The sequence below is a fragment of the Paenibacillus sp. GCM10027630 genome, from assembly GCF_042676305.1.
In the GTDB taxonomy this organism is placed as follows: Bacteria; Bacillota; Bacilli; order Paenibacillales; family NBRC-103111; genus Paenibacillus_S.
In genome coordinates, this window is sequence record NZ_JBHTGY010000096.1 from 1 (window position 1) to 57671 (window position 57671).

Genomic DNA, 57671 nt, shown 5'->3' on the forward strand with positions numbered 1-57671 from the left:
CTGGAGATTTTTTTATGTTTTGTCCATGAAAATATAATATATAATTACATAAATAGTAAATTATAGAATTAATATTTGTGTGTTAGCTTCGATGCAACGCTAGTGATATCTATGTATATAACTGGAAATAGCGGCGCTAATTTTGACCTATTCGGTCGATTCTCCGAAAACTCGTCGAGTTAGATGGAGAATTTCCAGTTATATCAGTATTTCAGAGAGTTCGGGTGAAATTAACATGAGAAATTCCTGTAAAAAGTAAATCTTCTATCCGAAGCCCTCTCGATGATGATACATCCGTGTCTTAGCGGTTGCTTTTCTTGCAATATCAGACTTGTTCAGCTTCTCTCCGCTGAGAATATTTATTAAGCCTGATATAAAAGTAAAACTTCAATCCAAAGCCCTCTCGATGATGATACCTTCGTGTCTCGTTAGGCAAAATGATAAAAAGACAGGTGAAGGCGCGCTTATTAGCGCACTCTCACCTGTCTTTCGCTTGTCTTCATCTGTAACGCCCTGTGCACAGGATAGGAAGCTTATGTAGCATTCTTTCCCATAAGGCAGCTGCCATATGTTTTTACACCCAAGCTGCTGCTGCCCCTCCATCCTATTCCGAAACAGCGGTCTCACTTTTACTTATCAATGATTTTGTACAACGCCTGTGTGCCGCTGTTTTCCTCGCCAATTGCCGCAAGCTGCTCGTACAATGACTTGGCTAATGACAGACCCGGCATGTCCAGCTTCATTTCTTCTGCTGCCTGCAAGGCAATTCCCATGTCTTTGATGAAATGCTTCACATAGAAGCCCGGGTCAAAGTTCTCGGCAATAATTCGCGGTGCGAGGTTGCTGAGCGACCAGCTTCCAGCTGCTCCGGACTCAATGCTTTTCAACACGGTGGATGGGTCCAATCCCGCTTTTTTCGCATATACGAGGGCTTCACATACCCCAATCATGTTGCTCGCGATAGCTATCTGATTGCACATTTTTGTGTGCTGGCCAGCTCCGGCTTGTCCTTGATACACAATGTTCTTGCCAATGATTTCGAACAGCGGCAGAACCGTATCGAACGCTTCCTTATCTCCGCCGACCATAATAGACAGCCTTGCTTCCTTAGCCCCTACGTCACCGCCGGAAACCGGAGCATCCAAGGATACCATCTTGTGCTCAAGAGCTGCTTCATATATCTTTACCGCCAGCGCAGGGCTGGATGTCGTCATATCAATAAGGTAGCTGTTCGGCTTAGCATTTCGCAGAATGCCCTGCTCCCCCAAATACACTTCTTCTACATCGCTCGGAAAGCCTACCATCGTAATGATAACATTACAGTGCTGCGCCAGCTGTCCAGGTGAATCCTGCCATTTGGCTCCCTGCTCAAGCAGATCCTCTGCTTTGGCCTTTGTGCGATTGTAAACATGAACCTCAAAGCCTGCCTTAATGAAATGACCGGCCATGCTTTTTCCCATAACACCTGTGCCTACCAAACCTATCACTGTTTGCTCTTTGTTCAATCCCACTATCATTACCACCTTTCGTAGAGTCCAATCTCATTATATAAAAAAGGGCATAAGCAGAAAACAGACAATTCATGATGTTCTTCCAGTATAACAAGAAATGTCCTGCAATATAAGTTCCTACCACAGGCTGATGCTCTTCGGACTTCTTTTTATGGTATAATTTGGTTGAATGTAAGTACTTATACAAAGAGCGGTTATTTAGCGCTTCCTGAACAAAATGAATCTTAGGGGGGATACATATGTGGGATCGCAAGATTCTCAAAGCAAGAGCCAAAGATGTGCTTAGATTGTCCTATTGGAAAGCATTTTTAGTTAGCCTTATTGTTGCGTTTGTAGGAGGTTCCAGCAGCGGGTCCTTTAATTTCAATTATAATCGACCTTCCAGCTTCCACTCGCCGGGTAATGAGGATTTCCCTTTGTTGGTTTTGATAATCATCATTATTGTCGCTGTTGCAGTCATCCTATTTGCGCTAGGGTTTCGTATTTTTCTCGGTTTTCCACTTGAAGTTGGAGGGAGACGCTATTTCTCTCAAGCCGCACAAAATGATGTCAACATGAACTACCTGGGGTACGCTTTTACTAAAACAAGATATCTCGATATTATAAAAGCCATGTTCTGGCGCGCCTTCCTCACCTTCTTGTGGTTCCTGCTTCTCATCATTCCGGATATTGTTAAAACGTACGCCTACAGTCTCGTTCCTTATATTTTGGGGGATAATCCGAACATCGGGTACAAGCGGGCTGTTGAATTAAGTAAAAACATGACAGCAGGCCAAAAATTCGATATGTTTGTATTGGACCTTTCATTTATAGGTTGGTATTTGCTTGGGGTATTAGCATTGTTCGTTGGTGTATTGTTTGTAATGCCTTATGAAAATGCCACAAAAGCGGAGTTGTACTTGGCACTGCGCCAGAATGCGCTTGATGAAGGTATATGCAGCTATGACGAACTGAGGCTGAACCGACCGATTATTGAGTAAAAAATTTTTTCAAAGAGAGTAGGTACTGGCAGATGGGAAAAGTATTATGCTTTATTTATCCAAATATGGCTGAATTCGAGGTCATGTTCGCTTTCCACCGGCTGCTGACAGTCGGCAATAAAGAGATCATTACCATCGGCAGTGACCTGAATCCGCTCGTCAGTCAATCCGGATTCATTTATACGGCAGCCGCTACGATCGAGGAAGCCTTCGACTACCCCGATGTAGAAGCGCTGCTGATACCGGGTGGGCCGATTACAGAGCAGCCGCCTCAGCTCACACAGCTTATTCAACAGCTGGACAAGGAGCGGAAGCTGCTTGCTGCGATTTGCAACGGCCCCCAATTTCTTGGCCGTGCGGGCATACTGGACCGTCACAGCTTCACGACCTCCTGCTCTCCCGCTGCTATCGCAAGCCTCGGCGTAAGCGACCCTTTTCCTCGCGACCAATTTCTCCAGCAGCGGGTCGTTCGTGACGGGCATGTGATTACGGCTACAGGTCGCGCCTTCGTTGATTTCTCCTTCGCCGTCTTCGATTGGCTGAACCTGTTTGACAGCAAGGAAGAGCTGCAGTCATTATATGAAGATATCCGCGGGCCTATTGCATAGGGCCCGTTTTTTTCGTTAATCTACGGAGGACAACAAAAAACCATCCCGCATAACGCTTGGGACGGTTGGTTGCAAACCCTTTATTTCACATCAACTACAAAAGGTACTGTGAATACCTTGCCCTCATGCTGAAACTGTCCCCAGATTTTGTAGATACCGCTTTGTGGGAACGAAGTGGCGAACTTGGCGTCCGGTCCTGACGCTTTTTCATCTACAGGGTGAACATGGAGGTACTGCTCGGCATCCCTGGATAAGATGACTACATGGCCCACCGCGCCCAGGTAAGGCTGCAGGTTACTGATCCCCTTCTTCGTTGCCGCATCCCGAATGTTGAATGTCAAAGTAACTTCTTCCTTTGCCTTTGTACCGCTAAGCTTGAGCTCAATTTCCTTATCCCCGACTTGCTTAATGCGATTGGAATCAGGCTTTACTTCAACCGGCGCTGCTTCCTGCCCCTTTACCTGCACCCATTCACTCTTGGTACTATTGGAGCCGCCGGCCGGAATGAAGTCAGCAATCACTTTAAACTTGCCTCCCGCAGGAAAGCGGGTTTTTACCGTAAACTTGCCATTACCCTGATAATCAGGATGAATATGGTTGAAGAAAGATAAATCCTGGCTGACAACAATGAGATGCATCAGCTTCTCATGATTTTCTTTAAATTGCTTAACCGGGGTACCGTCTTCACCTGTTATTTGTATCATTACTTCCGTATCCTGATTTGCATTTACTCCACCATCGCCAAAATTAAAGGAAGCTTTAAGCTTATCCTGCTCAGCGTCCCCGCCGATCTTATCAGCAGTATTTCCCTGCCCATGACCGCCTCCATGACCGGATGGATGGCTTTCTCCCGCCGTCACAGCTCCTTTGGAACTGCCGCACGCCGTTAAAGTGCTGAATGCTATTATTGCAAGCAGCACAACTAATGTTTTCCTCATAGGTTACTCTCCACTCTGTTCTATTATTGCTACCGTCGGATATGCGCCCAGCTTCTTTTATTATCAATTAAACAACGTCATATCCCTGATCTTCTATGGTTTCCTTTACTTTATTAAGGGTTACCTTTTGTTCATCAAAAGAAACCGCAACCGATTTATTTCCCAGATCAACCTTTCCGTCTACACCGATCTTCTGTAGCGCTCCCTCTATGGAATTAACACAATGTCCACAGCTCATACCTTCTACTTTCAATGTCACGTTCGTCATCTTTCATTTCCCCTTACTTGGTTAGTTTGTTATATGCGCCCAGAAACACTCGGGTAATAGATGATCATGTGTGTTTAAGGACTCACGGTTCAATCATGGACTTTTAGAGTATTGAACCACTTCATGAAAATAGTATACCCCACTACCCTATATTTAGTCAACTGCTATATGCTTTTCTGATAAAAATTCCTGAAATCTTTGAAACTATTCCACACTTCGTTAAGTCTAAAGATATTAGGTAGTATATATAAAAACTGGAAATAGGAGGGCATTCAATGGCTTTATTAAAAGACAGCGAACACAAAGAATCGATTCAGCAGCTGCATGCTGAGCTTTGGAAGCAGCTTGAAAGCCAGGATGAAATGCAGGCAAAAGCTTTCCTAGAGCAATCCATACAACAGTTCCAGGAAAATAACCATACAGAGTCTGTTTGGGGCGAAGCGGTAGAATTTGTGAGAACTCCGTGGTTCTGGGTATCGGTGCTCGCTGGATCGTTGGCGGTGTGTCTGGCGTGTTTTGTGTTCCTGTGGGCTGCTTTGAAGGTGGAGTAAAACTGGACGATCCAATCCCTATATTTGTTTCTGAAAGCCGTGTTTCGAGAATCTTCAATCGCACAGTTGACGGCTTCGGAAACAAATGGTAATAATATAGTTAGTCGACTAATTAAATTATAGGTGAGGGGGAATAGCTATGGATACTCATACTTCAGATTCTCTGCACTCTGTGTTTATGCGGGTCCTGAGGACGCATCGCCACACTATGCACAGCCTGCTTCAAGATCAAGAAGTTTATCCAGGCCAGCCGCCGCTTCTCTTCGCCCTATCCAAGCAAGACGGTCAAAGCCAGAAGGAGCTTGCCGAGAGACTGCATATAAAACCGGCAACCTTGACAGTCATGCTGAATCGCACCGAAAAAAACGGGCTTGTGGAACGCAAACCGGACGATAAGGACCAGCGAATTTCCCGCGTGTATTTGACGGATAAGGGCAGAGAAGCTCACGAAGAGGTTCGGAATGCTTTTAAAATTATGGAAGCCCAGTGCTTCGAAAATTTTACCGTCGAAGATCAGGAGCTGCTGCGCAAGCTGCTGCTGCAAATGTACGACAATCTAAAGAAAAACCTCGATCTGTTACAAGACAAAGAACAAGAACACAGGTATGGACGGCCGTGCAACAAAGACGATAAGCCGCCCTGCTCTGGATCGAAATGGTGACAAACGAAATGAGGTGCTCAGCATGTGGAAATTAGCCAAGTATCTTAAGCCCTACTGGCTGGCTGTCATACTTGCCCCGCTTTTTATGCTTATCGAGGTTTATATGGACCTTCTTCAGCCGAAATACATGGCCAGCATTGTTAATATTGGTATTCAAAATGGCGACTTGCCTTACATTCAGCAGACGGGGCTGCTTATGGTAGGAACAGCTTTGATCGGCCTGATCGGCGGGATTGGCTGCACTTTCTTTTCCAGCACCGCCTCGCAAAGCTTTGGTACTGATTTACGTAAAGACCTGTTCATCAAAGTGCAATCGTTTTCATTCCGTACTCTGGATACATTTAAAGCCGGCTCCCTCGTAACTCGGTTAACGAACGACGTTGTACAGGTGCAGAACGTTGTCTTGATGACACTGCGCATATTAGTCAGAGCCCCTCTTCTCGTAATCGGCAGCTTGATCATGGCTATTACAATCAGTCCATCGCTTGCCTTGGTATTAGCCGCAGTCACTCCGATTCTGTTGATCGTGCTAACCACAGTAATCCGCAAGGGCTTTCCGCTTTTTTCCAAAGTTCAAAAGAAGCTGGATAGCGTAAACAACGTTTTGCAGGAAAATTTGACTGGTATCCGGGTCGTGAAAGCTTTTGTCCGTGCTGATTTCGAAAATAAAAGGTTCGGCAAATCCAACGAAGAATTAATGGAAATTGCCACCAAAGCCACTCGCATAGTCGTATTGATCATGCCGCTTATGATGCTTATTATGAACGCTAGCATTGCGCTCGTGCTCTGGTTCGGAGGGCAGCAAGTATGGAGCAGTTCAATTCAGGTGGGTGATCTAATTGCATTCCTCAACTACGTGACCCAGATGCTGTTCTCCCTTCTGATGGTCAGTATGGTGCTGATGAACGTATCTCGTGCCAGAGCCTCCGCTGAGCGGATGAACGAAGTGCTGGAGACCGATACGGAAATCATCAATAGCGCAACGGCCAAGACTAACGTTATCCGCAATGGAGAAGTTGTTTTCGATAACGTATCCTTTGCCTATCACACTAGCTCGGCTGCCGATTCTGACGCTGATGTTGAGAATAAAAATCCCAACGACATGAAATCGCTCGTTCTCAAAAAAGTCAGCTTCACGGCTCAGCCAGGCAAAACGATAGCCATCCTGGGCGCGACAGGTTCAGGTAAAACCAGCTTGGTTAACCTTATCCCACGGCTGTACGATACAACCTCAGGTCGCATACTTATTGACGGAACCGATGTGAAGAATATCGATCTGCAGCATTTGCGGACCCGCATTGGAGTCGTTCTGCAGGAAGCGGTCCTGTTCACCGGAACGATTCAGGAGAATATAAGCTTCGGCAAGCCCGATGCAACGCAAGAAGAAGTGGAAGCGGCGGCCAAAGCTGCACAGGCTCATGACTTTATCATCGGCATGCCGGATGGCTACAAGACGGTTGTCGGACAAAGGGGCGTCAACCTCTCCGGCGGGCAAAAGCAGCGAATTTCCATAGCCCGGGCGATTCTCGTGAAGCCTCCCGTGCTGATTTTGGATGACAGCACAAGCGCTGTTGACTTGGGAACCGAAGCCCGGATTCAGAAGGCGCTCAAGGAGCAGTCCGCATACACCACACGGATCGTAATCGCTCAGCGGATATCATCCGTACTCGAAGCGGATACCATTATTGTGCTGGAGGATGGGCAAGTGGTTGCCGAAGGAAACCATGCAGAGCTATATCGGACCAGCGCAGTGTACCAAGATATTTATAAATCGCAATTAGGCGAGGAGGCGGTTATCCATGGCTAACGAAAGAGATTCAATGAAGCATTCGTCCTCCGGTCCTGCAGCCGCCCCTCCTATCATGATAGGCCCTGGAGGCGGTCCCGGTGGGGGTATGGGGCCAGGCCGCGGAATGATGGGCAAAGTCGTGCGTGCCAAGAATACTAAGGCCACCCTCTATAGACTGTGGCAATACTTGCGCAAACAGCGCAAAAGTCTGATCACTGTTGTTATTTTAACCTCGCTCAGCACAGTATCGGCATTGATCGGACCTTATCTTATCGGGATTTCCATCGACAGGTATATCATCCCAAGAAACTACGATGGCCTATTGTGGCTTTGTCTCACCTTGTTTGCCATTTATGTATTTGGCGCGGCTCTCTCATGGATCCAGTCCTACGTCATAACAGGACTATCACAGCGCACGGTTTTTGAGCTGCGGCGCGATTTGTTCGAGCATTTGCAGAAGCTACCGCTCCCCTACTTTGACAGCAAAACCCACGGCGAGCTCATGAGCCGTACGACCAACGATATCGAGAACGTGACCAACACCTTGAATCAGAGCGTGACTCAACTGTTGACCAGCGTCCTGACCCTTGCCGGCGCCATTATTATGATGCTTAGCTTGAATCTATGGCTTACATTGCTCAGCCTTGTTATTATACCAGTGGCCATGGGTGTGACCGGCCAGATCGCTAAGCGGACCCGCAGCTTTTTTAGCCGACAACAGCAAAGCCTCGGTGAGCTCAATGGGTTTATTGAGGAAACGGTCTCCGGGCAGAGGGTGGTCAAAACGTTCAACCGCGAAGAAAAAGCGATTGAGGACTTCCATAAAATCAATACAAAGCTGCGAGAAGCCGGCAATAAAGCACAAATTTTATCCGGCTTCATCGGGCCTGTCATGAACGTTATCAATAATACGAGTTATGCGATGATCGCGGCTGTTGGCGGTTGGATGGCTATCCAAGGCATGACCACCATAGGGATCATTGTCGCCTTCCTTAACTATTCCAAGCAATTCGGACGGCCTATCAATGAGCTCGCGAACCAGTTCAACATGATCCAGTCGGGTATTGCCGGAGCAGAAAGAGTATTCGAGGTTATGGATGTCAAACCCGAATTTGATGAAGCTAACGGAGGAAAACAATTGGGGCAAGTCCAGGGCGAGGTCGTGTTCAATAACGTGAGCTTCAGTTATAAAAAGGATACGCCAACCCTGAAGAATGTTTCCTTGTCCGCCAAGCCGGGTGAAACCATCGCGCTGGTCGGCCCCACGGGAGCCGGAAAAACAACCATCGTCAACCTGCTCACCCGCTTCTACGATATCGATAGCGGCAACATTACTATTGACGGCGAAGATATCCGGTCGCTGGAGAAGAACAGCCTGCGCCAGCAGCTCGGTATCGTGCTGCAGGATGCTTACCTGTTCTCCGACACGATACGGGAGAACATCCGTTACGGCCGTCTCGATGCGACGGACGAAGAGGTTGAAGCCGCGGCGAAGCTCGCTAACGCCGACAGCTTTATTCACAAGCTGCCGCAGGGATATGATGCTCAGTTGACCGCAGAAGGCGGCAACTTGAGCCAAGGGCAGCGGCAGCTGCTCACGATCGCCCGGGCCATCCTGGCCGATCCGGCGATCCTGATCCTCGACGAAGCGACGAGCTCCGTCGATACGCGCACTGAGATGCATATTCAAGAAGCGATGAACTCGCTGATGAAAGGACGTACCAGCTTTGTAATTGCCCACCGGCTGAGCACGATCCGTGAAGCGGATCAAATTCTCGTGTTGAACGGTGGGGAAATCATAGAACGAGGCAACCATCATGAGCTGTTGGCTGCCCAAGGCTTCTACTACAACCTGTACACCAGCCAGTTCAACCGGGCTGTGTGATAGTACTCTGTCTGATATCAATGGAATACTCCTGCAATTCAAAAGCGGGCCATCCCGAGTAGATTTATTCTACGTGGGGTGGCCCGCTTTTTTTGGGGTGGAACTCTCTCGCCTGCTTATGAGTTCAGTCCGACATAGATCTGCTTAGCTGCTTACAGCTCCAGCACCTGCTGCCAGATCGTCGGCTCAACCGGAATCCCCTGCTCCAGATTGATCTGTCTTCTGCGCAGCGTTTCTTCGCCGGGATAACGAACGCTCCCTAAGCCAGGTACCGGCTCCGCTGCTTGCAGATCCTGCACGATCTGCTCGATGCGTTCTGCCAGCTCCTGATGCGACGGATCGCGGGTCATGTCAAAGGCAAGAAACACCTGCGAAATCCCCCGCTCTCCGCCCTCTTGAGCAAGATCGTAGGTGGACTTGCCTCCTGATAGCATGACAGCGATCAAATCGAGCATAATGGATAGCCCGGAGCCCTTCCAGTAGCCGATCGGCAGCGTTCGTTGCGTTCTCATAATTGCAGCCGGATCTCGCGTCAGATTGCCGGCGTCGTCATAACCACCTTCAATCGGCAGCGGCTCCCCACGGAATATGTAAGACTGCAGCTGTCCATAGGAGAATTGAGCCATTGCCATGTCCAGTACGACGTGCCCTCCCTCGCGGGGAACAGCCAGAACGATCGGATTGTTGCCGATCTTGCTCTCTGAGGAGCCCCATGGAGGCATGTTTGGCATCGTATTCGTCCAGCAGATGCCAATACAGCCCGCTTCCGCGGCCTGCCAGCCGTAATTGCCGGGCCTCATCCAATGATTCGTGTTCTTCAGCGCAACAGCTCCCAACCCATGCTCACGGGATAGCTCAATGGCTCTTGCCATAGCAGCATGCGCGTTCAAATTACCGGGGCCATATTGACCGTCCCAACGCTCCAAGGCTCCCCAAGCTGTGATTCTCACAGGCTCTGCATCCACAACCACATTCCCCTTCTTAATCTGCTCGATAAAAGAAGGAAAACGGTTCAAGCCGTGAGAGTACACACCATCCCGGCTCGCATCGGCAAACAGGCTCGCGCATAGCTCAGCCCGCTCGGAGGAAAAGCCATTCTTCAAAAGAACACGAAGCAGTTCACCCTTCATCTCGTCATAACTTACCCTGCTCATCTCAAGCTCTCCTTGCTTACCATGTGTAATCCAACACGATAACATCGGCAAAATGCTCTCTTACTAGTCCCACAGTCGACTGATGGCGTTCACTAGGCAAGTATGCATCAAGCGATGCCTGGTCTTCAAAGCCGATTCTCATCCCAACTTCGAAACCTTTGCTTTTGCCCTCTTGGGAATGATTTAGACCGACTGAAAACTCGGCAATGCCGGGAATATCCTTCAAACCCTGGAGGGTCTCCACGACCTTCTGTTTATCTGCTTCCGTTGTGTCCTCATGCAATTTGAATAAAACCAGATGCTCTACCATTAGCCATTCCCCTCACAAATAAATTTTGATGTGTTTCCGCTTTGACAACGTTTTCTTACTGCTCTATATTTTACCACAGCGGTCTCGTCATTTGGCCTATGCTGCGGAAATACAGACAACATTTGTGCGTGGGAAGGAAAGCTGATCTAAGAGTTACCGGCAGATATAGACCGCCGTATTTTTCGGATCACGCCAAGTACCCCCATGACTCTGTATTATTCGCTCAGCTTCTACCTTCAGCCACATTCGCATCTCGGCATGCAGCTTTTCGTCATTTGGAATATCCATCATGTTGAACATGGTACCCACATAAGCTGCAATCGGCTCTGAATTGTGAAAGATTAAAGCATTTTCATAGACAACTTCCCGAACAGAAGAAAAAGCGGCTCCCAAAATTTCACTCGCATTCTCGATACAAAAAGTATGGATAAAAGATTCCTGCAAGCTTGTCTCTTGATAACCAAAGCTCAATAACATTCGGTTGCGGAGCTCCCTTATTCCAGACAGCGATCTTTGCGAGTTCGTTGTAATAATTACATTTCCATTGGATGACAAAACTCTTTTCATTTCCCCCAATGCGATTGGTATATTCAGCACATGATACAGCATATGTCTGGCTGAAACCCACTGAAAGACCCCCTCCCCAAAAGGGATCTGCTGCACATCCCCGACAAATCCCTGAATGATGTCATCTTGTGCTTCTGCAATCATTCCTGGGGATTGATCTAAGCCCACGAGGCGTCCTGAATGGCCTTGGTCTTTTAAAAAACGCAGAAATGCACCTGGACCGCAGCCCACGTCCAGAACCGCTTCTGTCCCATTTAAATTCATTAGCTTTTGAGCTTCCACGTCCAGGTTTATTACATTCTCAGAGTACAGACGATGTGTATTGGCCCTTATCTTAAGGGGCTCCGAAGCTTTATACTGCTCCTCAACCTTGCCCTTCTCATTCATGTCGACATCCCCCAGTACCATTTTCTAAAATTATATCCCTGGCTTTATCAAAAATATATGGAATTTTCTGCTAGAAACCATGGAATTTTGTTGTACCTATAGTATGAGAAAGACCCACCAACTCTGCTTAAGAGATGGCGGGTCTTTTGCTAATCATGTTATTGATTAAACTGAACAATAGAAAGCATTCTGCTTAAAATTACAGAGCTTTGAGCGCGAGTAGCGGTTGCTGTCGGATCATATTTACCGGAAGCGACACCTTCCACAATTTTTTTGTTAGCCATTACGGAAATAGCTTCCTTCGCCCAATTCTCAAACAGATTCTCATCTGTAAACGTTACATTCGATCCCGCTTGGCTTTTGTTATCAAATCCCGTAAATTTCATTGCACGGTAGATCATCACAGCCATTTCCTGACGGGAAATTTTTTGATTCGGACGGAAGGTTTGATCATCGTAGCCCGAAACGATACCAACTTCTGCCGCAGCATACACTTGACCCTCAAACCAATCCCCGGAACGGACATCATTAAATTTGTTTTGGGATGAGGTTATCGGCTTCAATCCCATAGACCGGGCAATCAATGCTGCAAACTCGGCACGGGTAACCGCTTGATCCGGTTGGAACTCATCCTTCGATACGCCCTGCACAATGTATTTATTGGCCATACGTTCGATTTCGTCTTTGGCCCAATGAGTTTTAACATCGGCAAATGTAATATTATTTTCTAACAGCATGTAAGTGCTGTTCGTTCTGCTATAAAGCGTGGCCTCAGCACCGGATACAGTGAACGGAACCGGCTGGTAAACAGGGCTGCCTTGACCATCCTTCTCTACACGAACTGCTGCTAAATTACGTGCGTTTAAGGTCCCTTCCGCTTTGATGGTACGAGGCACGAATTGAGTAAATGTAGAAAGCTCTACACTTTTTCCATCCGCTGAAGTGACTTTAACCGTAAATTCAACCGTTCCAAGCACCTTTTGACCGGAGGACTTCGCCTTTTCCGCGGCATCCTCATTCTTGGTAATCGTTATTTCAACATTAACATTTTCTTTGGAAACTCCAAGCTTCGCCGCCAACTCCTGAAGGTTGATCTGTTTCACAGGCAACTCATAGCTTCCTAATTTCGTATCAATGGTCACTGATTTCACTTTGTCTTCCGTCGCGATCTTTTGCAAGGCGCTGTTATTCAACGTTACGACCATCTGATTTGCTTTTACATTAGAATCTACTGCCAGCTTAAGCTTGCCAATGTCCGTATTCTTCAAAGCAGCATCAATTACTTTATCATCGACTTTAGCTTGAGCTACCTCTTTACCATTAACCGTCTTAACCTCAGAAGTCAATGGTGTAGATTGGTTGTTTTTAGTTCCTTCTGTAGGAGTCGGTGTTCCACCTGATGAAGATCCTCCCGATGAAGATCCCCCACTAGTACTGCCAGAGGACCCGGAACCAAATCGGACTACTGTTATTTGGTAATTTTTCTTAGTACCGTTTTCAGCAGTGACTTCAATTGTGATGTTATTCGATCCAGCAGACAGAGCAACTGTAGCACCGTTCGTGCCGGTCAGAACCGTTCCATTCACTTTAATAACCGAAGTATTAACTTGCGGTGTTGGACTGATGACAAGCGAGCTAACTCGATTCGCGACGTTGGCTATAGAGTAGTCTGTTTTATCAGCTGCAAACGCTGGTGACAAGTCTAGAGGCGTAGTACCATCCATTACCTTCAAGCTGCTTAAGGTTGCCTCCGCTTCCTTCAAGTCTGATTCGGCCAAAGCAATATCAACCTTCAAATTCCGAATAAGATTATCCTTGATGGTGTTACCCTTAACAATAATATTTTTCCCTGTTTCGATCCTTAATCCGTAAGTATTTCCCGTTACAGTATTTCCGGTTATTGTGACGTTCTCAGGATCACCTGCACCTGCACCAAGCATATTTACGTTACTATCTCCATTATGATGAGATAGCAAGATTCCCGAGTAATTAGCTGCAGTGTTGCCTCTGATAATGTTGTTCTTAACAATGGTTCCTGGAGCATTGTGGAGTTTAATGCCAACTCCATCCTGAACTACATTAGTAGTCCCATCTTCTCCACTCGTTCCGCCATACATTTTATAATCTGACGTTCCGATAATCTCGTTCGCTTCAATTATCGTATCTGGGGAGCCCATGTAAACCATCACGCCGTCACGATTATGTTTAAGTGTATTATGATGGATATAGTTCTTCGGGCCGGAAGCTGAGTGATTCGTATTTGGTGGAGTACCTCCCGTATTGCCGACCCCAATCGCTTCCTTCGGAACATTTTCGATCAAGTTATAGCTGATTTCATTTAAATATTCATTTTCACCATGAAGATCAAGAGAGTCCAACAAGGTCCTATTGGCATAGTTTTTTGTTATCAGGTTGTTATGCGCGAAATGCTGGACAATCACTCCATGTCGGAGATAGGGCCCAAGGAACTTATTGTTTTCAACAAGGTTGAAATACACATCAATAGGTTCACCGAAGTGATCAACTTTAGTAGTGTCACCTTGAACAGCTATGCCATATCCTGCTCCCCCTGCGCCGACATCAGTAGCGTTTTTGAAGGTGCTGTTTCGAATGGTGATTTCTTGGCTCCGGCTAACCCTTATGCCCATACGTTGGAAATGCTCTACAGTGACATTCTCAACAACTATTTTATTAGATCCAATACCACCACTCTGGTCGATATAAATCCCGTTTCCATATCCCCCGATTTTAGGATTCGCTGTATTTGTGTTCGTAGAATATGCATATTTCGGTTGACCGTCTGGTCCCATTTCATTCAACTTGTCCCCAAAAATCGATTTGATAGTAAAATTGGAGATAAGCAATTCTTTCTTGGCGAAAGCTTTAATTACACGTGAGCTGCCATTCAGTTCATTAAAGTAAGAGAGTAGAACGGTGCCTTGTTCGCTTTCACCACGAAGATTGACATTACTCTTCACTTGGAAATTGGATAAAGCATCCGTACTCATCGTTGATTTGAGGTGGTAAACACCGTTAGGGAAATAGATTTCATGATTAGCAAGAACTCTAGGATCACTTATGGCATTATTAATAATAAGCGAATTGTCAAAATTCGGATCATCCGGTTTAGCACCAAAATCTGTGACAATGTTCCACGTTTTTATTGGATTACGATTTGGCTCATACGGAATGTATGGCGCTCCATCTCCATCGACTAAACCAGGTACAGTGTTACGTTTTGCCGGAGGTTTCGGAGGCTCCGTGTAAGGAACCGGAATAAGATTAGTACTGCCATCCGCAGCCGGCGGATAGATTTGGAAGGCTGTTAAGCTGTTCCAATCTTTTGAATTCGGTGCGCTGTTCCCATTTCCGAGGTACCGCACATAACGAGCTGTTATATTCTTGCCACTCAGATTGACGAGCTCCACTTCCTCTGTTGTTCCACTGCTTTCTTGCCCCACGAGTACTGGTGTCCAAGTTATCCCATCGTTGGAAACAAGAATATCAAAAAAGGATTTCCTGATTTTCCCTGCATTGAACGCAATGCCCAGATAACCTATCGGCTTTGCTGAGCCTAGGTCCAGCTGTATCCACTGACGTTGATCAGCCGTGTTTTGAGCAGACCACCGATAGTAGCGATTGTTGCCTACCACGTTTTGAGGAATGTTACCGTCATCGGCACTCGCTGTTACGTTAGCCGGCAGAATCGTATAGGGAAGATTAGGTCCTGAACCTTCTAATTTTTGAAGAATCAAGGCTGGTTTTTTGTTGGTACTACCGAACAATGAACTGCTAAAATCAGCGTCAGTGTTGAAAGAGTTATAAATGGTCGAAGCACCGGTTTGTGTCTTTTCAGTTGCTCTAACCAAGAAGCTAACCGCTCCTGCAGATTTATTTTGTTTGACGAAATTAGTTACGTCAACCCTATATTCATCATCAACTGCGGTAGGGGAAAAGGTTCCCAGTTCAGTGGCCTGAGCCCCATATTTTGTCTCATATCTCAATAATGAATCTGTTACCGAACTATTGTATCGCACTGCTGCATTGGTCCACGTAATCAAGTTTGAACCTGCCGGTGGTACTGGTGAATTCGTAGCTACCCATTGGTAATTAATATCGGAACTCCAATTGTTGTAAGTTACCCCTACCACAGTAAAACTTGGATTTGTTGTAACCGTTGTTTTTGCCTTTATGCTCAGTAATATTTTATCCGCTTGGGTTACTTTGCTAGGATCGGGCAAATCGAACTTAAAGTACGCTTGCCGCTCCGTTCCATTACCTGCTTTGACATTATAACTAGCAGTTGAGCCACCTTGATGGTTTCTTGGAAAGTGAAACCCCTGGTACGCAGTGGTTTGTTCAATGACAGCGTTCGCACTCGCACCGTATTTAGCTAGTTCGTTGATCGTTTCTGCATGCACCTGCAATGGTGCAATAATCAGTACCATTTGCAAAACAAGCAGCGCACTCAAAAATAAACTTACTGTTTTCTTAATTTTGCTCACTAGAATCGCCTCCCTTATCATTTTCAAAAATCTAAAAGTTGCACTAAACCAAAATATGTAAACGATTTCAAATTATTGATCCTCCTTTTACAAATAGACAAGCCTATGCCTAAATATATAACAAGATGCTTAGCTCGAATTGTCGTTTTTTCGTTTGCGATTGTGTTTTTATTGGCTTATTTCAAATAAAAAGCCCCAGCTTCTTTTTCTGGAAGAATGGCTTTTGCACCCACTATTAGAATGCGGAAACCATCCCCAGTTCCTATCTTATGAAAGGGATGGAAGTCATCAAGCAGGATCCGTAAAACACAATAAAGACCCTTTAGACAAGGGCCATCCTACCTCTTGTTTAAAGGATCCTCTATACTCTAAATCCGCCATGCCCAAATCACACCAAATAACTAATTTGCCCTTATAAACTACTCAATAATAGTCAACAGCCGTTCGGCAGGGGTTCTCTCCTGCGCTGAGGGAATACTCGCCGGGTAGCCAATGTGCAGACTGCCTACTACCTTCTCACCCGGTCCGATGCCCAGAGCTTCACGGAAGGCGGGATCGTGCATAAGCGGATAGCTCTCCCACACCATACCTACTCCGCGTTCCCAAGCGAGCAGGCTGAAGTTGTGGATCAAGCAGCTCGTTGAAGCATAATCCTCCTCGCGCACCACGACATGAGGGTTTTCTTTCATTACAACAACCAGGAACATCGGCACAGACATCAGCTTGTCGTAAAACTTCTGCCCTGCCGCCTGACGTTTCTCCGGATCACGCTCACGCTTCTCGTTCAGAGAACGGCTCACCTCAGCAATCTTCTTGCGCCCGTCCCCATGTAACAGAATAAATCGCCAAGGCTCGGTCATTTTGTGATTAGGCACCCAAACAGCTGTATCCAATAGCTCCATAACCAATTCAACAGGTACTGGGCGCTGCTCGAAACGATGCACGGACCGTCTTTCCTTAATCAATTGGGCTAATTCCATATGAATCTCCTCATTTGCTGAATTAATATGATAATCATTCTCATCAATATTAATCGTACATCAATTCAACAACGGGTGAATAGATATTCCTGTTTATAGCTTGGATTTTTCCACAGCCTTGCTCTCTTAACTCCATCAAGCCTTTGTAAGGCCTTTGTCTAGCTTTTGTATTGCATGAAATGCTGCACAGTTTGATCAACAAGACTCTCATGAACCGCCGCATTATACAATAACGGGTCGACATGCCGGATAAACAGGCAGTGCTTCTTCCCCCGCCCTTTTCTTAACTGATCCCAACGGTCCTCCAGCTGTGCGCAATACGCCTCCGTCTCCAGCTTGTCCACCAGGAACAAGACATTGTCGCAATCCAAAGCAGCTACTTCAGTCAAAGAGGTGGCATCCATCGTTGCAATATGCCTCGTAAGATCAGGTGGAGTTACCTGCAGATCGTCATAAAACAGGTCTTTCATCTTACGCCTCTGCATACCAAACACGCGAAACCGCTCCTCACTGGCGCGAACCAGCAAAACCGGCTCATCCCCCAAATGATTGCGTATATGAAAACGTGCATTCTCCACCTTCATGTCAAAATAAGATAGCCACCGCTCAGCGACACTGGTCACACCGAGATGCTTGCTGATTTCAAGCAGCCTCTCCTTCCAAGACATCCGTTTCCAATGAAGCATGACAACAGGTGCAATTTCTGATAACGACCGGTACACCTCATCAGATATAGGGGAGGTAAGAATCAGCTCCGGTTGACATCTTTTAAGCTGTATGAGTGCTTTATCGGGTGATTCCGACCAGCCTCTCTTTAAAGCGACCTGCGAGGTAATTCCAAGTACGGACAAATCGCCATGAAATACAGGGGACAGACTGGCAACTGTCTTCTGAGCACAGGCTGCGAACTCCGTCGGAGCCATGCCCATATGCTTTTTAAACAAACGGCTAAAGTAATATTCATCTGCATACCCTATGGAATGAGCTACGTCTATAATAGGCTCCCGTGTATTTGCAAGTAAGCTTAAAGATGCATCCAGCCTGATTTTGGTAATAAATTTATTGGGACTAAGCCCTGTATGTCTGCGGAATGCCTGATAAAAACGGCTGGAGCTGGATCCCGACAGACGGGCAAGCTCTTCAATGTCCATATCGCGATGATATTGCTCAAGCATGTACTGACGGGTCTGCTCGACGTAACCCTTTAGCCCTTCCTCCAGCTCCTTCGGCTTCTGTACCAAAGTCATGAATGCGGCGGCCATTGCATAAAGATGCGATTGAAGTTGATATAAAAGCGCAGGTTCTCCCTTTTTGCAATCACTCATAAAATCTTGAATCCAGCTGCGAACCTGCGGCATTCGGAAGCTATACAGCTGGAATTCCTCTACCAGCAGCAGCGGTTGAGTACGAACATGAGGCTTATGCTGGGTAACGGAATGCTGGAATGGCAAACAATGAAACCCTATAATTAGTAGTGGAGCCGTACGTTCAGCTTCATTATGCAGGGTAAAATCACAATCAGGCGGAATGAGGAAGAACTCACCGCTAAGAACCTTGCCTGTCTTGCTTTTATCTTTATTGTATAAAGTCACCGTTACGTTTTCCTGAAGCGCAAAACCAAAGCAGTGTTCATTCCTTCTATTGACGCGCAAGTCGCTTCTCTCCATTACATGGAGCTCTTGGGTCCCTATGTATTCCAATGAAAAGTAGCCCCTGCGATCTGGTTTAAAAGACATAAACACACATCCTTAGTAATAAAAGTAATTTAAAATTTCATGTATCCTTAAACTCATACTATTTGAAAATGATTCTCATAGTCAATGTAAGTTTTTGCAAGCTTTTCCCATAGCCTGTTAAATACGTTATACTAAAGTATTGTTGGGTATTGATGATTCAAGAAGGAGGCTCTATGACTACATCTCAATCGGGAGAGAAACTAATCCGGGTTCTAGCTTTTACACTGATTCTTTCTGTGATGAATGCGACTATGTTTAACGTCGCTTTACCTACAATCGGAAGGGAATTCCAGCTCTCGGCATCGCAAGTAAGCTGGGTGGTGACGGCTTATATTATCGTGTATGCAATCGGCTCTGTAACCTATGGAAAATTGGCGGATAAGTACCGTCTCAAGGATTTATTAACCATAGGACTGACTTTTTTTGCAGTGGGTTCCTTGCTTGGCTTTGCCGCAACACATTACTGGATGATTATTGCAGGACGCATTCTTCAATCCATAGGCGCGTCCGTCATCCCGGCCACAGCGATGATTATTCCGGTGCGCTACTTCCCGCCCGAAACCCGCGGCAGAGCACTCGGAATTACGTCCTCAGGCTTAGCACTGGGAACGGCTATCGGTCCCATTATTGCAGGATTTGTGACAAGCCTCGCTAGTTGGCGCTATTTGTTCCTATTATCCGTAATCGTTCTGCTCACATTGCCGTCTTACCGTAAATACTTGGATGACAATAAAGGAACGGAAGGCAAAACTGATTTGCTCGGCGGCTCCATACTGGCCATAACCATCACCGTGTTTTTGCTTGGCATCACCAATGGAGCCTGGACGCTGTTTCTCGTTGGGGCTGTGCTGCTTGTGCTCTTTATCCTGCACATCCGACGTTCGGCACATCCGTTTATTCAGCCCTCTATCTTTAAGAACAAGAACTATACCATCGCCATCCTGGTTTCATTCATCGGCAGCGGACTGGGCTTTGGCATCCCTTTTATCATTCCGCAGATGTTGACTCAATTGAATCAGTTATCCCCTGCAGTTGTCGGCTTCGTCATGTTCCCTGGGGCTATTATAGCTTCCTTCCTTGGGAGGAGCGGCGGAAAGCTGGCAGACCGAAAGGGAAATGTTATGCTTGTGCTTATAGCTGTTGCTCTGCAGTTTATTTCCTTTGTACTGCTGTCCATTACCGCCGGGATCCAACCGACTATACTGTGGGTATTTCTGATCTTCGGCAATATTGGAGCTACATTCTTGGGAATCGGATTGTCCAATACCGTATCGCGGACGCTGCCAAGAGAACAAACCGGGGTCGGCATGGGCCTCTTCATGATGGCCAACTTCATATCGGGGGCTATTGCAACCTCGCTCATCGGCAGAATGCTCGATTCCGGGGAAACCGCCTTGGCATACAATCCACTGCTACTGATACCCTCGGCTGCCGTGTTCAGCAATATCTTCCTGGTACTAAGCTTGCTCATCATTGTAAACACGGTGCTGTTCTACTTCCAATTTGGTCGAAAGCAGACCGACACTAGCAGCACCAAACGTACCTCACCCGGTGAAAATCCCGCATAACCAAACAGTCCAGCAGAGCCGTTAAGGCCGATGCTGGACTGTTTTTATTATGCGCTGCTGCACAAGCTCACACTGCATGCGATTTACTTGCCGAATGTGCCTGGTTTTATCTTTTTCACTTCATACATATTAACATTCGAGCTAATAACATATGCCGGCTTTTCTTGGCCTCTGCTGTTACGATGACCTTCAATATGAACAGGATCCTTCTCCCAATTTTTCCAGGCCTCCTCAGATTCCCACCTGATCATAGCGATAATTTCTTCGGTCTCTTTACTTTTTTTGTTAACCATGACATACACATCGAGAAGTCCTTCCATTTCATCAATCCGCGTTGGCTGCCCGAACTTTTCCACTACCTTGTCCGAATTTCCCATCTCTACTACGATGGTTCTCATTTGAATAAACATAAGCAGATACCCCTCCATGTTACAACTAGGATATCTACACTATAATGATAATGGTTATCATCGTCAAATGATGCTTGTAAAAGGGTTGGATGCCTCATTCAAAGCTGCATGCTTTGATAAACCAAATTGACTATGAACGTACCCAAGCCTGCTACGATATTAAACCATCCCAAGAAACGGGCCGTACGTTGTTCCCTCTTCATGCCTGTACGGTTATAGCCCTTTACGTCAATCCACAGAATGAAGACCCCTGTAAGCAGCATTAATAATACGGTGAAGTTCGTATATCCTATTGAAAAGGTTAGATTCAAACGTTATAAGCCCTCCTTTCCGGCTTCGTTCAACACGGCGATTTCCTTGTAAATTAAGTCGCTTTCATCCCGATACGTCTTATATTAATATTCGCTTTAATCTCAACGGAAAGCTCTGCATACGTTTCCTGCCACTTGGCCTTGGTTTTAATTTCACGGTTCCAATATTGCGGATGCTTCGCCCTGAATTGCTCACCGTAGCCGAATATATCCGCACCTTTGTCCTGTGTCTTTTTAACCAACGCTTGATAGGATTTAACAATATCCTTTTGCAACTGGCTCTCAATCTGCTTAATAACCTCATGTTTTAGGGTGACCGACTCGTTGGACTTCTCCAATATATTCCCCTCTATATGAACATACACTGTGATGTGCGGTTTTCCGTTTCTAATTTCGGTTTTGAATGAGGTTTTTCGGTTTCGTCCCCCGAACAAGACATACTCCGATGTCCCCGGCACATTGACAAAACCTTGCCCTCCCGCGACATTAACCCCGGTAAGCCCCATAAACAAGGTGATTTCCAGCGTGTTAGTCAAACCGACCATTTTGTCGTTTTTGAAATAGGCTATGCCGCCCAGTTCTACAGCCTCTTGACCTTTCAACACCAAATAGGGAAGATAACCCTCCCTTCCTTTAGCAGAAGTGGAGCTCCAGAACACACCCAGAAAGTCGTTTGGAAACCTGCCCATTTTGACCGACTGATCCATCGTATTCATTAGATATAATGTCGGCACCCGTTCGAGCTGCGGCGATGCCTTCATCACATCAAATGCTTTTCCTTGGCATATAAACATCCAGTTCGCTCTGCGAACTTCCGCGTTGCGTCGAAAGAAATCATTCAGATTTTCTATCCCTTTTTGTGCGAATGCTTCGGAAACTACTATAACCCGCAAATGACCGAAAAATAGGGGAGCTGAGACCCTTTGCTGCAGGTTGTTAACAGCATCGTCAAGCGTATGTCCCTCACTGTCCACGACCCACACTGTACTCTGGCCGCCACCGCCACCTCCTCCCGCACCTCCACCCCCACCTCCGGGCCCTAATGGAATCCGTCCGGGGACAGCAATTTGTACGGTGATGCGAAGCAGCCCTGTCTTCGGCGGCGGAAGCGTCCCGTGCATGCGGAAGAATTCTTTCTCCTCAACCTCTGCTCCCCGATCCGACACATCAACACCGATTCCTAATATGACGGCACGATCCTCGATTTCCAGACGGTCCCAGCAGCCGGAGAGCAGCGGAAAAGTAAGACAAAGAAGAAGTAACAGCTTAACTCGTCTGCTCCAATCCTTGTCCCCCACCCGTATCCCCCCTTTTCTTACGAATCATAGCCAACAGCAGAAGCAACAACGGATAGCCGATCGTAAGCAATAAGCCCCAGCGCCCTACAATGGCTATGATTTTATACATGTGCAAAACATTTTCCGGAAACATTGCGGCAGCAAACAGAACCGGTAAAATGAACATGGAAAACAGCTTATGATCCCGCAGCTTAAAAAGCTTGCTTAGCGCATGGATGGTAAAGTAATAGCTGGAGAATAAGGTGGTGAATACAGCTATTACCCACACAGCAAGAAAAGCTGCATCGAGTCTTTCCAGAACATTACCCGGCAGGCTTGTCGTCTTCGCGAGCTCCAATGTAGGCCACAGCAGCTTCTTGGTCTCTTCTGACCCAAACACACCAACTGCTCCGACAACGATAGAAAAATACAGCCCCCCTGCAATACCTATGCCCCAGCAGCTTGCCTTCATGGCTCTGTCCGGATTCCGCATAGCTGGAATTACCATTGTATAAACAAAGGAGCCTTGGAATAAGGCAGCTATAGTCAAGATCCCCTTCAGCATACCGGAGGGCTCATTCCCCCATACGGGCAGCAAATTGACGAGCTCCGAGTTTTTCAGAGACAGCGCTACTATTAATACCGCAGGAAAAACTATAACCGGTAAATAAAAATGATGGATATAAGCAAACGTAGTCACATCCGTACGAGACGAGAGTGTTGCTAATATGAGCATAACAATTACGGTTATTTCGAGTGGTGTTTTCTTTAGAACCGAAGTAATGACAACTTCGCCGAACTCCCTGGCTGCCAGCGACGTCAGCAGGGCAAAAAAAGCGATGATCAGCAGGCTTCCTGCTCTGGCAGGCCATTTGCCCAGGATCGTTTGGCTGTACTCGATAATCGATTGATTCGGAAACCTCATGCCAAGCTTCGTAAGAAGCCACAAGCCAATGAAGGCAACGATAACGGACAGCAGCGTCACCAGAGGAGCGCCTGTATCGGCAGCACTAACTGCGAACAAGGGCAGGGGAAGCACACCTACTCCGATGATAGTGCTAATGAGTACTCCCGCTGCTTGAATCGCCGTGATCTGACGGGGATGCTCCATTCGTACTCTCCTCCTTCTGATTTCCTACCTTCAGGGGATCCAATGTGTTGACAGGCTGTTCTTTCAGCTTATCCTCCACATCACCACCGAGACGCTCATGATTGGGCGTATGCAGCATCGTCGGTCTTTTTCTCATAGTCCACAGGGGCAATCGTGCAACCGTATCCTTCATTCCATCGAAATTCCCGGGAACTACGGGACTTAAATACGGGACGCCAAACGATTTTAAAGACAGCAGGTGATTGGCAATCAGGATGAGACCTACCATCACACCGTATAGCCCGAACATCCCTGCAAGAAAAACAAGCGGGAATCGCAGCAGCCTCAAAGCTAAGGCCGCATTGTATGCTGGTGTGGCAAAAGAACCGATAGTAGTTAAAGCTATGACCACAACGGTAATTGGACTAACGAAACCTGCCGATACCGCTGCTTGTCCAATGACAAGAACGCCGACAATCGAGAGGGCTCCGCCAATTTGCTGCGGCAGACGTAAAGTAGCTTCCCTCAGCACCTCCATAGAAGCTTCCATAACAAGCACTTCAAGAATGGAAGGGAACGGCACGCCGGCACGCCCTCCTGAAACAGCGACCGCAAACTCCGTTGGTATAAGCTCCGGGTTGAATGAGATGATGGCCACATACAGAGAAGGTGTAACAAGTGAGAAGCACAATGCCAGCAACCGTGATAATCGGATGAAGCTGACCATTAGAAACCGTTCGGAATAATCCTCGGTCGTCTGATAAAATTGGTTGAATACCGTTGGCACAATCAGAGCAAAGGGCGAGCCGTCCACCAAAATGATGACTCTTCCTTCCAGCATACTGGCTATCGCCTTATCCGTACGTTCCGTGTTCTGAACTTGAGGGAATGGCGATAGATGGTTATCCTCTATAAATTGCTCCAAGTAACCGACATCAAGCACTCCATCAATGTCAATGATAGAAAGCCTTCTCTCCACTTCCTCCACCAGCGCATCGTTGACAATTCCCTTCAAGTAACAAATCGCTGTTTTCGACTTCGTAACACGGCCGATTTTCATCATTTTCACTCGAAAATCGGTTGTCGGCAGCCTGTAGCGCAGTAAGGAAATATTCGTCCCTAATTGCTCGATAAAACCCTCACGTGGTCCACGAATAACCTGCTCGGTTTGAGGTTGATCGATCGACCGTTTGTCCACCTTTGTCGTCTCGACAATAATGGCTTCACCCAAACCATCTATCAAAACAACCGTACCGCCGCGCAGCAGCGACTCCATAATCATGGACAGTCTGCATTCCGATGATCCTTTGCTGTGATAGAGCGCGTCTTTCAACAAAACATCCATTAATTGCTGCTGAGGGATGATCGTGCCTGCTAACTGCTCAGGCTTATACATAAGCGGCCTTAATATATCCGTGTTCACAACATCGCTATCCGTCATATTGGAAAAGTTAATCAATGCTGCATCAAATTGTCCGAATATATGAAAATGCCGCAGCATAAAATCATCATTTTCGCCCAATAGCCCGGAAATAATAGCAACCGCATCCTCCAAGCTTTCTGGGAGGCGCTCATCTTCATGATTATTCAAATATTGATCCGGTACTTTCGCCGCTTGGGAACGCCGCTGCTGCTGCTTATTGTTCGAACGCCGCCGAAGCCACTCTAAGATGGTCATTAAAAGGCACCCCGCTGATAGGATTGCTGTTCCTTTATCGTGTGTTTCATACTCTTTCCTATTCTGGGTTATTTTATGTACAGCTCGCTGCAATGAAGGAAATCACCCCTTCCGCAACCTTCTATTCAACAAGACGATCTACTTTCATGTGCGGGTGCATGGCTTGGAGGACGCGATAGGGTCGCTTCAGGTTGGCAAAGATGCCGATCTGTTTATGTTGGATACGTCACGCAGCTCAGCTTTGCGGGAGCGTTGTTCGAGGATGCATCACTGCCGGAAGAGTAAGTTAAGAAAAATTAAAACGAGGCTGTCCCAAAAGGGTATCAATGAATGAATCAGTCCCAAATTATGAACAAAGACGCCTCCAACACCACTATGTAAGCGGAATTAGAAGCGTCTTTTTTGTAGAGAAATTCCCCTCAGAGTGGGGGTTTGAAAATCCAGAAATGAGTTCGGCCGCTTTTTGGATGTTGCTTAAGTGATGGGGGGAGAAGCGATGTTCAAGGCTGCTTTCAGTCTAAAGGAAACCAGGATTTGTCGGGCGGCTGTGGAAGGAAAGAAAATAGATGGAAATTGTCACGCTAATCCAGCGTGGATATCGCCTGAAATCAATCTAACTGGAAAAACTAACTCTAATATAGGTGAAATGGTGGATATCAGCCAAAATACGTAGAATTAGCATGAGAAATTCCAGCTATAAGGCTTGGAATGCTATTTTCGAAGTAACTAACTTGACATTTTCCTGATAATTGCACGGAGTGCGCCAGACTGCCATGTAATGCCGTAACCGAACCATGAACCATGAACCACGAGCCACCGACCACGAACCCGATACCCGCGATTAGCACGCGTTGGAAGGCGACCTCATCTTATGCGTCACTAAGAATACACAAGAATGTGCAAAAGAGCCTTCAACTATTAAAGTGGAATTGAGGGCTCTTTGCTACCATCTATTCGGGATAAAAGGGTGGAGGGGTTGTCTCAAAATGTCTTTTGAGACAGCCCTGTCCAATATCCTTATTACTCTTGCTTCAGTTACTTCATGAGCTGCTTCTCCAGCCACGGGAACGAATGCTTGCCATACACCTCATGGCCCCCCGGAAACAGGTCGGAGTCCAATGAGTCCGGGACTCCGGCCGCTTGGTACACAACCTTCAGCCGGGCTAACGCCTTCTCCGTCCCATGGAGCGGGAAGATCTTATCCTCCCGGCCTGCTTCAATAAACAGCGGCCGCGGCGCGATAAGGCCGATCAGCTCGGGCATCTCGGCGTACCGCAGCACGTTCGGGATGTAATTATCCACACAATGACGCATGCTTAGGATGCTGTCGAGAAAGGTATTCGTATAGCAGCTAACTACCGCTGCCTGAATCCGTTGGTCGAGCGCAGCCGTGAAAGCAGCGACCAAGCCGCCGCCGGATAGACCGAAGATGCCGATGCGGGAGGCATCCATCTCGCTGCGGCTCGATATGTAATCAATTGCCCTCATCGTTTCCTGAATGCGTACTCCCGCAATCGTTTTACCCAGCATGAGAAGAAAAACACCGATTGGAAAACAAGAGTTCGTGCTGCTGTTGACCACAACCTCGTTCTCCAGCTTGCGGTCGCCAAAGCCGATCAGCTCAGGCACAATAACCGCGAACCCTCGCTTGACCAGGGAAAGCGCGAACTTGTGGTGAACGTCAGGGTCAGCATCTCCGGCTTCCCCGCCGTCAGCCAGCAGCCCGACCACAGACTTGCTGCCGTAACCATGGCCGTGACAGCCAACGACGACCGGCAGCTTGCCCTGCTTCCCCTTCGGTAGAAGCAGATAGACAGGCATACGCAACGATTCGGCCGTTGTGATCTCGATCCGCTCACGAATATGATCCTCATATTCGACACGTTCAATCTCCACCGGCTGCAAATCCACTCCTGCGGCTTCAAGTCCACCTAACGAGTCAATGAACTTCTCTGTAAGCGCTGACTTCCATTCCAGCCATTCCGCGCGGCTCTCCGCTTGGAATGCCAGCTGCCGTGACTTCGCCTCATCATACAACCGCCGCAAATATTGATCAGGACTCCACATCGTTGGAATTCTCCTCCCCGCTCCCTGCCTATTGTACGGAAGCTGTCGCTTCTAGCTCCAAGCAAGCCATGACGAATGGCGCGAAGCCCTTCGGATCATCTTTGCGGGTAGGTTCGCTGATATAGTAAGCAAAGGAGCCATCACGGTAAGGCCTATTTCCCAAACCGGCCACACTGCAAATTTTATCCAAATGATAGGTGCCATCTGATTCTTGACCCACACATTGCTCAAGCAGCCCTTTGTGACCGCGTCTTGCCGCCTGCAATGCATCTTTGCCCAAATACCCCATCCGATATCCTTTTGCCAGTGCACAAGTAAACATGGCGGAGCCGGATGCCTCCAAGTAATTACCCTTGCGGGTTCCTTGATTCAGCACTTGATACCACAGACCCGATTCCTCGTCCTGCACGTTCAGAATAGCTTGTACCAACCGGTAGAAAATACCGATAATTTGTCCACGCTTCGGATGATCCAAAGGCAAGTAATCCAATGTATCCACAACGGCCATCACATACCAGCCTAAAGCACGGCCCCAGAAATGCGGCGAGCAGCCGTTTTCCTTATTCGCCCAACGCTCTTCTTTCGATTCATCCCAGCCATGATAGAGCAGTCCGGTTTTGGGATCACGCGACACTTTCTCCATCAATAGAATCTCATTAGCCACATCATCAAACCATTCATGCTCGTTAAACTTCTTGCCATAAGCAGCGAGCAAAGGCGAGGTCATATATACGCCATCCAGCCACATTTGGAAAGGATAAATTTTCTTATGCCATAGTCCGCCTTCACTCGTGCGCGGGTGTCCTTTTATTTGTGTAACAAGCAGCTCGATCGCTTTTTTATATTTTTCTTGACCGGTTTTTTCATACAGTAAGAATAAGCCTTTACCTTGGTTAATCATATCGACGTTGTACTCATTTAAATTGTACGTATCGATGCTGCCATCCTCCTGGATGAACAGATCCATATTCATTTTAATGTAATCATAATAGCGTTCGTCACCAGTCTGAAGGTAAACCCGTTCCAAAGCCGTAATAATACAACCATTCTCATAATTCCAGCATCTTCTTTTTTGAAACGGCATATCGGAAACCAGCGGATACCTTTTCATAAAAGAATCTGCCATAGCCGTAGACCAAACTTTACTCATGCCCTTACTCCTCCTTTAGCACTCCATCAGTCTTTGCAAAACTATTATTACTTTAATTGGCCTTTTCTTCAAGGTTCCAGCATATGCTTTATTTAACTTCTTTATGAATTAGCCTATTATTTGCCTATAAAATAGAAAAAAAAGCGTTCGCTCCGACAGGAACTAACACTTTTCGACATAAGCGCTCTTTCAAAAATTACCTTCCGCTACTCTATGCGAAATCGCAGCAACGAACGGAGAAGTTCCTCGGAAAGCTGGTTCAAGGATTCGGAGGAAGCCGCAACCTCCTTGGTAGAGGAAGCTTGTTTGTCCAGTGAGGACTTCACATTCGCAGCATAGGAGCTTGCCTTGCGGGAAATCTGAACACTGTCTTCCATAGTCGCTGTAACCTGCTCCGTGCTGGCTGATATTTGCTGGGATGCCGCCGAAACCTCCTGAATTTGTTCAGCAACCCTCTCCACCGAGGATAAAATAGCGCCGAACACAACCCCAACCTGTGACAACACTACGCTCCCTCTTTCCACTTCTTTTAATTCTATTTCAATCTTATTAATTACTCCTTTGGAGCTTGTTTGAACCATCGCAATTAACTCGGCAATCTGCTTGGTCGATTCACTCGATTCATCAGCCAGTTTCCTAACCTCGGCCGCAACTACCTGAAAGCCACGTCCATGCTCTCCTGCACGCGCTGCTTCTATTGAAGCATTCAACGCTAACAAACGGGTCTGCTCCGATATTTCTCGAACAACGCTCAGAATGCGGTCAATCTTAGTCGATAATTCATGCAGCTCCGCTATGGTAGAGGCCGTTTCGCCAACCTTGGCTTTGATCGACGACATTTGAACGATAGCCTGATCTACATCCATAGAACCTTTTCTCGCTTCTTCCGCCGCATCTCCAGCTGCCCCTGCTACAAGAGACGAGGTTTCAGCAATTCTCTGAACGCCGATATTCACCTCATTCATGGCAACCGAGGTTTCCTGGGCACTCTGTACCTGCAAGGAAGAGCCAGCCGCAACCTCCAGCATCACCCCGGAGATAATCCGGTTATTCCCCTCACTCTCCACAACACTGGATTTTAGTTGTTCGGCAGATTCATAGGCTTGCACAGTCACCTCCCTGCTCTGTCTGACAACTTCGCGGAACGTATCCGTCAGCTTATTGAATGCAGCGGTTACCTGTGAAAATTCATCCTTCGTTTCTGTCGCAACTTTTATTGTTAAATCCCCTGCTGACAGCTGATTGGAGGCGCGAACAAGATGATGAATAGCTCGTTTCACGGATAAATAAAAAGCGGTGAACAAATAAACAACAACAACCACTACGATAATAATGAGCAGAATATCCTTCGTCTTATTAGCCTTATAGCCGTCCAGCCTGTTATCGAAGATTTGCTGAAGCAGCTTCATTTGGCCAAGAAATAATTCCTGACTTGCTTTCTTGGCATTGCGGCTCAAAGAGGTCATCTCGTCTGCAGTAATTTGAATAACCCCATTGTTAAGCAGCCTGTTATTAAATGCATCTATGGCAGCCCTCGTCGAACGGTTGTTGGCTTCCAGAAGTCCATCCATTTGCTGTTTCGTCTTGGGGGTTTTCTTGCCTATCAGATCGGCAAATCTATTCATTTTATCCAAAAGAGCTTCCAGGTCCCCTGTCAATCGAATGAGCTCTTCTTGTTCCTGGGGGTTCTTAATTTGCTGGCGGGCTACGACCTCAGTCCCCATCAACTCCATTTTTTCAAGCTTGGTCCAATAATTAGGCAATATAGTAACGACAGAGTCCATTAAATAGTAGCTCTCAAATTCCGGGTCGAGAATCAGGTTCGAGGAATTTTGCACGTCTTCAATTAGAAGCAATACGATTTGCTCCAGAGCCGTATGTTGAATCTCGTAAAAGTTCTGGCTTATGGAGGTTCCGTTCGACTTAATTAATTCCCATTGCTTCTCCAGGCTCGCCCATAATACAGGGTCCAGCAGATCAGGGTTCGCTCCCTGCTTCAGCCCGTAGATGATACTATCAATCTGCTCCCCGATTCCCTTCGTGTCCTTAGTGGCTGAGGGTGCAGGAGAAGTACCCATGTGCAAGCTCCATCCGTATTGCTCCAGCGCGAACATTAAATCCATTAAAGACTGATGATAGGCCAAGCCTTTTTTCTCTTTTTCCGTGAACTGAATATCTGTATTTATAGTGGAGAACATCTGAGCTGTAAGTGTAATTATGGGAATAGCGAACACACAGCCAATCAGCAGAAATTTTTGAGGATACCGCAGCTTATTCATTAATGCAACCGCAGGGGCAAACAATTGCTGCCACCCCAAGGGGGAGGTTCTCATCAGCTTCATTGTGACCACACCTTTTCTGTTGTCAAATAGCATGACATTATAGGTACTGCTCATTTTCTTACAGATAAAAGTCTTCTTCAGCTAACGATGTTAGCGGTAGTCTAGCTTAGTTCGTTTGGCAGCAGCAGCTGCCATCCGGTCCGCCGCAAGCTGCGCACGGAAGGCAACCAACTCTTCATCTATGCCTGACAAACGCCCCTTCTCTACAACTACGCGTCCCCCCACAATGGTCATATCCGCCTGATACGCGCCTACCGTTACCGGCAGCGATGCATCATCGAACAATGCTCCTGCAAAGCCGAGCTGCGACGCATCCAGCATAAATAGATCGGCCGCCTTGCCAACCTCAAGCGACCCTATTGCGTCCTCCCAGCCAAGCACCCGGGCCGAGCCGCGTGTAGCCAGGGAAAGCGCCTCATTGGCGGTCAAGGCATCCCCGTTTAATTGCTTATGCAGCAAGTAGGCCATCCGCACATCCCACAGCATATTCGAAGCATCGTTGGAAGCCGAACCGTCCACCCCAAGGCCTACCTTCACACTAGCCTGAAGCAGCTTCCTCACAGGGATCGTGCCCGAGGACAGCTTCATATTGCTGGAAGGACAATGGGCAACACCACAGCCGCAGGCCCCCATTCTCTGAATTTCCGCATCATTAAACCAGATACCGTGCGCAAACCACACATCGTTTCCTACCCAACCGGTATCCTCCATATATTCAAGCGGTCGCATGCCCATCCTCTCTAGGCAAAATTGCTCTTCATCCATCGTCTCGGCCAAATGAGTATGCAAGCGAACACCATAGCTGCGGGCCAGATCGGCAGACTCCTTCAATAACTCCCGCGTCACCGAGAAGGGCGAACACGGCGCAACACCGATCCGCAGCATGGAAAAGCGGGAAGGATCGTGGAATTTCTCAATCACACGCCGCGTATCTCTTAGAATCTCTTCTTCGCTCTGACACACTTCGTCAGGAGGGAGCCCACCGTTCGACCGCCCCAAGCTCATTGAGCCACGAGTCGGATAAAACCGCATGCCCAGCTCAGCGGCTGCCCGGATTTCCTCATCGATTAGCTCGGTCGAAATGCCGCGGGGAAAACAGTAGAAATGATCCGAGGAAGTGGTACAGCCACTTTTCAGCAGCTCACCGAGTCCAACCATCGCGCTTAAATAAATGTCTTCAGGCTCCAGATGTCGCCAAATTTCATAAAGCGTCAACAGCCAGTCAAAAAGAGAGCAATCCTGTGCAAGAGGAAGATTACGGGTCAAGGTCTGGTACAGGTGATGGTGCGTGTTGATGAGACCGGGGTATACAATTTTGTTTCGAGCATCAATAACTCTATCTGCCGTCTCGTAGGGAATATTCTCGCCAATCGCAACGATCTCCTGTCCGACTACATACAAACTGCCATTTTTGATGACACGGCTTTCTCCATCCATCGTGACGATGCTTCTTGCATTTTGGATCAACAAAGAACGGTCATTCATGGGCTAGCCTCCTAAGAACTTCCACCGGGAAAGTTCATTTCGCAAGCATTTACTTATTCGTTTCCCCTGGGAAAACTAGCATCGAAATGATTGTTATTTCCATTTTAATCACAGGAGAGATGTATGTAAACTATTCTAACATTAATTTTGTTTTCAATTACAAAACAAGGACTTAATCTTAGATGAATTGACGAATCTCTATCGTAAATGGAAGAAAACATGTCACGCGACTGTCCGTCTACACCTTATCTTCGAGAATCCACTCTCTCTTACCCTCAATGAGCACTCGATAATACACATTTTCCACCAATCGCCTTACTGCTATAATTAACTATAGTTCGGCATACATATTACATTTGTAAGCAAGCTTTAGAACCATTATGCTCAACTGCCGTTGCCGAGGAATAGAGGAATAGAGCTATCCAGTAGTGGAGTGCACCCGCAGAGCAAAGGAGCGGTATCCGGCTCATGTCCATCCGATACATATGGAAGCAGCTATGGCGCAGTTTAAATAAAAAGACTAACGAAGCCGTCCGCCTATGGGATGACCTATGGTTCCGTGAGGGCTCGATCATTACAGGCCGCTATCGAATCGAGCGCAAGCTTGGCATGGGCAGCTACGGAGTCGCCTACCTATGCCGGGATGTCCGCTCCGGGCAGCGCTGCGTTATGAAACGGGTCACCCCGCTCCGAGGCGGTACACAAAGGGCACAGTTTATTTATGCCAAAGAAACCGGCATGCTGGAGCTTCTTTCCCATCCCGCCATTCCGGCACTCTACAGCAAATTCCGTTATCGCAATCATCTGTGCTTCACTATGGAATTTATGGAGGGAAAGAGCTTGGACACTCTTTTATTCCAGGAGCAATGTACCTTTACCGAGCGTGAATCCCTGCTTTTGATCCGGAGGCTTTTGCCCATTGTCTCTTATATGCACTCTGTCGGCGTTCTGCACCGCGATATTAACATTGCTAACGTGGTCGTTGAGGGGGAGCGTGTTAAACTCATCGACCTGGGGCTGGCCCGCGAGCTTGCAAATGCCGAAGCCGTTGTGGAAGACGTTTTAGATGTTGAAGCGGATGACCCCTCCGAAAAAATACTGCGCAGAACCATCCATGTAACCAGTGACTATTATGCTGTCGGTCATCTTCTGCTTTTTCTGCTGTACAGCACGTATGACCAGGAGGAGCAGGCACCCGCAGGTGCCGATCGGGGCTGGGAGCTTGAACTCACCCTTCACCCGGGCACAAAAAAGCTGCTCCGCCGCTTGCTATTGACGGAACAGCCCTATATTAATGTTCAAGACATCATAATCGATGTAAACCGAATTCTTCTAAATCTGAAAACTTAGCTGCTATAAGAGCTTGAAGATCGCTTCTTCTTGTAATGGGAGTTCCCATATTGATTATGCTGGTTGTATTTATTTCCATTCGATGGTCTACGATAGTCATCACTGCTGCGGTAGGGGCGATATTGGGATCCATTGCGCTTATCCAAACCAAGAAGCTTGCTTAATAATCTGCGTAACATGGCCACACCTCCTGAGAGTTTAACTCCAGCGATACCCGGCATCCCAAGTATTCGCTTAAGTTTGCTTCAATTCTTCTAATGAAACCATCTGCGATGAAGTCCCTCTTGCGTCTTAACATCGGCAATTCAATTAAATCTGTTCTCTTTACGTTGTAAAAGGGGGTTGGTTTCATTGGTCGATCCATCGGTTTGCTCCGGCGCCCTATCTTTTACTGTCCTTTTCAGAAAAAGCATGCTATCGTAATTTGTAAAACTCATTTCCTGAGGTGCCCTATGAAAATCGCTGTTTTCACAGACTTGCATTCGATTTCTCCCAAAGAACGCTTTACCGGTTTGCGTGAAAAAAGGAGCTTTTTTGCCGATGCTTGGCCATCCTTTCAAAAGCTGAACAGCTTGCTGCATCAAGAAGCACCCGACCTAGCCATCTGCCTAGGGGATATGGTCGACTGGTACAGTGACGAAAACCGGGATTTCGCCATTGAATTATTAAACCAATTGCCATGCCGATGGCTGGCTGTACCGGGTAATCATGATTATGAATCTTTTATCGAAGGAGCGGAAGGAATCCGTTCTATCTCAGCAGTGGAAGGTTATGAAGCGGCAGTGAAAGGGTGGAAGGAGCGCGGTATCGAGCTGCACAACCGCTACATAGACCTTGGGTATACCGGACTGGTGCTGCTCGACAGCGCCCGCAGCGGAGTTCCTGACGGCACAAAGGAATGGCTAGGGGAATTAAAAAGCCGACACTCTCGGCAGCTTCTGTTCACTCATGTACCTCTCGATGTACCGGAGACAAGACAATATATCTTATCGGTAGATTCAACTCGCAACTTAAATAAATACGTGCAAAGTCATTCCCCTTGGTTATACCAGGAAGGCCTTCAGCAAGAAATGAACCACATTTTCACAGGCCATCTTCATTTTCCCGGTGATCTCCAAGTAAGCGATACCGTCCGAATGCATATGCTGGGTATGTCTATTACTGATTTACGCCGACCTGAACGTCCAGCCTCCGCTTGTATCATAGAGCTTGAGCATACTGCCATCGGGATACGCCGTATTTCATTGTAATCATGGGGCGTAAACCCTTTCCTATTTCCCGCCTCTTCAATTCTCAGCGATGAGATTGAGATACCTCTCCCCTTAACGACCAGTTAATCCGGCAATAAACGCATACACCCAATCTCCGAGCCCGATAGCCAGGTTACTTTACCGAGCGATTGCGGCTTTTCTGTGTATGCCCCCCTAGAACCCTCTCCTTATTACGCTGATTCGTGATATGTTTACTCCTTTTTATGATAAAATAATCATAAGCTTGGCGACACCCATGTAAATCTACCTTGTAGATGGAGGAACTTGTGAACAAACAATCACTGCGGTTACATTTAACCATTACTTTTGCCATTATGGCCATGATACCTATCCTTGTACTAGGCACTATTCAAGTGCTGCAAATTCGGAATATAACCAACGATTACAACAAAACGCAAAGCCAGACGACTTATCGGCTGGCTGACGCCGTTCAAACCTATACCTACTACCATCGCAACGCAGTCGAAACTTTAGCCACAACGATCAGCGCATCGGGGCCCGCCTTCCGGACGAGAGAAAGTCTGACCTCGAAGCTGCAATCAGTCAAGGACAACCTGCCGGGCTTCAGCAGCCTGTATGTGGCCGACGCGAACGGAATTGTCTCCGCCCACTACCCGGAGCAGGGAGCCACACAGAAGCAGCCGTTATTCGGCATGAATATGAGCAATCGCGATTATTTCATTAAGGTGAAAGCGACCGAAAAGACCACTATCTCTTCTCTGTTCCGCGGGCCAGAAAGTGGTAACGAGCCAGCTATCATCATCGCCGCTCCCCTATACACCGATCAAAAACAATTAGCCGGTATCGCTGTAGGCGTCCTTGATTTGCAACAAATCAAGCAGCTGGTCACCAAATACGACTACGGCTCAGACGCTTATCCCGTCGTATTAGATCCTACCGACCGCGCCATCTATCATCCGGACAGAGAAATTACGAGCTCATTAGTCGACTTATCCGCCGAAGCGGTTGTTCAGGATGCCATAGCAGCCGGACAAGGGTCCGGCAAATATCATTCAAGCATTAGCAAGCAAAGCGAGCTTATTACTTATACAACAATTAAAGATCTCGGATGGACTGTATGGGTAAGCCGTTCTTACACATCAGTTAATGCCGCTTTTTCCGACTCTATGCAAACCACGCTTATTCTGCTCGTGCTTACACTTGTCATAACCGTTATTGTGGGCAACTTGTTAGCCAAACGGTTCAACAACACCATTCATTTATTAGTAGGCTATACTCGAAAGCTGGCTGATGGAGTTTTTGAAGAACCTCAGCGAGACATGACGCCATCCTGGGGTGTCCCTTATGAGCTCGATATGCTGGCTAATCATTTCTTTCGAATGGCCGAGCAAATTAAAGAAAATCAAAGAGCCTTAATAGAGCTTAATGCCCAGTTGGAGAACCGTGTGACAGAACGTACCCGAAGCTTGCTGCGAAAAAATCAGGAGCTGGAAATTGTCAATGTCCTGCTCACGCCAGCCATGCCCAATCAGGAAACCAATGGAATGATCGATGAAAGCATGCGGCAGCTGCGCAATCTGATTGGCGTTGAAGTCCGGCTGCGTCTCTATCCATACCCGCCAACCGAGCAGAATCAGAAGAATGCTGCAGCCGCGGTTATTCCTGTCAATTCGGGTAATTCACCACTTGGTGAGCTGGCTATTTTCAATAGCAGCGGCGCGGCTTTAACGGAGAATGACCGAAAGTTTCTTCACACCTTTTCCAATACAATTGCAGTTATTATACAAAATGACATCCTGGTTAGCCGCCTCCGGCATGAGTACGCCTCTTTAAATGCGGTATTTGAAAGCATGTCCGATGCTATTGTTCTAATAGGTATTCAGCAAAATGTCGTGTACGCCAACCGCAGGATGACCGAAATGTTCGCCATCCCGACGCAGGAATTGCTGTCCATGACCGAAGAAGGACTGTTCGGTGAAATAGCCGCCAAGCTGTCGGGCTCCCATGAAGAATGGACCCATCTGACTTCTAAGCAGCAAATTCAAGCTACATTGAAAATCCGTGATGATAGCGGCAAAGAACGGTTTATTCTCGTTTCCGCTTTTCAAGCGGCGGGTGATGAACGGATTTTTGGCAGAGGCTATGTGTGGCGTGATATTACTAAAGAACATGAGATTGATGCGCTGAAGAACGATCTCATTTCCCTGGCATCCCACGAATTCAAAACGCCGATAACCAGTATTAGAGGTGGCGTAGAAACGCTCCTGCGTAAGGACGCCGAATGGGAGGAGAGCTTCAAGAGAGAACTGCTGGAAGGAATCCACGAGGATATTGGGCGCATCCAGAATCTGATCGATGAATGGCTCGACATCTCCAAGATCGATGCAGGCGCTATGCGGGTTAATCGTCAGCCTCTCCGCGTAGGGGCGGTAATTGATAACGCCATACATCGTTTGCCGCAGCATGCCGCTTTTGCCAATACCGAATTCGATATCCAGCTGAGCAGCGACCTGCCGCTTATTTACGCCGACAAGCTTCGTATGGAGCAGGTATTGGTCAATTTATTCACTAACGCTATCCAATATAATGATAATAAAAAGCCGTTCCTGCGAATTATGGCTGAAACCGATGAAGCTATGGTCCATATTCTCATCGAGGACAACGGAATTGGCATTGCAGAAAATCATTTGGATCACATATTCGACCGATTTTACCGAGTGGATGTCTCAGCGAGCCGCCAAACAGGGGGAACCGGATTGGGTCTGGCGATATGCAAAGGAATAATGGAAGCACATGGAGGCCGGATTCAAGTGCGGAGTACGCCAGGGGCGGGAAGTACCTTCATCATTTCCATACCGGCATTCAACGCTAAAGAGGGGGAAGACGATGAAAAAGCATAAAATCATGATCGTGGACGATGAACCTAAAATTTTACGATTTATTGCGGCTAATTTAAAGTCGTTAGGCCATGAAACGCTGACCTGCTCTAATGGCCCCGAGGCGCTTGAAGCGGTTGACGGCTTCGATCCCGACCTGCTGCTGCTTGATATCATGATGCCCGGCATGGATGGATTTCAAGCGCTGCAGAGACTTCGCAGCTTCTCTAATGTTCCGGTTATTATATTAACCGCCCGTAGTGACTCCAGCGATAAAGTACAGGGATTAAATTTAGGTGCGGATGATTATTTAACCAAGCCTTTTTCCCTCGATGAATTGTTTGCGAGAGTAAATGCCGTGCTGCGCAGACTGGATGGCCGAACCCATGTCCATACCTCGGCAGCAAGCGAAATTCGAACGGGCACCCTTACCGTCAACCTCGCCCAGAGGCGCACTTGGCTGAAGGACGCGGAAATTAAATTTACCGAAACCGAATATAACTTGTTTGTTCTGCTCATTCAGAACGCTGGTAAAGTGATGACACATGAGCAGCTGCTAAGCGAAGTGTGGGGAAGCGAATACCGAGACGACGTAGAATATTTGCGTGTAGCCATCGCACGGATACGACAAAAGATTAAACACATCGAGAACAAGCTTGATGTAATCATCACGTACCCCGGTGTTGGTTATATGGCCCAAATGAAAGAAGAAGAAACCATCTCTCACTAGTTGTGAAGGATGGTTTCTTTGTTCGTAGTCCACATCAATTCGGGATGATCTCAATATCTAACGGGTAATCAGAAACAGTTATCTCTTTCGTAGAGCCTGTTGAAAGATCAACAATTGTTAACCCGTCCCAACCTGTATCGGCAAAGGTTACTCCTCCCGTGAGATAGGCCCACCGGCCATCAGGGCTGCTCGCTACCATTTGATGCACACGATTTAAAGGGATAATCTGCTCAGCCATCGTCGCTACATCCAATACGGTCAAATTCGGCTTCCCGGTCGCACTGCCAGCGGCACCGTTTCCTACGATAAGGAGCTTTTTGCCATCCTGGGTTAGAGCCAAACCTTCTTGATGGGTGTTACCAGTCAATGGCTGTGTCTCATATTCTCCACTCTTTGGATCAAGTATTACAAGCCCTCGGCCTTGGTACGGAAGCAATAGCCGACCGTCCTCACGAACAACCGTATAATGAGGCTTCTCGAAGCCACCCCTGCCAAACGGGGCAACATCCAGCTTGCGCGTGCTGAGAGCCGCCGGGTTCACGACTGTTACCGAATAAGAATCATGATCTATAGTATAAACCTCATGGCCATCCTTGCTTACAACCACATCAAAAGGCCGAATTCCAACAGGTACTGAACCGACAATGACTAGCTTCTCCGTGTCCAGAATCTCAAGCTGGCTAGGCTTACCCTTCAAATAAACGCCTACGTATACGTAACGTCCATCCGGAGAAACCGCGATACCCATACCACCCGGACGGTACTCACCATATTGAACAGGCCCAATCTGGGATTGATAAGGGATTAAAGCGAGCCGCTTGCGCTGCTTAGTATCAACGACTGCGATTCCTTCTGCAGTAGAGATATAGGCTGTGCCGCTGCTTGCTAAAGCGATTCCGAAGGGGGATTTACCAACATCGAGCTTATCCTGCGTTCCCTTCTCCGGGTCCAAAAAGGAGATATATCCGCTTGCCGAGTTTGTCAGCAGAAGGTTAAAGGAGTCCGATTTCACTGAAGCATTATCGTCCACTTTCGGCGTCTGCGCGGCTTCAGCTGTCGATGAATTGGGCAGCACTGCTGCCGTCGGTCGCGGCTCTGAAGGCGCATCTGCGCTAGACTTCAACTGGCAGCCTGCCAACCCTATAATTAGCCCAATTGCGGCTATTGCGCAAGTGATTTTGATTGTTTTGCACCGCATTCTTATTATTCACCTCACCATAAAAAGTATGATATGAAAAATGACAAGAGGAAAGCATCCCTGGCTTCCATGGGTCACTTTCCTCTTAATCCTTACCCTGCTTCTTATTTAGCCGTTACTGTAACAGCATTGGCTGTCGCCCATTTCCCCTGCGGAGCTACTGTGTACGTAGTGCCTGGAGCCAGCTTGCCGCCATTCTGGATATCAAAGGTTCCTGTTGCCCCTTTACGGCTTGTCAGCTTATATTGAGCCGTTAGCGGCGCTCCATTCAAAGGTGTCAGCGTAATGCTGCGCACTGCGAATAACTCGTCCTTCGGATCCTGCGCCAATGTCACATCAAGCGATGTTTCACTCACTTGCTGCGCCGATTGAATAGCTAGCGGCCCGATTTCTTTGGCCGTGAAAGTTGGATTCGCCAATGTTGCCCAATCCGAAGTTACCGTGTACTTCACGCCTGGCTTGAAGACTTCACCGTTAGGCAGGCGGAATTTCGGAGCTTGTCTGCCGTCTGTTGCCTGTGTAAACAATACATAGCTCGCTGTCATCGTTTCTCCGCCTTCAGGTGTAATGTACACCTGCTTGTCTCTCATCGATGAAAGAATTTTATACGACTTACCGTTATTCATATTGTTATCATCGACAACGAAGGCTCCCTTGCGCGCAGCGCTATAAGCCGCGACTACATAACCGTAATCCGCCACACCGTCCTCAAGGCTGGATTCAATCTCGAACGTATCATAGGAAACCTGCTGACCTGATCTCAAAGCAAGCTTCTCCGTACTAGCTTCGAACGTTCCAGCGGCCTGACCTTTATAAGATAAGGAATATTTAGTTCCTGCCTTCTGAGGCGAAACCGGCACAATATAGGTCGCTGTTGCCCCCGATTTCAGCTGTGGAATATTAAGAACGGTAAGGCCGCTATCGAATACGAAGTTTTGTTTCGCTTTGTCTACGTCGATATCTTCTTTAGGAAGCGGAGCCGAGAAGGTCACTTGCAGCGTGATAGCATTCAAATTTTTGATGCTGGTCACTTGAACCGGAGCCAGTTGCTGCGCCGCATGCACGAGCATTGCCACTTCGCCGCGGGAAGCCAATTTGCCCGTTGCAAATGCTGTGCCCATCAAGCCTTTTACTTTACTCGTATCCACTTTAAGAACAGAAGCTACAATTTCAACAAGCTGCTCATGCGTAACAGAATTATTAGGGCTAAAGCTGGTTCCTTCACCTTTCATTGCACCCGCATTAACCATAGCGGCAACGTAAGAGGCATACCAGGCACTATCCGCTACATCAGTGAAATTATTCTTCTTTGCCTGGTTTTGATCCACATGAAGGGCTAGTGTTACAATCTTGGCCAATTCCGCCCGAGTTACATTCTGATTAGGTTTAAATTGAGTATCGCTAAATCCTGATATTACATTTTGTTTGGCCATTTCTTCAATGGCTGTTTTATAAGGTGCCGCTGCTCCATCAATATCCATAAAGCTAGCTGCCGCCGATACTTGTAACACATTAAAAGGAATAACGGAAGAAAAGCCTACTGCTGCTGTAATCGCCAATGCTGCGAATGCCTTTTTACTTTTTATCATATAAGATCTCTCCCTTGGATTCATATGGTGTTGCTTAATGAATAACTCTAAAATTAGAATACTCTTTCAAGCATTACAATCGAATAAAATACCGCCCAAAAACATTAAAAAAACATAACAATCCATAAAGAATCCTTACGCCAAGGACACACAGATTGCAAAATGGGGAAGGCAGCCATAAACAAATAAGCCACCCACTCTCTAGTTAATAGAAAATGGCTGGCTTTATTGACTCTCAAAAATAATATAGTTTTATGCTGCTTATCCAGCGTTACAAATCCTCAAAAGCCAGCCTTAAGCTATCCTGGGTGGCTGCCACCAAAACATCATCTTGTTGATCATATCCGTATAATAGTAAAAGAAGCGATACATGAATCGATCGAAACCTGGCTAATTTCAAGGTGGAATCCTCGGTTTCTCCATAAATGCTAAAGAACAAGCTTCTGCCCTCCGGAGGCAGGTAGCTGTAGACGAACGAAAGATCAACAGCCGGATCGCCGGTATGCACATCCCCCCAGTCAATAACTCCTGAAATGATATGGTTCTCATCTACGAGCACGTTACGGATATGAAGGTCTCCATGCACGAGGCATTTGGCAGGGCTGCCAGTTCCGCTATTATCGCCGCCCCCATCTCTTAAAGAACTTAGAAAGCTATCCAAAACACGGCGATCCCTCCACAAGCCTAGCTCCATTGCTTTATTCATATTGCTATCCACCTGGCTCAATCTTTTGGCAAGATCCAACCTCCCCAGCAGGTCGTTCTGTACGCCCAGTTCATTCGCCTTCTCCACCGGAAAACGATGCAAGATGCTTAAAAATTGTGCAAGCGGACGCGCTGACTGCATTCGTTGATCTACTGTAGCCGCTCCCGGCGATTCGCCTTCTATAAACCGATATCCTGCAAATGGCCACGAATACCTTTCCTCAGGCTTTCCGATAAATACCGGTTCAGATACCATTAGAGGAAGTCCCAATGAGAAAAGATGCGGCAGCAGCGCACACTCAACCAGCAGCAAATCAACCGCAATAGAGCGTCGGGGAAAACGAAATACATACTGTTGATTGACTTGATAAACCGTGTTGTCAAAGCCTTCACCTATAAGCTTGATCGTTAATGGAACAAGCTCAGGGAATTGCTTGCTGATTAATTCTAACGCTACGTCATTGGTTACAATCTGCTCCGCAGCCCAAGGCTTGGCCAATTACTTCAGCTCCATTCTTAACATATTCTCTATAATACCTCTGTTAGCCCGTTCCAAACAACGATTTAGCAGCATAAATCAACAGATAACGAAGTCTCAGAAAATTGAAGAAATAAATGGAATATTCGTCATACGAATCCATTTGGAATCGTATACATATACCGATCATCCCATTCAGATCACAACCCATTGAAGACCCCATTTTTCCCAAAATGGGAGGCCAAAATGAATAAGGTGGTGTTTTTCATGGTAATGTTACTGTTGGTGCTGGTTGTCGCAGGGATCATTGTATGGTTAGTTATCCGAAACAACGCGAAGTGGAAAACGATTGAGGCCGGTACTGCCAATGCGGTGGCAGAGATTGAGGCGAAGCACGCTTTTCTAAAGTCTAATCAAGTAAAGAGCCGCATCCGCTCCTCGGATACGATGGGTGCCGTCCAAGGATCTGGCCACGGTTCTATAAAACTCGAAGTACCCGAGAAATATGTCGATCAGGCCATCGCTTTGATCGCAAATAATTTTAAAGAATGACGGATTCAAGGCGCCGTCCACAATGATGAATGCGTTTATCTAGATTGAGCGGCGAAGCAAGGTGTATAGTCTCATACTTCCTATTCCACTTAAAGAGCCTCCGCAGGAAAAATCTGCAGAGGCTTTTTACCGCGCTGATGCTATTGCCTTCTCCATTCAGGCGCAAACAGCAGCTCCATCTTTTTACCAACTATTCCAGCAGCCCTAATTCCCTCGCTCTTACAATTGCTTGCGCCCTTCTCTTCACATCGAGCTTGCCATACATATTAAACATATGATTTTTGACGGTTCCTTCCGTTAGTCCAAAGCTCTCTGCAATTTCCTTGTTGGAAAAGCCACTGGCTAGTGCTTTCAGCATTTCCATCTCCCGGTTGGTCAGAGGGTCCAGCATAGGCAGCACAGCTTTGGCAGAGCTGATTTCCTGTACATTTCCCACTTCTTCTACCACATCGGGCTTTCCGCGGGAATCCTCCAACGATTGTAAATAAACCATCCGGGAGAATAACATATCCAGCACAGCCAATCTTTCCTCTGCAAAAATTCCGAACGCCAGATTATTTTCCAAGTAGAGCACCTTCGGGAGCCGTATGCCCGGATATGGAATAGGCATGCATAGTATGGACCGCGACTGCTGCTTGCGGATATAGGGATCTGCCGCATATAGGCTCTGAGATGCATCTGTCAATACGACCGCCTTGCCCGTGCGCACGACATAATGAACGAGAGAAGTCGCAAACATTGCTGCACTTTCCCCTACAGACTCCTGATTACTGGAAGCTTCAATATTAAAAGATTCGCCTGACAGATTAATTACGTATCCTTTCTCCGCACCCGCAGAACGCAGTGCCGACTCAAGAAAACGCTCCGTTAAGCGCTGCCTATTCCCAACACCAGGCCAACCCGCGGCTTGCCGCATAACGGTCTCATCAAGATTTCTGAAGAGCTCTGATTCACGGGTACCCTCATTAAGGTGGAAAGCCTCTACAGCAGTCCCTGAGTTAGCACTCATCCACCTCTGGCCCGCTCCTAACTGATATTCTTCCTTACCATGAGTTGCAGCTGCCGACTCACGGTACGCTGCACTCGCAACTAACGCCAATTGCTCCGAATATTCAGCTTGAAGCTTCCGAACCTTAGCCGATGCCCCCCAGCGTGAATAGGCATTGTATGCATCAACCAATAGAGCATCTGCAGTTGAAAGCATTCCAATGGCTCTGTAGTAGACAACAGCCCGCTCACCGGCTATAGCTTCCATCCATAGGTTTCCTTCTTCACGCGCTGCCGTAAGTGCATGCTCATACTTCTCCGCCGCGGCTGCTTTATTCCCATTAATTCGTTCTACCTCGGCTTCAATAAGAATATAATCGGAGGATTTCTGGCTGAACCCGCCAAACTCTTTCTTCATGGCACGCAGATGTTTGGTCATCACGGAGAGTACGCCTTTACGTTTATTCCCTGTTAGCTCTATCTCCGAGTAAAGTGACGCTAACGATAATGAGTGGTAAAGCTGCTGTTTGCGTACCATCAAAGGTCCTTGATGGAAGCCGTTAAGCTTGTTACTGCGATCTATCCATTCGAGTGCTTCCTGATAACAACCCGACAGATATGCAGCTTCTATATGACAGACACAGTAATAGTAAGCTTGGTTTTTCTGAGTTTCGTTGGTAGGGTTGCCTTGTACCCAGTCCTCGAATTCATCGACTTCGACCTCAACTTCAACAGGTGCACCCTGCAGCTTTGCCATATGCCAGCGGGCGATGCGAAACACCATTAATGTAACTTCATCCAGCAGATGCCATGATACTTCATATTGAGAAATACAAGCTGATAAGCTGTGCAAATCCCCCGTATGATTGAGTATACGTAGAGACATGGCGTATCCGGTAAACATCATATCTCCTGATTCCAACCCATAACGCACGGCCTGATCCATATTCGCGATGACCTCACCCGGAGATCGATATTGTCCGATAAGACCCATCACGAAGTGGAGTCGGCATCTAAGAACTTTACTTTCGAAAGGAGCCGCCAGCTCATAAGCAATCTCAGCCAATCGGCAGCCAGCACTATAGCGCTTAAGCCCGAAGGTTAGAAGCGTCCCATATGCACCTAACATAAAAGCGAAAGCTTCATTATTTCCTCGCTTTAACCCATAACGAACGAATCTCGAATAAAGAACTCCACTCAACTCGGCGTTATCTATAAATGCCGGTGCCGCGATCGCCATGATTATATCGGAAAATGACTTATAAAGGGGGTCCGTATTAAGCGGTAGATGAGGCAATACATCACGTTTGCGGTACAGAGCCCAATGTGTTCGTGCCAGCTCCCCTGCCATGAATGATCTTGAGGGCTCTATCGGTATTTCCCAACCATATTCCTTTAATGCCTCCAGACCAATAGCCACGGCTGCCGTGTTTCTTTTCAAATACGTATTCATCCCGATTCTAATCAAGTAAATACTTGAGCGCTCCACCAAATCCACAGAACGGTTCATCAACTGCCCCAGCAGCTCCTCCGCACGATCCGCACGACCACACATATACTCACATTCCGATAGCTCCATCATCAACTGAGTCACGAGAGCATCCTTTGCCTCGATATCACTTCCGAGAAGCTGCAGCCCTGTTTCCAGGAAATGCTTCGCTGTCGCGTATGCCGTCGTGCTCTTGGATTTCATGCCGGCCCGCAGGTTATACTCGGCTAATTGTCTCTTCTCTATTTCATTCGTTATTTCATCCAAACCTAAATTCAGATGATGCACAATATCAAAGATCAGTTCTTCTTCATCAAGAACAGCTTGGCGGAGCATGGTTCGCCCTATTTGCAAATGCAAGCCTGCCTTCTCGGAAGCGGGTGTAGTGTCATAAGCAGCCTGTTGAACGCGGTCATGCAAAAAGCTGTAGCGGTAAGCGTTTTCTACCGTATGATCATCCTGGTTAAGCTCGCACCTCACCAAGCCTTGATCTACAGCTGCGCGTAAAAGTTCGATCGCTTCTTGTACCGTATGCCCGCCTATCATCGCCACTGTGCTTATGCGGAAGTTGTACCCTATAGCACCGGCTATACCAAGAAGCCGAACTGTACCCATCGGCAGCGTATGAATATGAGCTGCGATCAACCGTAGTGCATCTCCATACTCCGGCATCTCCCTGATAGCCGCTGCATCCCATGTCCATACGGCTTGTTCTGTATCGAAAAAAAGCTTTTTCTCTCGATACAGGCCTTCCAGAGAGCGGTGCATATATAACGGATACCCGCCTGTTTTTTGATACAGGAGATCCGCCAGCTGCCGGGTACGCTCCGTATCCTCGTGAAGTACGACCGACACAAAGCGAACGACCTCCACATAGGGCAGAGGATTGATCCTAATATGCCGCATAACTGGATGCGTATCCACTTCCCGCAAAGAAAGCGAGCTCCGAATCGCTGCCACCGCAGCCGTATGGTCAAACCCACTTTCACCCCATATGGGCTCTTGTTCGATCTGGTATGCGCCTAGTATCAATAAGCCATACAAGGAAGCATCCTGCAAAAGCACTCTTAGTACCTCTACCGTAGCTGCGTCAGCCCATTGAAGATCATCCAGAAATATAACAAGCGGATATTCTTTTTCAGCGAATGTTTGAATAAAGGCAGGAAACAGCTGGCGGAAACGCGCGGTCGCCTCGGCTGGTGGAAGCTGGTCTACGGCCGAAACCTCTCCCAGCAACGCCGATGCCTCAGGTATAAGCTCAGCAATAACACCTAGATTGGTACCCAATGCATCGTGTAATCGATTCGTCCATTGGGCAACCCGTTCAGGTGTCTCTCTTAGCATTTGCCGGGCTAGCTCACGACACGCTTGAAGAACTGGCGCGAACGGGGTCTCCCGATTCATGAAATCGCATTTTCCTTCGATAAAGTGACCGCCCTCTCGAAAAACCGCCGTCTGAAGCTCACGGATCAGCGCGGTTTTACCGCTGCCCTCCCGGCCCGTAACGAACACGAATGCAGAAGCTCCTGCTCGAGCCAACTCATAAGCGTCCCTCAGCTGTTCTTGTTCGGCAGTACGTCCCAACAGAGTCCCTGGAAGCCGAAACCGTCCGACCTCATCTACCAAACCGATCTCAAAGCGAATAATCCCCCCTGAATTTCCATTTAGGGAGGCGCATTTCCTTAAGTCGGCCAGCAAACCATAAGCACTTTGATATCGGTCTTCTGGCGCTTTCGCCAGCAGCTTCATGACGATATCAGATATAGAGCCGGTTACCTCGGGCCGCAGCCGATCTAGAGGTATCGGAGGCATCGCCAGATGAGCATGCACCCACTCCTCCGCATTCTGTGCCTGAAAGGGCATGCGCCCAGCAAGCATTTCATAGAACATGACACCAAGTGCGTATAAATCACTGCGCTTATCTGGTGTAAGATTCATTCTCCCTGTTTGCTCAGGAGACAAATAGGCGTAGTTTAGCTTACGCCCATCGACAAGAATAGCTTGATAAGCATCTGTATGTCGTATCTGAATTCCAGCTGGATTTAAGTCGCGAATGACTGTTTCCTTCTTATGCAGCCCATAAACCAGGTCAACCATCGCGATCGCTATATATATAAATGAGGAAACCTCAATAGTTCCATCCAATAATTCTCTAAGCTCAATGTCATCCTTCTGCCGCATTGATGCTGCTCCTCCACCCAATTAACGGAAATCATTCCTGTTTTCGACTAATACCTCATTTCATTCTATCACCATTTAAGTAGAGGGAATAGATGCTGAACCTGTCGAAAATGACTTTTCACGAAAAAATTTTGTCAGGTTATTAGCAACAAAGTCCTAAATATTGCGCTTTAATTAGTCAATTCGACCTGATTTATCAATTTAATTTAATTAAATGTTAGGTTATGTAACTTTGGTTACATGTCTTTTCATAGTCAATTCTATAAAATGAAGTCAACTTGCAATGGCAAGATGAAGCTAATTAAGGGGAGCGATAATTCAATGAATCCAAAATCAAAAGTTACCGCAGGCGTACTTGCTATTTTAGTTGGGGGTCTAGGCATTCACAAGTTTTACTTGGGCAAAACTCTGCTTGGTATCGTATACTTGCTATTTTGCTGGACATGCATCCCGTCCATTATAGGCTTAATTGAAGGAATCCTTTATTTGACCAAAACAGATGAAGAGTTCCAACAAAAGTATGCAGTCTAAGCTTGTTCAAATGTGCGAATGACCTGGGAAAATTCATTCCAGTCATCCAAGTCAGCGCCTTCGGGTGCTGGCTTTTTTATTTGTTGTTCATAAGGTGCTCTGAAATAAAGGACCGACAGGAGAATGATCCTGACGCTTTATTAGCGATGGATACGTTACTGAGAAAGTAGAGTGTTTGCTCGTTCCCCAATGATTACTTACTTGCTTTTGATATCAGCAGCTTCCAAACCCAAACAAGTTGCTGATAGGTTGGCAGGGAATGAGTGAACTGGAATTTCTGGAGCTAATTCTCCCGTTACCTCCTCGTTTGAGAGTTTAACAGGAAAAGCTCCCTCTATATTGGCACTAATTGAGACAAATAGTTATATTAGCGAAGATTAGCATGAGGATTTCCAGCTAGTTGTTGAAATCTAGCCACAAGGCCTACGATTAGCTGGAGGTTTTCCAGCTAGTGCTAGGGAGTTTGCCTTTCTCTTACTTACAATCGATTTCGCTTGTAAAATACGATCACCAGGCAGCCTAAAATGAGAACTATCAAGGCAACACCGGATGCGATAGCTTCCGTTGCACTACCCTTCTGTGCGGTTGGCCCGCCAGGTCCGCCCCCGAAGCCACCCGTCGCACCACCTGGGCCGCCTGGGGCACCTTGACCGCCCGGTCCTCCTTGGCGGTCCGGCATTTGCCCCGCTTGCCCTTGCTGCGCTGCGGCTTGGCCTGCTTGCCCTTGCTGCGCCGCGGCTTGACCCGCTTGCCCTTGCTGCGCTGCGGCTTGGCCCGCTTGCCCTTGCTGCGCCGCCGCTTGGCCCGCTTGCCCTTGCTGCGCCGCGGCTTGGCCCGCTTGCCCCTGCTGCGCCTCGGCTTGCCCCGCTTGCCCCTGCTGCGCCACGGCTTGGCCCGCTTGCCCTTGCTGCGTCGCGGCTTGGCCCGCTTGCCCCTGCTGCGCCGCGGCTGGTGCAGCTTGAGCCTGCACCCTGCCGTTCTGCTTACCGCCCTGGCCCTGCATGCCCCCACGACCACCTCCGCCCATACCTCCGCCGCTTCCCGAGCCATCACCTGAAGATGGGCTTGTTCCGTCCAGCTGCTTGGCAAAGCTGCTAACCTGCGTAGACGTAAACGAAGTTAGCTGAGGAAGAGCCTGCTGATATTGAGCATACGTATAAAAAGCTGTAGGATCCTTTTCCACGTAAGTAGAAATCATATCGGACAGCTCCTTCACACGGGCAGAGAAAGCTTCATTCGACAAATAACCGTCAATCGCTTCTTCGATAATTCCGTGATATTTTTCCTTGTAAGCATCGACCTTGAGCAATTTATTGATTAAAGGACGGTCCGCCAATGTGCCTTGAGTCGGCTCATCAATCAACAGCCCGCTCCCTCCAAGACCTCCAAATGCCATATTATAATCCCAAGGCAGGACGGCAAATTTTCCATCATCCTCATATAAATAATAATTGTGCTTATTGTTTCCCAAATAGCTATCCATATTGCCTGTAAGTACATTTAGAGCGATAAACTTCAGCACCTCATCGACATCCAGAACCTCTTCATAATGGGTTCCATTGTTCAGCTCATCGACCATATCGAGGAGTATATTATTGTTCGCAGATTTTGATTTCAAATCAAGCCCTGTGTAAGAATCGATGTCTTCAAGCCAATTCAATTCACTCCCGGTTCCTCCATTGGCTTTATACAGGGCGCCATATGCGTTGCCAAAATTACGCTCCAGATATTCTTCCCCTATTTGCTCTACAGCCAGGTAAAAGCCTTTTAGCTCGCCGTTGATATAAACATTGACGAAGGAATATGCCGGTGTCGGCAAGCCCATCTCTTCTGCGAGCTCATAGGTCAGAAATTCCCGCATATAGGAAGCATCGCTGTAATTATTGTTTAAATTGATTTTGGAGATGCCATACAGCGTTTGGCTTGAGATGTATTCATCAAAAGCTATCTTAAAGCTGTACCGGTCGGAGTCCGAGCTGACTACGCTTCTTAAGCTAAGATTGCCTTTCGTCCGTACCGCAATATTGTCGAAATGCTGCCCGTTGTAGTCAACAGACGCTGTTTTGAATTGTTCATTACTGGCATTGTCCAGCATATCTTGAAAATCATCGGGGTCCAGTATAATTTTTACATCCACCACTTTATCCTTCGGGAATACCTTCTCTGCTATATTCTGTGTATTCTTCGAGACACTTGCGCTTGCTTTGACTGAGGTTTTCAGGGGCGACACACTATTCGTCAATGAACAACCTGTTATCCCAAAGATCACGCAGATGCACAAAAGAAGCACAGCGGCTTTCATTTTCATTTAGACACCCTCCATCTTAGGACACATAATCTCCGCTGTAGCTTATGAGCACGGCATTTTTGACACCATTAAGTCCTGAAATTTGATTCACAAACTTGCCTTCATTATCATTAAGACGTACCTCCAAGGTAGTTTCGATATTGCCATTTGTCACCGTTTTTTGCTTCACATTGTATCTTTTCACCATTTTTCCGACTACCGTATGAATTTCTTTTTCACTCTCATCCCCATCACAGTTGATAACCAGTAAATAGGGGGTTTCGAAGGACGTTTTTTTGATAAAGAAGAACATAATTAATCCGATAATTACAGAACCTACTAGAGCCAACATGTAGAAACCTGCACCCGATACGATACCCGCAGCTGCTGCCCAGAACAAAAAGATCAGATCCGTAGGGTCTTTGATAGGTGTTCTAAACCGGACAATCGAGAGGGCTCCAACCATACCAAGTGATAATACGAGATTAGAGTTGACGGCAATAATCACCATCGCTGTAACCATTGTCATACCGATAAGCGAGATGTTAAAGCTCTTGGAGTACAAAACTCCGCTAAACACCCTTTTATACAGCAGATAAATAAAGAATCCGATAAAAAAAGCGACCGCTAATGAAATAAGTATTTTCGATAGATCAATATCCGAAACGAAGTTTTTGACAACCGAGCTCTTTAGAAGGTCGGTAAAATTAGTTGTAGTCGCCGTGGTAGTTGCGGCAGCAGCAGTAGTAGTATCCATAAATTAATAATCCTCCCATGTGTTAAATTTAAGAAATTTGCGGCAAATTACATACTTGGAAGCTGATTGGCGGTGTAGTCCTTCAAGCTGAAGGGCCGCTCTTATATACTCCGGAATATACTCGTCATACTTCACCTCGAGAATGATCAGGTTGTTATCGATCGCTCTTACAGGGTCCATTTCCTTATTGAATATATCCACAGAATGAAGACCTGTTCTTAAATCCTTATCGAATGTGATCCGGACATTTCCGTTGTAGCAAACGTACGGCTCTCTGATATAATCCACGACCACCTTCGGCCGCAGCAGATTGTGGTTCATTTCATGGTATAATTCCATAAACAGCGGTTTATCCGGGTCATTCAATACCTCAAAGTTGCCCGCTACAATGGCTTCGTACATGTCTCTGGAAAGCGGCTCCTTCACTTTGGCGATAAACTCATTGCGTTTAATCTTTTTTTCAAAATGAATGACGTTATCTTGAATGTTGTAAATTCGAATCCGGTATTTAAGCCGATCCCTTACTCCGCCCAACTTCTCATGCAAAGCCTTGTTGCTGATATCGTCAAAGTATAAGCTTCGAATATGATACTCCCCACTAGGGCCAACATTCTCATCTTGCTTCATCAAACTTTTGAGTCTTTGGCGAATAATGTGGAATTGATGCTGGTTGATGAAAAACTTCAATTCATGCCGATACTTCAGCGGCTTACTCATCTCACACCTACTTCCTCTATTAAAAATATTTATCTAAACTTGGATTGGTCAGGAAGCTCTCACTTCGTTTGTTGTTCGGCCTTACAAAAACATTGTATGATGTTTGCCTGAGGTCATCCTTAGGGACGACTGAACGCGAACTGAATGTTTACACTGCGTTTACAATGTAAAGTGAGTGTAAATTTTCAGGATTAAGGCGATGAGCCACAAACCTGATTAAATCTATACAACAAGGAGGAGCCGAGAGCATGAGAAACCGCAGAAATTTTACTTTATATGCAACTCTGGTCATTCTCTTATTAATAGTTGCTGCTGTCATAGGACTGCAGTGGTATAAATATAAGGTAAATACGAAGCCAATCAGCCTGCCCAAATCTATTGTCACTACGTTAAAAGGGGATTCTCACACAAGCCGGGCATTTACTTGGTATACGGACGACCCGAATGCGGCTTCCGTCCTGCAGCTGACTAAAGGAACTGGGGTGAGCTCTTTTGAAGGAACTGCTGTCCAAACCGTAACAGGCTCTTCAACAACAATTGAAACAGGAAACGGACAGATTCAAGGTGTACATAAAGTAAACGTAACCGGCCTTGAACCGGGGACCGAGTATTCATACCGGGTTGGCAGCGGCCAGGACAAGGACTGGAGTTCTCCTGCTCAATTTGCAACGGAAGCTGCCGGAGCCAGTCCTTTAACTTTCATTAATGTCGCCGACTCCCAAGGGGTTACTGAAGCGGATTTCGACCTTTGGGGACAAACCCTTGATCAGGCCTTTGCCAAGTTTCCGAATGCAAGCTTCCTTGTACATAATGGCGATCTGACGGAGGATCCGGAGGATGAGAAAGCTTGGGATGCTTTTTTCAATAAAGCACAGCAATGGGTAAGACGAATTCCACTTATGCCGGTTACCGGTAATCATGACGAAGTAAGTGGCAAAGCCGATCGCTATACCGCACATTTCAACTTGCCGGATAATGGGGCAAAGGGATCTATTCCCGGAACCACCTACTCTTTTGATTATGGAGCTGCTCATATTGCCGTCTTAAATACGGAGTCTAATATAGATAAACAAACGGCCTGGCTTCGAAACGATCTCGCTAATACCGATAAACCGTGGAAAATTGTAGCCATGCATCGAGGTGCATACGGGGGCAACAGCTACAAGAAGGTTGAGAAATGGGTGGACGTACTGGACGACTTCCAGGTAGATCTGGTGCTGCAAGGACATAACCATGAATATTCAAGATCGTATCCGCTGCGAAAAGGAAAAAAGACAGGGGATGGCGAGGGAGTCATGACGGGCCGGCAAGGAACGGTATATGTTGTAACCAATACGGCCGGGCCCAAGTTTAATGAAAAAAAGGATGATCAGTTTTATCACAAGGTGCATTTTCAGAACAACAAGCAAATGTTTGCCGGGATTACGATTGAAGGAGATACCTTGACCTATCAAGCTTATGATGTGGTTGGAGCAAAGCTGGATGAATTTGTTCTCAAGCATTAAGTTGACTTCAGTTTTTGTTGTAACTATAATGATTACATCAAGCGTTCTAATTATTTTGGGAGGTGTTACTTATGAAGATTGAAATTTGGTCGGATATTATGTGCCCGTTCTGCTATATTGGCAAGCGCAAGTTCGAGGCTGCCCTGGAGCAATTTTCAAATAAATCCAATGTCGAAGTGGTCTATCGCAGCTTTGAGCTGGACCCGAACTCCAAACGAGATGTGGATCATGACGTACATCAGATGCTTTCATCTAAATATGGCATGAGCCGCGAGCAAGCTATATCGATGAATGGGGATGTGGCTCGTCAAGCATCCGCTGTAGGTCTTACCTTCAACTTCGACAGCATGATTTTGACCAATACATTCGATGCTCACCGTTTAATTCATTACGCAGCCCAGCATGGCAAAATGCATGAAATGACAGAGCGACTGCTTCATGCCTACTTTACGGAATCGAAGCATATCGGCGATCATGAAGTATTGGCCGATTTAGCGGCAGAGGTTGGTTTAGACAGGAATGAGGCTTCCAAAACGCTAGCTGGTCAAGACTATGCGAAGGAAGTCCGCGCCGATGAGCAGGAAGCATCCACACTCGGCATACGAGGTGTTCCGTATTTTGTAATCAATCGTAAATATGCGATTTCAGGCGCGCAATCAAGTGAAGTGTTCCTTGGAGCGCTGCAAAAAGCTTGGGATGAGGATCAGCCGCTCATCGTCCTTAACGATTCGGGCAGCGGCACGGCGGATGCTGCTTGTGTGGATGGCGTATGCACTCCTGAGCCCAAAGTTTAAAGCACCAAACAAAGAAGAAACCTGGCCAAGCGGCCAGGTTTTTCTACGTTGTGCCTATCTTTTTTTCGAAAGTTCGAATAATTACGGAAATCCCTCCCCGCCTTTATTTGGGCGGGCTGACCAACTTCTCTTGGACATGTGACTTCCTCGCCATCAGTTCCAAAAAGACCGAAACAAGAATACCTACAACCAATCCATTACTGGCCAATGGCTGTATGTAAACCGGAAGCTCCGTGAACGTGATTGCAGGAGTGTTCATAATGCTGACTCCAAGCAATATTGGCAAAGCAAGACGGTATATGCTTTTAGAATCAAATACTTTCCCTTGCAAAGTACGAACCGCCGTACCAAACATTTGGAGGTAAGCAACGAACAGCACGGCGCTTCCAACACTAAGAGGAAGCCTCGAGAACAATTCTCCTAACGGAGGAATCAGCCCAAGCATAAGAAACAAGCTGCCCCCTATGACGAGAGCGGAGCGCTGCAAAATTTTCGTGCTTTCCAGCAGGCCAAGGGAAGAGGCGAACGTCCCGAATGGGAGCAGGCCAAATACAGGTGAAAGCACAGTAAACAAGCCGGTAATCAAGAACGATCTCCGGTATTGATTCTGTGTCGTCTTCTGGCCGTAAAGCTTCTCCGCGGCGCTCAGTGCCGTTACCGTATTGGACATGTTGATAAATCCAACGATGAACGAAGTTAACGCTATTCCGAAATCAAGCCGCGGCGCCCCCCATGGAAATAAAACCATTGGGGCATCGGTAAGTACTTGGGAGCTGGCTGGTGAAGGAAAAATAATGGCGTAGCCAATCCAGCCGAAAACAATACCTAACAGCAATGCAAAGTTGCTGATCCAGCCGCGGCCTTTCAAAAAGGCGATACCCACGAACAAAGCTATGCCGATGGATAAGGCTGCTACCGGAGGATCCATAAGACCATTTTCCTGGATTCCAAGCATACCGGTGAAAAAATGCATCATTAGCTGAGCCGACAACAGAAATAAGGATACACTTATGACGATCGGATTGAACAGCTTCGTCAATACCTTGGCAAAGCCCAAGCTTCCAAGCACAATCATCATCAGCCCCGACAGCATAAAACCCGCTGCCAAGCCTCCTCCAACAGCCGTCAGACTGCTTCCGCCCAATGATGCTGAGGCTGCAAGGCTGAGCGTAAATCCCCACCAAACTCCTGATGGACCATCCATCACAGCGTATCTATGACCGCACAAAGCTTGAATAATACAAGCAGCTCCTGTAAGCAAGAAAGATAATTGCAAGGTAAAAGCGATCTGACCTGAGGACAGATGAAAGAGTTGACCCAGAGTGAGCGGTACTACAACCGTATTCGTAAGAATGAAAAACATCCATTGAATCCCGGCAAGCCCTATTTGAGGAGTAAGCTTCTTCTCCATTTAGAGGCTTTGTTCCGTCCATAGGGTGTAGGGATGCTTCGATACGTCACGGCTAAGACGAACCAGCTTGATATCCCTTTCTTCTGAAGGAAGCGCCAGCTGTTCATAGACGTATCGGGTGCTCATTCCGATTCGAGCTGCCTCCTCCTCAGTGAAAGCGTGATATACTTCCTTGAACTTTGACCAATAGATAGCTCCCATGCACATCGGACAGGGCTCGCCGCTCGCGTACAGCTCGCAGTCTGACAAGTCGGAGGTTTGCAGCAGCTCGCTTGCCTTGCGAATCGCCTGCATCTCCGCATGCGCTGTCGGGTCATGAAGAGCTAATACTTCATTGACGCCTTCGGCGATAATCTTCCCCCCTCTAACAATTACAGCCCCGAAAGGTTTTCCATGATGATGTTTCGTATTCTCATAAGCGATATCGACCGCACGTTGAATGAAGGTTTCTGTATGTTTCATAAAAGTGTTTCCCTCCAAAGGACAGATTAAATTATTGTCTCCCGCTTCCACCTGTCTATCCAACTAACCTTCGGAAGGGAATTCAAATCATCGGGGTATGGTTCAACAAGATACTCAACTTATGTTATCACGGGATCAGGTATATGAAAAATATCTAAATTCTCTGTCAATGATATAATAAACATATGGATTAATTCGGGAAGGGAGACCTGCTATGGATCTCAAGCAATTACGATATTTTATGGCAATCGCTGAAGAGGGTCAAATCACCTCGGCAGCGAGAAAGCTGCATATTGCCCAACCTCCATTAAGCCAGCAGCTAAAAACGATGGAGACTGAGCTTGGAGTTCAATTATTCGAGAGAGAAGGCCGAGGAGTGCAGTTAACCGAGGAAGGAAAAGCTCTCTACAGGCATGCGGTTAAAATTATCTCCTCCATGGAAGAAGCTCAGGAAGAAATCCGCGCCATCCGCAACGGTTGGTCAGGAAAGCTGACTATAGGGATCAATACATTATCAGACGAGCGTCTTCCCCGTATATTAATGGCATTTCGTCAAAAGCATCCCCAGTTCACCTTCAAAATCCAACAAAATGAATCAGCTCAGCTCTGCCAGCTGCTCAAGGAACGAACTATAGATTTGGCTATTGTACGTATGCCGGTGCCGTTAGATGATTTTACTGTTTATGATGTCAAATCGGAGCCTTATTATTTCGTAACCTCTCTGAGCCATCAGGACGAGTGCAGCCCTGTACCCTTCAACCGAATTCAAGATTACCCATTAATTATCCCCAGCACCGAGGGTTTGGGTTTATATAACATGATTCAAGAGGAGTTCGCCCAGCGTGGGCTGCAGCCTAATATTATTTGCGAGTCATCGGACATATCCACACTCATTCAACTCGTGTCGGTCGGCTGTGGCGCGACCATCATACCCGGTGCCGTGCTAAAGCTTCATCAGCATATTCCGGTGCATTGTCTAGAAATCGAAGGAAATTTACCATCCGCCCTCTCCGGGCTGATAGGGCTTCGTAACGGGTGGGTGTCCAAAGCATCCCAGTTATTCATCGATGCCTATCGAGGGGAGCCTTAAGTTTCAGGCTGCAGGTATCAAAACAAACTCCGAAGCGGTTGTTCAGGTATAGGGATAGGTCCCTAAAGAGCAAATTATAACTATCACCATTGGAAAGAGCCTTAAAAATAGGGCTCTTTTTCTATATCCACTCTAAGTCCGCTGTGATGAAAGAATATATTTCCATTAGAAGTCCTTGTATGCTTTTTGATATATTTAAGCTTGCATGTTTACAGCAAAGAATCTACACACAACAGGAGTGAAGTACAATGATGAAAAGAAATGGGTTCCAGCTTCTTGTAATATTACTTATCGGACTTATTACGCTTGCCGGATGCAGCGGCAGTAAGAGTCCTTCCGCTTCAGACTCTAAGGCCCCCCCAGCCCCTGCCGCAGAGGGCAAAAAGACCCTCGTTATGGGAACATCGGCCGATTACCCGCCCTACGAAAGTATAGATGCAAAGAATAACGGAGAAATCGTTGGCTTTGATATCGATATCGCTAAGGCGGCAGCGGCCCAGCTTGGCTACGAGCTTAAAGTTCAAAGCATGGATTTTAACGGC

The 57671-nt window shown here is 47.0% G+C and carries 46 protein-coding genes (1 of these 46 running past the window's edge); 18 read left to right on the forward strand and 28 right to left on the reverse strand.

What is annotated here, in order from left to right:
- Window positions 1-629: 629 nt before the first annotated feature.
- On the reverse strand, window positions 630-1511 hold the full coding sequence (locus ACFQ0C_RS35675) for an NAD(P)-dependent oxidoreductase (RefSeq protein WP_379374211.1): 882 nt from the start codon (window positions 1509-1511) through the stop codon (window positions 630-632).
- Between the two features lie 239 nt (window positions 1512-1750).
- Between ACFQ0C_RS35675 and ACFQ0C_RS35680 the strand changes: the two genes are divergently transcribed.
- Together ACFQ0C_RS35680 and ACFQ0C_RS35685 are read left to right on the forward strand one after the other, a co-directional pair.
- Window positions 1751-2491, forward strand: a complete 741-nt coding sequence (locus ACFQ0C_RS35680) for a DUF975 family protein (protein ID WP_379374213.1) — start codon at window positions 1751-1753, stop codon at window positions 2489-2491.
- Window positions 2492-2523: 32 nt separating this feature from the next.
- Window positions 2524-3099: a DJ-1/PfpI family protein gene (locus tag ACFQ0C_RS35685; RefSeq protein WP_379374215.1), complete on the forward strand. Its 576-nt coding sequence runs from the start codon at window positions 2524-2526 to the stop codon at window positions 3097-3099.
- Window positions 3100-3179: 80 nt separating this feature from the next.
- Here the strand turns inward: ACFQ0C_RS35685 and ACFQ0C_RS35690 are convergent, their stop codons facing one another.
- A complete protein-coding gene (locus ACFQ0C_RS35690; protein WP_379374217.1) occupies window positions 3180-4037 on the reverse strand; it encodes a hypothetical protein in 858 nt (285 codons plus the stop codon).
- A gap of 67 nt (window positions 4038-4104) precedes the next feature.
- Window positions 4105-4305, reverse strand: coding sequence for a copper ion binding protein (locus ACFQ0C_RS35695; RefSeq protein ID WP_379374219.1), 201 nt, complete (start codon window positions 4303-4305; stop codon window positions 4105-4107).
- A gap of 275 nt (window positions 4306-4580) precedes the next feature.
- Between ACFQ0C_RS35695 and ACFQ0C_RS35700 the strand changes: the two genes are divergently transcribed.
- The 4 genes from ACFQ0C_RS35700 (at window position 4581) to ACFQ0C_RS35715 (ending at window position 9191) form a co-directional block, all read left to right on the forward strand.
- Window positions 4581-4856 (forward strand): hypothetical protein, encoded by a 276-nt coding sequence (locus ACFQ0C_RS35700; RefSeq protein WP_379374221.1) that lies wholly within the window; start codon window positions 4581-4583, stop codon window positions 4854-4856.
- Window positions 4857-4995: 139 nt separating this feature from the next.
- The gene (locus tag ACFQ0C_RS35705; protein ID WP_379374223.1) at window positions 4996-5517 is read left to right on the forward strand and encodes a MarR family winged helix-turn-helix transcriptional regulator; all 522 of its coding nucleotides are present in this window, start codon (window positions 4996-4998) and stop codon (window positions 5515-5517) included.
- Window positions 5518-5539: 22 nt separating this feature from the next.
- A complete protein-coding gene (locus tag ACFQ0C_RS35710) occupies window positions 5540-7324 on the forward strand; it encodes an ABC transporter ATP-binding protein (RefSeq protein ID WP_379374225.1) in 1785 nt (594 codons plus the stop codon).
- Between the two features lie 55 nt (window positions 7325-7379).
- Complete coding sequence (locus ACFQ0C_RS35715) at window positions 7380-9191, forward strand: ABC transporter ATP-binding protein (RefSeq protein ID WP_379374500.1); 1812 nt, start codon at window positions 7380-7382, stop codon at window positions 9189-9191.
- A gap of 152 nt (window positions 9192-9343) precedes the next feature.
- Here ACFQ0C_RS35715 and yiaK read toward each other — a convergent pair whose 3' ends face one another.
- The 6 genes from yiaK to ACFQ0C_RS35745 all read right to left on the reverse strand — a co-directional run bounded on the left by yiaK (window position 9344) and on the right by ACFQ0C_RS35745 (window position 18830).
- Entirely contained in the window at window positions 9344-10345 is a 1002-nt protein-coding gene (gene yiaK / locus ACFQ0C_RS35720; RefSeq protein ID WP_379374227.1) for a 3-dehydro-L-gulonate 2-dehydrogenase, read from the reverse strand.
- 16 nt (window positions 10346-10361) lie between these two features.
- Window positions 10362-10655: a Dabb family protein gene (locus tag ACFQ0C_RS35725; RefSeq protein ID WP_258216293.1), complete on the reverse strand. Its 294-nt coding sequence runs from the start codon at window positions 10653-10655 to the stop codon at window positions 10362-10364.
- A 153-nt stretch (window positions 10656-10808) separates the two neighbouring features.
- Window positions 10809-11609 carry a class I SAM-dependent methyltransferase gene (locus ACFQ0C_RS35730; RefSeq protein WP_379374230.1) on the reverse strand — a complete coding sequence of 267 codons (801 nt, stop codon included), beginning with the start codon at window positions 11607-11609 and terminating at the stop codon, window positions 10809-10811.
- A gap of 158 nt (window positions 11610-11767) precedes the next feature.
- Window positions 11768-16114, reverse strand: a complete 4347-nt coding sequence (locus ACFQ0C_RS35735; RefSeq protein WP_379374232.1) for an S-layer homology domain-containing protein — start codon at window positions 16112-16114, stop codon at window positions 11768-11770.
- Between the two features lie 419 nt (window positions 16115-16533).
- Window positions 16534-17094, reverse strand: coding sequence for a nitroreductase family protein (locus ACFQ0C_RS35740; protein ID WP_258216296.1), 561 nt, complete (start codon window positions 17092-17094; stop codon window positions 16534-16536).
- Between the two features lie 158 nt (window positions 17095-17252).
- Complete coding sequence (locus ACFQ0C_RS35745) at window positions 17253-18830, reverse strand: helix-turn-helix domain-containing protein (RefSeq protein ID WP_379374234.1); 1578 nt, start codon at window positions 18828-18830, stop codon at window positions 17253-17255.
- Between the two features lie 173 nt (window positions 18831-19003).
- Here ACFQ0C_RS35745 and ACFQ0C_RS35750 point away from each other — a divergent pair, with 173 nt between their 5' ends.
- Window positions 19004-20398 carry an MFS transporter gene (locus ACFQ0C_RS35750; RefSeq protein WP_379374236.1) on the forward strand — a complete coding sequence of 465 codons (1395 nt, stop codon included), beginning with the start codon at window positions 19004-19006 and terminating at the stop codon, window positions 20396-20398.
- 83 nt (window positions 20399-20481) lie between these two features.
- Here ACFQ0C_RS35750 and ACFQ0C_RS35755 read toward each other — a convergent pair whose 3' ends face one another.
- From ACFQ0C_RS35755 to ACFQ0C_RS35775, 5 genes are all read right to left on the reverse strand, one after another.
- Entirely contained in the window at window positions 20482-20808 is a 327-nt protein-coding gene (locus ACFQ0C_RS35755; RefSeq protein ID WP_379374238.1) for an antibiotic biosynthesis monooxygenase, read from the reverse strand.
- A gap of 98 nt (window positions 20809-20906) precedes the next feature.
- Window positions 20907-21119 carry a CLC_0170 family protein gene (locus ACFQ0C_RS35760; protein ID WP_379374240.1) on the reverse strand — a complete coding sequence of 71 codons (213 nt, stop codon included), beginning with the start codon at window positions 21117-21119 and terminating at the stop codon, window positions 20907-20909.
- Between the two features lie 53 nt (window positions 21120-21172).
- A complete protein-coding gene (locus ACFQ0C_RS35765) occupies window positions 21173-22417 on the reverse strand; it encodes a Ger(x)C family spore germination protein (RefSeq protein ID WP_379374242.1) in 1245 nt (414 codons plus the stop codon).
- Window positions 22386-23507: a GerAB/ArcD/ProY family transporter gene (locus ACFQ0C_RS35770; RefSeq protein ID WP_379374244.1), complete on the reverse strand. Its 1122-nt coding sequence runs from the start codon at window positions 23505-23507 to the stop codon at window positions 22386-22388. The genes ACFQ0C_RS35765 and ACFQ0C_RS35770 overlap by 32 nt, the downstream gene beginning before the upstream one ends.
- Window positions 23455-25164 (reverse strand): spore germination protein, encoded by a 1710-nt coding sequence (locus ACFQ0C_RS35775; RefSeq protein ID WP_379374246.1) that lies wholly within the window; start codon window positions 25162-25164, stop codon window positions 23455-23457. Before ACFQ0C_RS35775 ends, ACFQ0C_RS35770 begins: the two co-directional genes overlap by 53 nt.
- Before the next feature lie 496 nt (window positions 25165-25660).
- On the opposite strand from ACFQ0C_RS35775, the gene ACFQ0C_RS35780 reads away from it, so the two are divergent.
- Window positions 25661-25837 (forward strand): hypothetical protein, encoded by a 177-nt coding sequence (locus ACFQ0C_RS35780; RefSeq protein WP_379374248.1) that lies wholly within the window; start codon window positions 25661-25663, stop codon window positions 25835-25837.
- A 362-nt stretch (window positions 25838-26199) separates the two neighbouring features.
- Here ACFQ0C_RS35780 and ACFQ0C_RS35785 read toward each other — a convergent pair whose 3' ends face one another.
- The 4 genes from ACFQ0C_RS35785 to ACFQ0C_RS35800 form a co-directional block, all read right to left on the reverse strand.
- Window positions 26200-27231, reverse strand: a complete 1032-nt coding sequence (locus ACFQ0C_RS35785) for an alpha/beta hydrolase family protein (protein WP_379374250.1) — start codon at window positions 27229-27231, stop codon at window positions 26200-26202.
- Between the two features lie 28 nt (window positions 27232-27259).
- Entirely contained in the window at window positions 27260-28381 is a 1122-nt protein-coding gene (locus tag ACFQ0C_RS35790) for a glycoside hydrolase family 88/105 protein (protein WP_379374252.1), read from the reverse strand.
- 206 nt (window positions 28382-28587) lie between these two features.
- A complete protein-coding gene (locus ACFQ0C_RS35795) occupies window positions 28588-30723 on the reverse strand; it encodes a methyl-accepting chemotaxis protein (RefSeq protein WP_379374254.1) in 2136 nt (711 codons plus the stop codon).
- A gap of 90 nt (window positions 30724-30813) precedes the next feature.
- Window positions 30814-32208 carry an 8-oxoguanine deaminase gene (locus ACFQ0C_RS35800; protein WP_379374256.1) on the reverse strand — a complete coding sequence of 465 codons (1395 nt, stop codon included), beginning with the start codon at window positions 32206-32208 and terminating at the stop codon, window positions 30814-30816.
- 468 nt (window positions 32209-32676) lie between these two features.
- Between ACFQ0C_RS35800 and ACFQ0C_RS35805 the strand changes: the two genes are divergently transcribed.
- Complete coding sequence (locus ACFQ0C_RS35805) at window positions 32677-33558, forward strand: serine/threonine protein kinase (protein ID WP_379374258.1); 882 nt, start codon at window positions 32677-32679, stop codon at window positions 33556-33558.
- On the opposite strand, the gene ACFQ0C_RS35810 is transcribed toward ACFQ0C_RS35805, so the two are convergent.
- On the reverse strand, window positions 33555-33737 hold the full coding sequence (locus tag ACFQ0C_RS35810; protein WP_258216309.1) for a hypothetical protein: 183 nt from the start codon (window positions 33735-33737) through the stop codon (window positions 33555-33557). The genes ACFQ0C_RS35805 and ACFQ0C_RS35810 overlap by 4 nt on opposite strands.
- 273 nt (window positions 33738-34010) lie before the next feature.
- Here ACFQ0C_RS35810 and ACFQ0C_RS35815 point away from each other — a divergent pair, with 273 nt between their 5' ends.
- The 3 genes from ACFQ0C_RS35815 (at window position 34011) to ACFQ0C_RS35825 (ending at window position 38396) form a co-directional block, all read left to right on the forward strand.
- Window positions 34011-34808: a metallophosphoesterase family protein gene (locus ACFQ0C_RS35815; RefSeq protein ID WP_379374260.1), complete on the forward strand. Its 798-nt coding sequence runs from the start codon at window positions 34011-34013 to the stop codon at window positions 34806-34808.
- 287 nt (window positions 34809-35095) lie between these two features.
- Window positions 35096-37690 (forward strand): ATP-binding protein, encoded by a 2595-nt coding sequence (locus tag ACFQ0C_RS35820; RefSeq protein WP_379374262.1) that lies wholly within the window; start codon window positions 35096-35098, stop codon window positions 37688-37690.
- The gene (locus ACFQ0C_RS35825) at window positions 37677-38396 is read left to right on the forward strand and encodes a response regulator transcription factor (protein ID WP_379374264.1); all 720 of its coding nucleotides are present in this window, start codon (window positions 37677-37679) and stop codon (window positions 38394-38396) included. Before ACFQ0C_RS35820 ends, ACFQ0C_RS35825 begins: the two co-directional genes overlap by 14 nt.
- Window positions 38397-38430: 34 nt before the next feature.
- Here ACFQ0C_RS35825 and ACFQ0C_RS35830 read toward each other — a convergent pair whose 3' ends face one another.
- The 3 genes from ACFQ0C_RS35830 to ACFQ0C_RS35840 all read right to left on the reverse strand — a co-directional run bounded on the left by ACFQ0C_RS35830 (window position 38431) and on the right by ACFQ0C_RS35840 (window position 42387).
- Window positions 38431-39594: a YncE family protein gene (locus ACFQ0C_RS35830; protein WP_379374266.1), complete on the reverse strand. Its 1164-nt coding sequence runs from the start codon at window positions 39592-39594 to the stop codon at window positions 38431-38433.
- A gap of 104 nt (window positions 39595-39698) precedes the next feature.
- Window positions 39699-41183 (reverse strand): S-layer homology domain-containing protein, encoded by a 1485-nt coding sequence (locus ACFQ0C_RS35835; RefSeq protein ID WP_379374268.1) that lies wholly within the window; start codon window positions 41181-41183, stop codon window positions 39699-39701.
- A 271-nt stretch (window positions 41184-41454) separates the two neighbouring features.
- Window positions 41455-42387 carry a phosphotransferase gene (locus tag ACFQ0C_RS35840; protein WP_379374270.1) on the reverse strand — a complete coding sequence of 311 codons (933 nt, stop codon included), beginning with the start codon at window positions 42385-42387 and terminating at the stop codon, window positions 41455-41457.
- 246 nt (window positions 42388-42633) lie between these two features.
- Between ACFQ0C_RS35840 and ACFQ0C_RS35845 the strand changes: the two genes are divergently transcribed.
- Complete coding sequence (locus tag ACFQ0C_RS35845; RefSeq protein WP_258216316.1) at window positions 42634-42918, forward strand: hypothetical protein; 285 nt, start codon at window positions 42634-42636, stop codon at window positions 42916-42918.
- Window positions 42919-43108: 190 nt separating this feature from the next.
- On the opposite strand, the gene ACFQ0C_RS35850 is transcribed toward ACFQ0C_RS35845, so the two are convergent.
- Window positions 43109-47575 carry an AAA family ATPase gene (locus tag ACFQ0C_RS35850; protein ID WP_379374273.1) on the reverse strand — a complete coding sequence of 1489 codons (4467 nt, stop codon included), beginning with the start codon at window positions 47573-47575 and terminating at the stop codon, window positions 43109-43111.
- A gap of 321 nt (window positions 47576-47896) precedes the next feature.
- Between ACFQ0C_RS35850 and ACFQ0C_RS35855 the strand changes: the two genes are divergently transcribed.
- Entirely contained in the window at window positions 47897-48106 is a 210-nt protein-coding gene (locus tag ACFQ0C_RS35855) for a TM2 domain-containing protein (protein WP_258216318.1), read from the forward strand.
- 478 nt (window positions 48107-48584) lie between these two features.
- On the opposite strand, the gene ACFQ0C_RS35860 is transcribed toward ACFQ0C_RS35855, so the two are convergent.
- From ACFQ0C_RS35860 to ACFQ0C_RS35870, 3 genes are read right to left on the reverse strand one after another with little or no spacing between them, the layout of a single operon-like run.
- A complete protein-coding gene (locus ACFQ0C_RS35860; RefSeq protein ID WP_379374275.1) occupies window positions 48585-50414 on the reverse strand; it encodes a CotH kinase family protein in 1830 nt (609 codons plus the stop codon).
- Window positions 50415-50430: 16 nt separating this feature from the next.
- Window positions 50431-51150 carry a DUF4956 domain-containing protein gene (locus tag ACFQ0C_RS35865; protein WP_379374277.1) on the reverse strand — a complete coding sequence of 240 codons (720 nt, stop codon included), beginning with the start codon at window positions 51148-51150 and terminating at the stop codon, window positions 50431-50433.
- Window positions 51151-51153: 3 nt separating this feature from the next.
- Window positions 51154-51867 carry a polyphosphate polymerase domain-containing protein gene (locus ACFQ0C_RS35870; RefSeq protein WP_379374279.1) on the reverse strand — a complete coding sequence of 238 codons (714 nt, stop codon included), beginning with the start codon at window positions 51865-51867 and terminating at the stop codon, window positions 51154-51156.
- 248 nt (window positions 51868-52115) lie between these two features.
- Here ACFQ0C_RS35870 and ACFQ0C_RS35875 point away from each other — a divergent pair, with 248 nt between their 5' ends.
- Both ACFQ0C_RS35875 and ACFQ0C_RS35880 read left to right on the forward strand, forming a co-directional pair.
- Window positions 52116-53372 carry a purple acid phosphatase family protein gene (locus ACFQ0C_RS35875; protein ID WP_379374281.1) on the forward strand — a complete coding sequence of 419 codons (1257 nt, stop codon included), beginning with the start codon at window positions 52116-52118 and terminating at the stop codon, window positions 53370-53372.
- A gap of 71 nt (window positions 53373-53443) precedes the next feature.
- The gene (locus ACFQ0C_RS35880; RefSeq protein WP_379374283.1) at window positions 53444-54166 is read left to right on the forward strand and encodes a DsbA family oxidoreductase; all 723 of its coding nucleotides are present in this window, start codon (window positions 53444-53446) and stop codon (window positions 54164-54166) included.
- A 103-nt stretch (window positions 54167-54269) separates the two neighbouring features.
- On the opposite strand, the gene ACFQ0C_RS35885 is transcribed toward ACFQ0C_RS35880, so the two are convergent.
- Together ACFQ0C_RS35885 and ACFQ0C_RS35890 are read right to left on the reverse strand one after the other, a co-directional pair.
- On the reverse strand, window positions 54270-55577 hold the full coding sequence (locus ACFQ0C_RS35885) for a uracil/xanthine transporter (protein ID WP_379374285.1): 1308 nt from the start codon (window positions 55575-55577) through the stop codon (window positions 54270-54272).
- Complete coding sequence (locus ACFQ0C_RS35890; protein ID WP_379374287.1) at window positions 55578-56039, reverse strand: nucleoside deaminase; 462 nt, start codon at window positions 56037-56039, stop codon at window positions 55578-55580.
- 214 nt (window positions 56040-56253) lie between these two features.
- On the opposite strand from ACFQ0C_RS35890, the gene ACFQ0C_RS35895 reads away from it, so the two are divergent.
- Both ACFQ0C_RS35895 and ACFQ0C_RS35900 read left to right on the forward strand, forming a co-directional pair.
- Entirely contained in the window at window positions 56254-57129 is an 876-nt protein-coding gene (locus ACFQ0C_RS35895) for a LysR family transcriptional regulator (protein WP_379374289.1), read from the forward strand.
- A 248-nt stretch (window positions 57130-57377) separates the two neighbouring features.
- Window positions 57378-57671, forward strand: partial view of a transporter substrate-binding domain-containing protein gene (locus tag ACFQ0C_RS35900; RefSeq protein WP_379374291.1) — the 5' end (the start) only. It continues 501 nt past the right edge of the window; the window shows 294 of its 795 coding nt (coding positions 1-294); the start codon lies at window positions 57378-57380; the stop codon falls past the right edge of the window.

Coding starts and splice junctions, on each gene's coding strand:
- ACFQ0C_RS35680 (WP_379374213.1), top strand. CDS start 1,751: ATGTGGGATCGCAAGATTCTCAAAGCAAGAGCCAAAGATGTGCTTAGA.
- ACFQ0C_RS35685 (WP_379374215.1), top strand. CDS start 2,524: ATGGGAAAAGTATTATGCTTTATTTATCCAAATATGGCTGAATTCGAG.
- ACFQ0C_RS35690 (WP_379374217.1), bottom strand. CDS start 4,037: ATGAGGAAAACATTAGTTGTGCTGCTTGCAATAATAGCATTCAGCACT.
- ACFQ0C_RS35695 (WP_379374219.1), bottom strand. CDS start 4,305: ATGACGAACGTGACATTGAAAGTAGAAGGTATGAGCTGTGGACATTGT.
- ACFQ0C_RS35700 (WP_379374221.1), top strand. CDS start 4,581: ATGGCTTTATTAAAAGACAGCGAACACAAAGAATCGATTCAGCAGCTG.
- ACFQ0C_RS35705 (WP_379374223.1), top strand. CDS start 4,996: ATGGATACTCATACTTCAGATTCTCTGCACTCTGTGTTTATGCGGGTC.
- ACFQ0C_RS35710 (WP_379374225.1), top strand. CDS start 5,540: ATGTGGAAATTAGCCAAGTATCTTAAGCCCTACTGGCTGGCTGTCATA.
- ACFQ0C_RS35715 (WP_379374500.1), top strand. CDS start 7,380: ATGATAGGCCCTGGAGGCGGTCCCGGTGGGGGTATGGGGCCAGGCCGC.
- yiaK (WP_379374227.1), bottom strand. CDS start 10,345: ATGAGCAGGGTAAGTTATGACGAGATGAAGGGTGAACTGCTTCGTGTT.
- ACFQ0C_RS35725 (WP_258216293.1), bottom strand. CDS start 10,655: ATGGTAGAGCATCTGGTTTTATTCAAATTGCATGAGGACACAACGGAA.
- ACFQ0C_RS35730 (WP_379374230.1), bottom strand. CDS start 11,609: ATGAATGAGAAGGGCAAGGTTGAGGAGCAGTATAAAGCTTCGGAGCCC.
- ACFQ0C_RS35740 (WP_258216296.1), bottom strand. CDS start 17,094: ATGGAATTAGCCCAATTGATTAAGGAAAGACGGTCCGTGCATCGTTTC.
- ACFQ0C_RS35745 (WP_379374234.1), bottom strand. CDS start 18,830: ATGTCTTTTAAACCAGATCGCAGGGGCTACTTTTCATTGGAATACATA.
- ACFQ0C_RS35750 (WP_379374236.1), top strand. CDS start 19,004: ATGACTACATCTCAATCGGGAGAGAAACTAATCCGGGTTCTAGCTTTT.
- ACFQ0C_RS35755 (WP_379374238.1), bottom strand. CDS start 20,808: ATGTTTATTCAAATGAGAACCATCGTAGTAGAGATGGGAAATTCGGAC.
- ACFQ0C_RS35770 (WP_379374244.1), bottom strand. CDS start 23,507: ATGGAGCATCCCCGTCAGATCACGGCGATTCAAGCAGCGGGAGTACTC.
- ACFQ0C_RS35775 (WP_379374246.1), bottom strand. CDS start 25,164: ATGACCATCTTAGAGTGGCTTCGGCGGCGTTCGAACAATAAGCAGCAG.
- ACFQ0C_RS35780 (WP_379374248.1), top strand. CDS start 25,661: ATGTTCAAGGCTGCTTTCAGTCTAAAGGAAACCAGGATTTGTCGGGCG.
- ACFQ0C_RS35785 (WP_379374250.1), bottom strand. CDS start 27,231: ATGTGGAGTCCTGATCAATATTTGCGGCGGTTGTATGATGAGGCGAAG.
- ACFQ0C_RS35790 (WP_379374252.1), bottom strand. CDS start 28,381: ATGAGTAAAGTTTGGTCTACGGCTATGGCAGATTCTTTTATGAAAAGG.
- ACFQ0C_RS35795 (WP_379374254.1), bottom strand. CDS start 30,723: ATGAAGCTGATGAGAACCTCCCCCTTGGGGTGGCAGCAATTGTTTGCC.
- ACFQ0C_RS35800 (WP_379374256.1), bottom strand. CDS start 32,208: ATGAATGACCGTTCTTTGTTGATCCAAAATGCAAGAAGCATCGTCACG.
- ACFQ0C_RS35805 (WP_379374258.1), top strand. CDS start 32,677: ATGTCCATCCGATACATATGGAAGCAGCTATGGCGCAGTTTAAATAAA.
- ACFQ0C_RS35810 (WP_258216309.1), bottom strand. CDS start 33,737: ATGTTACGCAGATTATTAAGCAAGCTTCTTGGTTTGGATAAGCGCAAT.
- ACFQ0C_RS35815 (WP_379374260.1), top strand. CDS start 34,011: ATGAAAATCGCTGTTTTCACAGACTTGCATTCGATTTCTCCCAAAGAA.
- ACFQ0C_RS35825 (WP_379374264.1), top strand. CDS start 37,677: ATGAAAAAGCATAAAATCATGATCGTGGACGATGAACCTAAAATTTTA.
- ACFQ0C_RS35830 (WP_379374266.1), bottom strand. CDS start 39,594: ATGCGGTGCAAAACAATCAAAATCACTTGCGCAATAGCCGCAATTGGG.
- ACFQ0C_RS35835 (WP_379374268.1), bottom strand. CDS start 41,183: ATGATAAAAAGTAAAAAGGCATTCGCAGCATTGGCGATTACAGCAGCA.
- ACFQ0C_RS35845 (WP_258216316.1), top strand. CDS start 42,634: ATGGTAATGTTACTGTTGGTGCTGGTTGTCGCAGGGATCATTGTATGG.
- ACFQ0C_RS35850 (WP_379374273.1), bottom strand. CDS start 47,575: ATGCGGCAGAAGGATGACATTGAGCTTAGAGAATTATTGGATGGAACT.
- ACFQ0C_RS35855 (WP_258216318.1), top strand. CDS start 47,897: ATGAATCCAAAATCAAAAGTTACCGCAGGCGTACTTGCTATTTTAGTT.
- ACFQ0C_RS35860 (WP_379374275.1), bottom strand. CDS start 50,414: ATGAAAATGAAAGCCGCTGTGCTTCTTTTGTGCATCTGCGTGATCTTT.
- ACFQ0C_RS35865 (WP_379374277.1), bottom strand. CDS start 51,150: ATGGATACTACTACTGCTGCTGCCGCAACTACCACGGCGACTACAACT.
- ACFQ0C_RS35870 (WP_379374279.1), bottom strand. CDS start 51,867: ATGAGTAAGCCGCTGAAGTATCGGCATGAATTGAAGTTTTTCATCAAC.
- ACFQ0C_RS35875 (WP_379374281.1), top strand. CDS start 52,116: ATGAGAAACCGCAGAAATTTTACTTTATATGCAACTCTGGTCATTCTC.
- ACFQ0C_RS35880 (WP_379374283.1), top strand. CDS start 53,444: ATGAAGATTGAAATTTGGTCGGATATTATGTGCCCGTTCTGCTATATT.
- ACFQ0C_RS35885 (WP_379374285.1), bottom strand. CDS start 55,577: ATGGAGAAGAAGCTTACTCCTCAAATAGGGCTTGCCGGGATTCAATGG.
- ACFQ0C_RS35890 (WP_379374287.1), bottom strand. CDS start 56,039: ATGAAACATACAGAAACCTTCATTCAACGTGCGGTCGATATCGCTTAT.
- ACFQ0C_RS35895 (WP_379374289.1), top strand. CDS start 56,254: ATGGATCTCAAGCAATTACGATATTTTATGGCAATCGCTGAAGAGGGT.